Raw genomic sequence first — 41,089 nt, 5'->3', positions numbered from 1 at the left:
AGTACACCAGAGGTCCTTTCTCTATATGTTGACTAGATTCGAGTCAGTAAACCGCTCCATATTTTCTCAACGCTGGGGTCTCTAAATACCCTCACACAAGAACCCTCTCGCGCATCAAACATCTCTGTCTCGAACACTATATGAATGCATACGCATAAAAGTTTTCGAGAATTTACACAGTACACGGTAGAATGCGAAAGATACCCTACGCACCATAAAACCGTGTACTGCCGCCTTCTGAAGATTTGAGGGGAGCAGAAAAACCATATACGGTTTGGTTGGTGTGATCGCTGGGGCGGTTGTGTAACAACACACCTGCGGTAAGAATAGAGCTAGAATAATAACCGTGGGGTGCTAAACAGAAGCTCCACACAGAACAATCACGGAGAGGTGGGCATGACCACAAACACTAATCCCCAAGGCATACGAGCAGGCATTGCAGGGATTAAGTCAAGTATCGCGGGTCTCTTTGATGCCGCTAAGGTACTTAAAACCCTAGGTATTAACCAGGTCAAAGACGAAGTCCAGATTGCAAAGCACGAGCTTAAGACCAAAGGCGTCGCTCTTGGCAAAGGTGCAGCCTTCCTCGCCGTCGCAGCTGTTTTTGCGTGCTTCATGGTCATCGCTATTATCGGTCTGCTTATCTTCCTCCTTGGACAGCTTGTACCTTTATGGGCCTCAGCGCTGATTTGGGCAGGCGTCTTCCTCATTATTCTCGCCATTTTAGGGCTTATCGGATATAAAAAAGTTAAAGCCCAGCTGCCCTTTGCTCCCGAATCGGCAATCTTCGGCGTTCTCTTCGATCTCGGCGTGCTTCGTGAAGGCAGCGCAATGACAGCCTCCCGTTTGAAACAAGAGCAGGCTGAACGGGCAGCGCGCAAGCAGGCAGAGCGTGAGGCCGCAGCAGAGAAGGCACGCCAAGAAGCTGAGGAGCGTAAGGCACGCGGCGAAGAAGAACCCAAGCCGCTCACCATTGAGCAGATTCAGCAGCGCACTAAAGAACGTCGCGCACACCTTGCAGCTTTGCGCGATGATATGCAGAAGTACGCACAGAATGCTCAATCCTTCACCCAATCAACCGTAGACTCCGCAAAGACCGGTGTGCAGAACGCGCCCAGCAGCGCGGCTACCGTTGGGCGCAACATGGTCAGCAATGCATCCAAGCCTGAGGTTGTTAAGGCTCGGTGGAAGTCCTTCGCAACTCTGGGCGCATCGCTCTCCGCAGTCGTACTCTTCCTCCGAAAGATTGTGCGACGCTAACGCAAGTACCTGCACCACAAACTCCGTATATTGGCCCGTCACCTCCGCAGTGGCGGGCCATTTTTGAGGACGTATAGAGGCGACTCTCAGAGAACTCCAAGGCCTATTTATGCTGAGGAACGCGATAACACCCGATAAAATAATGAAGAACACCCCATACACCTGAGAAGTCAGACCAAGGAGAACAGGCGATGCAGCAGGCAAAGAAGATCCTGATCGGTGCTGAGACCTATCCCCCCGATGTGAACGGCGCGGCACAATTTGGGCACCGCCTAGCGACCTCTATGCTCAAGCGCGGGCACGAAGTACACGTGGTTGCCGCAAATCCCAGCCGTGGACCTAGCTACCGAACCGTAGTAGAGGGCGGCATCGTCGAGCACCGTCTGCGTTCGCATTTGCCCCCCACTCATGAAACCAACCGCATCTGTATTCCCTGGGAAATCCACGCCGAGGTGGGTCGTATCCTTGACGAAGTTAAGCCGGATGTTATTCATGTGCAGTGCCACTACATTATCGGGCGCGCATTACTGAAGCAGGCACATAAGCGTGGAATTCGAGTTATCGCCACCAACCACTTTATGCCCGCAAATTTAGATCCATTCCTGCCGTTCCCGGAACCCATCAAAAAGGTATATGCGCACATTACCTGGGCGGATATGCGCCGTCTTTTCAAATATGCGGCGGTGGTGACAACTCCGACTCAGATCGGCGCCGATGCGATGCGAGATCTTGGAAGATTTACTCGCCCCGTCATGCCCGTTTCTAACGGCATTGAAATCAGCGACTACGAACTTGCTGAGGGCGCAGATTTGGGCAAAGCACCCGGCGAACTGCGTGTAACCTTCGTGGGTCGTCTTGCTGAAGAGAAGCACGTGGATGTGCTTATTGAGGCGCTCTCTCTTCTCCCCGAAGACCTTGACCACGTTCGCCTTGATATCGCCGGAGGCGGCGAGCTTCGTGAAACCCTCGAACAGAAGGCACGCGAATGCGGTGTTGAAAACCGAGTAACGTTCCGTGGGTTTGTTCCGGACGAAGAACTGCCGGGTGTTTACCAGAGGGCGGATATTTTCTGTCAGCCTGGGACCGCAGAGCTGCAGTCGCTTGTCTCCTTGGAGGCTATGAGCGCCTCCACCCCCGTAGTCTTGGCAAACGCTCTAGCGCTTCCACATCTCGTGGAAGAAGGCGTTAACGGATACCTCTTTGAGCCTAATAATCCGCAGGATTTGGCGGATAAACTTACAGCAATTCTTCGTCTACCTGCCGCTGAACGCGAGCAGATGGGGCGTGAGAGCCGCCGTATTGTGGAATTCCATAGTGCGGAGAATACCTGGCGCACTTTTGAGGAATTATATGTATCGGATGCCCCCTATGAGCGTTTTCTTGCTCAACGTTCTGAAAAATAAGGTGTGTCTAAGATTCGCCAAAACTGTACCCCTCAGGTACTCTAGAGACGTGGCTTACGCGCTAAGCCTCTAGGGGAGTTAGCTCAGCCGGTTAGAGCAGAGGACTCATAATCCTTTGGTCGTGGGTTCAAGTCCCACACTCCCTACAGACCCCGCTCGGTATGACTCATTTATTACATGTCGCCGAGCGGGGTCTTTTCGCTTTATATCGGGGTTCGAGTTACGCGAGTTAGAACAGAGAGCATAAACACGCTACATTAGATACGAACATTTGAGAGATAAAGTGTTTGCCAGCTACTTTTGAAAAGCACCATTTTCTCTCGGAACCCCTGTTAGAGACTCCGGCTCACTCAAAAGAGGAATAATGACCACCGATAAATCCTGCATGAGAGCGCTACACGGTTTATATGAGCGCCGCTTTCTGCGTTTTGCCACCGCGTTTACCCTCGCCTCTGTTCTTGGCGTGGCGGCACCCGTTCTTGCGCCGGTGCCTACATACGATCACGGCTCGGACTTCCTGACAGTGGCTCGCGCAGATCAGCAGGATGTTCCTTCGCCCCATGTTCGCAATCTTATTTTTGTGCTTCAGCTCAAGGAAGACGGCACCTTTGAGGGGCACTTGCTTCTCGGAGATTTTAAAGGTGAGATTGGGCAAAGCGAGCTTCAAGACCTAGATACCTATCTGGAGGCCGTCAAAGTTGATAACCAAAAGGTAGAGTCCGATATTCATTCGTATCAGCCTTATTTTGTGGGTAAAGATGCTCTTATCCCGAAAGAAGCGCAGGGTCGGCACGTAACATTTACTGCGAATAGCATCGACCAGGTTAATAGAGACCTCGAACAGCTTCTCGGAACCAAGAATAATTCCATCTCTTTCAGTGAGTCCACAGGAGAAAATCAAGAGCTTTTATCAACCGCGAATGTGCATATTGATTGTGCCGGTATTTGTGATGCGAGCATGTCATCCCCGCCATTGGGGCTTGTGGCAGCGCCCGCATCCTGGGGTAAGAGCGGCGACGAAGCTTTGTACAGCGTCAACGAGGCAGCAAAATACGATTCTGGTACATCTTCGGTTGTTAGCTATACGATGAGTCGCCGAGTGGTTCCTGAGAAATTTTCAAGCACTTTCTACATCAGCTCCGAGTCTTCTTTGAGTGCGAGCTTCCAATATACTTTTAGCCCGCTCGACGCAATGCTTTTTAGCCGGAGTATTAATGAGATCTTTGGTGCCTCCAATACAAAGACCGGTGAACATAATATGGAGCGTAATGAGCAGGGTATAGGGCGTACCTTTACTACCCGGATCAGCAATATCAAAGTTCAAGATTTCCAACGTTTGCTCAACAACTATATGCCCGGCAGCGAGGTAAGTCTTGAGAAAGGTGAGAACGATCAGCTGACGTTGCGTGCCAAGCTCGTTGCGGATGCTAAAGTCACCGATAGATTCAGTGGCGACAGTGAATATATTGTGGTGGCGCCGGACGGTATGGCGGTGGTAAATCCTCCTGCTAATACTGTTGTAGATCAGTCCGATGGGGCAATTCATGTGCGCGCCAAGGGTATTAACACCGCCACAATGGAAATTCATATGCAGAAGGCCCCCCGCAACTATAGGCCAATTATGATTGCTGGGATTGTCGTAGCATCCCTGCTCATCGTAGTGCTGATCTCTATCCCCATCGTGGTGACTCGTCGCGTGAAGAAATTAGAAGAAGAATAAATACCTTATTTTCTGAAGACATGACGAATTATCGTGAGTAGAGGCGAGATTTAAGGTAGGGTAAAAAGTAACCTCGCATGCACACGCGAGACATCGCCGATAAACACACGGAGTACTGTTGCTCCAGCGCCTTCTTCCTGGAATAAGGCTTAGCCACGAGATCTTCAGACTTATCTGGTTTCTTGAAGCAACGTCCCGAGTGTATATCGGCTTGTTGCATAGGAAAATCCGAGATAAGGATCAGATGATGAGTGAGAATATTCCGCAGTCCGGTCAAGGTCAGCCACAACATCCTCAAGGCTATGGCAATGACGGGTACCAGAATCCCAACCCCGCTCAACCGTATGGGAACCCTAATATGCACCAGTCTGTACCTCCCCAGGAGCAGGGCGGACAATACCAGCAGGATCCTAATCAGTTTGGAAACCCGGTTCCGGGTGCTCCGAACCAGCAGATTCCCCAGCCGAACGGGTTTAACCCGCAAAACCCTGCACAGCCCCAGGGAGACCCACATGCTGGTTTCGCCCAGCCAGCAGCACCGGCAGCGCCAAACCCTTTCACTGAAGCTCTCAAGAATGTTTGGGGCAGCTTCCTTGATGTCTTTAAGAGCCAGCCGGGCGACGCACATAAAAGACTGCAGGACAGCCAACCTTGGGGATGGATTATCGCTGTAGCAGCACAGTCCTTCGCGGGCTCTTTGGTTATTACGCAGCTGGTCAGCGGTCTTCTTGGGCTTTTCTACATGTTCCGCGAATCATTCTACGGTAGCCGGGGGAGCTCCTCTCAGGGAGGAAACTTCGGGCAGACCGTCATGATTTTCCTAATTTTCTTCGTCGCAATTTTTGCGATTCACGTTCTGCGCGGCTTGCAGCTCATGCTGACCGCTCGTATCGGAAAAGTTCAGTCGAGTTTCAACGACTGCATGAGCGCGGCAGGTGTTGCGGCTCTTCCCTTGGCTGGCTCCTATCTTCTGCTCTACCTCTTTGTTCTTCTCACAATGGGTACAAATGGGAAGAACTTTGCAGAGAACCCCATCCTGACGATATATCTCCTGGTAGCAATCTTTGCGTTCTCGATTGTGATCGGTGAGTCTCTTATCTACCTAGGGCTGAATCGCCTGGGCCGTTTTGAGAAATCGCCTGTGTTAATGCACGCTCTTCTTACAACTGCATGGGTTATTGTGGCCATCATCGTATACAACATTGCGTTCCAGATGATGCCTAACCCCATGGCATCAAGCCTCTAGGAGCATTGTAAGATGAGCCAGCTACTACAGCAGCGCTCGTCAAGACGGCAAGGAAGACTTGGGTTCCTTGCCGTCTTTCTAACGGTTCTAGCGCTCATTATGTCTGCCTGTGGTGCAAAAGTTGAGACAAATCTCGGGCTTGAAAATTCAGAGAAGGGCTCCCGCACCATTACAGTGTCTTTCAGCTTGAAAGATAATAAAGATTACCTCAAGGGCGACGTTAACGCTCTTGATGCTTCGATTAGAAAACACAAACCTCAAGAACTTGATTACGAGGGCATTCGAACCGAAGGTGATAACGCTCAGGCCACCTTCAAAGTGAATTTTAATAGCGTAGATGAGTACCGCACTAAAATCTCCGCTATTTTGAGAGCTTCGAGTTTTGACAAAGAACCTCAGATTCTGATTAGCAACAGCAAAGACGGCTTGGTTCAGGGCGTTGAAGTTTCCGAAAACTTCACCTCGCAGGACCTTATCAAGTGGCTTCCCGAAGCACTTGTAACAGACGGCTTGGTCGAAGCAAAACGCAAAGACAACGTCCTGCAGTCAAGTGGGAAAAACAGCGTTACCTTTGAAGGTCGCGAAATTAAAACAACAGAGTCCTCTAACGAGGTTCAAGCTAAAGACCTCAAAGATAATGGGTTTGATGAAGTTGTGATTGCAGTCGATAAGAAGGACGGTAAATATAACGCCAAGATTGTCTTTCTCGCAAAAGAGATCATGGTACCTGACCGGGTAAGTGCTGTAGACACTTATCTTAACTCGGTGAAACCTGAGGGAGCTGAGCTTACCAAGGGTATTGACGAAGAAATCGCCAAAAAGTCTTACCGGAGCTTACCGTCCACGCAATCTGGTAAAGATGAAAGCGGTCGCAACTTAAAATTTACTGCCGATTCTTTCGAGGATCTCAATGCTAAACTTCAGAAAATTCTGGGTACTCAAGAGACCGCGTTAGAAAGTTCCCAAGAAGTTAAAACTGATTCTTCTGGGGCGAAGATCATTGAGCATATAACAGGTTCAGTTGATTGCAGCCGTGTGTGTTCACCGGGAACCAACTACGGGGTGAAGTTTAGCTTCTCTGACGACGGTAAAAATTTTGACCAGGACTACGGCTCGTCGAATAGCTCAAGCTCAAGCGCATCCGCGTCGGATAGGGTAATAAAAGTCAACCTAAAGAATTCGCGCACGATTCAGCCTGAAAGCCTAAACGTGAATTCTGCGCTGGGTATGGACGGTTCTGTTGAAGCGAAGTTTGAACTTGCTTTTAAGAGTTCTGATATCGCGCAGGCTGGGGATGCCCTTAAGTCTTTCGTTCAAGGGTCTGATGAGGCTCAAGCGACATTTGAGGAACGTACTGACGGCGATAATACGATATATTCAGCAAAGATACGAGGCAAAGATTCTGCGGAATTCAATACCCGTATTGGTGATTACCTACCCGGTTCTGAAATGACGATTCATCATCCTGGCGGGGTTAATCTTTTCGGGGCAGACTATACGGTTTCGCCCAAGTTTAACCTGCAGGAGCGTTTTGGTCAGCTACAGCCCAAAAACTACGATTTCAAGTTTGAACTCCCCATCATGAGCTCGGTTAAAACCGATGCTCTGCAGGGAAGTAACTCTATGCTTGGTCGCCAAGATTCACATCTTTCTGGCGATGGGCGTAACGTTACGGTTAATAGCTCGGAGGGTTATGTCAATACCTCATCCCTCACCATTCCAGCGCATGGGTTTACCATGACGGACTTTGTGGTGGATGCTATTTTGCTCGGTCTGCTTCTGCTGATTCTGTTGGTGCTCTTCATCTTCCGCAAGCGCATTCGTCGCGCAAGCCAGAAGGCACGCGAACGCCGAGCTGCACAGCAAGCGGCGCAGCCGACAGCAGCCTACACAGTTTCAGACTCGGATGTTCTCAATTACGGCGACGATTCGCCGACCGTTGCGTTCTCGTCCGGAAGCTCCTATGCGGCTGAAACGGACGGTACTATTCCGCTGCCCGCCCAACAGGCTCCTATCCCGAAGCACGCTGCAAAGTCACAGCAGAAACCCATTTCGGGTGATAGTGATCAGGACTTTTTGCAGTAGTGCCGTGCCATAACGTATAGCAAAGCAGAGACCGGTTGGTCAGGCACACAGTGAGCCCCGCATCGTGCACGATGCGGGGCTCACGACATATAGGTAATATTTCAGGCTTTGAAACTCTCGTCAACGGGAAGCAGTATAGTCGGTTCTGCTGGTCCTAACAGAAGCATAGGGTTAATATATTCTGCGTTTTTGCCACTTCCGTTCTTGTGGTCGCCGCCGCGCCGAACGCTCCAGTAAAGGCATATGGTAGAGCACCGAGGTTTTGCGGGATGCGCATCCACCCGAGCGATAACCTGTCCCGCCTGAACGTGAGTACCGACTGGCAGAGGATCGGTGACGGGCTCGAAACTCGACCTGTACCCGTTCGGATGCTCAATGACTACTACCTGTCGATCGACGACAGTTCCCGAGAAAACTATGGTTCCAGGCGCTGGAGCGCGCACTTGGTCCTGTTCTGTTACCTCAAGATCGACTCCGCGATGCCCTGCCGACCACCGCTGACTGGGCTTGATAAAGGCATGAATGACATGAGGTTTTCCAGATATAGGTGAAATCCATGAACGCGCAGAAGTGTGCATGATCTGGAGGGGACCGTGTCGGTACTTTATACCGCTGACGTGTGGCCCGAGGCCTAAAGATAATGCCGCGGTAAGGACTATGATCTGGATCGTTAAAACCCGCAAGAATATTGGAGAAGGTACCCGGACTTTTATAGGACGCCCTGAGCGCCAGCATGCTAGAAGAAACAGGGGAGTACGCTGCAGCGCAGATACAAAGTGTCGTCTGGATATCGTAAAAATACGTGCCTGTGCCGCCAGACCCGCGCGGTGCATCCACGCCCCTAACCAATCACATATCATTCTTCGAGCACACCACAGTCGAAAACGCATAAAGATATGTACAAGGCTGTACTGTGGAAAACTTACCCTTTCGGGACATTTTTATTCGATATCCACAGACGGTATTTAGCGTTTTCGTGAAAAACAGGTGAGACGGCTCAGCGTTTTTCACAAACCTCCAAAATATGAAGACTCGTGATTCTACGGATTCAAGTGAGGTAGTAGCAAAAATTTTTATAAAAAACCACGCTTATCCGGGCGAAAAGCTCACGGTACTAAAGACTTAAGACCCAAATATCAGGTACAATCTTCTATTGCAGTGTGCCTAGCCTGGTAACGGAAAGGCCCGCTGACGACGCGTGGCGTGAGCACCTGGAACCTAAATACCAGGTGATAAAAGACCTTCGGTCCGCTTAGAACAAGCGGTCAGGGCTTGAGACACGGGGCAACCCGAATGTCTAATCGCCACTAGGATAAACCGATAACTACTATGCGCGCGTGTGGCTAGCCCGAGATGGGAGGTCAGCGCGGCACCCTGATATAAAGGAGACGACATGCCCGTCGTAACTATGCGTGAGATGCTGGATTCCGGCGTTCACTTTGGTCACCAGACCCGCCGTTGGAACCCCAAGATGAAGCGTTTCATCCTCACCGAACGCAACGGCATTTACATCATCGACCTGCAGCAGTCCCTCGAATTCATCGATAAGGCTTTTGAGGCTGTTAAATCCACCGTTGCACACGGCGGCAACATTCTGTTTGTGGGTACCAAGAAGCAGGCACAGGAAGTTATTGCTGAGCAGGCTACCCGCGTGAATATGCCTTACGTTAACCACCGCTGGCTTGGTGGTATGCTCACCAACTTCTCCACCATTGCTAAGAGCATTGAGCGTATGAAGGAACTTGAGCAGATCGACTTTGACGATGTCGCGGGTTCACGTTACACCAAGAAGGAACTGCTCTTGATGCGCCGCGAGTTTGAGAAGCTCGAAAAGACTCTGGGCGGTATCCGTAACCTGAGCAAGGTTCCCTCCCTCGTCTGGGTTGTTGATACCAAGAAGGAGCACCTGGCGGTTAACGAGGCTCAGAAGCTGGGCATCCCCGTGGTAGCTATTCTTGACACCAACTGTGACCCTGACGAAGTCGCATTCCCCATCCCTGGTAACGACGATGCGATCCGTTCCGTCAACCTGCTCACCCGTGTGGTGGCAGACGCTGTCGCTGCAGGTCTCATTGAGCGTAATGCTAAGAAGACCGGTAAGGCAGAGGCTGCTGAAGAGCCTATGGCTGCGTGGGAGCGCGAACTGCTAGAGCAGCACGAGGCAGCTCAGGCGGCTGAAGCTAAGTAGGCTTTAGCTTTTCCACGATGGGAAAAGCAGTACGGACGGTACCTACCCTGTGGCGGGTAAGGTGCCGTCCGCTCATAGCTCATGGGCGTTATCACGTTCACATCTTAAATTAAGGAAAAAGAGGAGTTCACATGGCGAACTACACTGCAGCAGACATCAAGGCACTGCGTGAGAAGACCGGCGCAGGTATGCTCGACGTCAAGAAGGCTCTCGATGAGGCTAACGGCGACCAGCAGAAGGCAATGGAGATTATCCGTGTGAAGGGTCTGAAGGGCGTCACCAAGCGTGAAGGTCGTGCAACCGCTGAAGGTCTGGTTGCCGCTCGCGTAGAAAACGGTGTTGGCTACATGGTTGAGGTCAACTCTGAAACCGACTTCGTGGCTAAGTCCGAACCCTTCATTACCTTCGGGCGTAACGTGTTGGAGGCTGCTATCGCGGCTAACGCATCCACTCTGGAAGAGCTACAGGCTGCATCCTTCGAGGGTAAGACCGTTGAAGAGCTCACCACCGATGCTGCCGCCCTGCTGGGTGAGAAGGTCGTGGTGCGCCGCGTAGCACGCGTTGAAGGCGAGAATGTGGCAGTTTACCTGCACAAGACCTCTAAGGATCTGCCCGCACAGGTTGGTGTTCTGCTTGCTGTTTCCGGCAATAACGTTGATGAAATTGCGCACGACGTAGCAGTCCACATCGCAGCGATGAGCCCCAAGTACCTGGATTCTGAGTCTATCCCGGCTGACCAGGTTGAAGCTGAGAAGCGTGTTGCACGTGAGACCGCAATCGCTGAGGGCAAGCCCGAGAAGATTCTGGATAAGATCGTTGAGGGTCGTCTCAAGGGCTTCTTCAAAGAGAACACCCTGCTTGACCAGGACTTCGCAAAAGACACCAAGAAGTCTGTGGCACAGGCTCTCTCTGAGGCTGGCGCAACTGCTACCGGTTTCGCACGTTTCCGTGTTGGTGCCTAGTTTCTAGGAGCTTTCCTCAAGCAGCCAGCCTTTATCTGAGGCTATACGCTAAAGTCGGATGCTTGCCCTGTGAAGGGTGAGCATCCGACTTTTTTGCATAAATATTGTGCAGGTCGCGCACCTAGCGAAAAGAAAGTTCCAGAGCCTATTTTCTGTATAGATCATCTTGCAGATACAGTGTTGACCTGAGGTTTTATAGGGTTTTATATGCCTGGAGCATTGAGTCTCTCAATCTCTACGCCTTCTGGTATGCCGAATGAGGGAGAAAAATATCGAAGGGTGTACCACAGACAGTGTTCCCGTAGCGTATCCTTGATAAGGACTATTGAGTGTTCACCCCGTTATCAGCATAAGTTTTATCCGTTGGAGGGTATTTATGACCGACTCGCACACGCACCCAATCCATCGAGACGACACCGGTCGTCGCCGTGTTCTACTCAAGCTCTCAGGCGAAGTTTTCGGTGGGGGAGAAGTTGGTATTTCGACCGGGGTTGTGCGTAATATTGCACAGCAGATTGCAGCAACTGTGGGTAAGGTAGAGACCTCCATCGTGATTGGCGGCGGTAACTTCTTCCGTGGCGCCGAGCTTTCACAGGCAGGTATGGATCGTTCCCGCGCAGACTATATGGGCATGCTCGGTACCGTGATGAACTCTCTGGCTCTTCAGGATTTCTTGGAGCAAGAAGGTATTGATACCCGCGTACAGTCTGCTATTACTATGCCGCAGGTTGCAGAAACCTATATTCCTCGCCGCGCTATTCGCCATATGCAGAAAGACCGTGTGGTTATTTTCGGCGCCGGTGCTGGTCTGCCCTATTTTTCGACCGATACCGTAGCTGCCCAGCGAGCCTTGGAAATTCACGCTGACGAAGTTTTGGTAGCAAAAAATGGTGTGGACGGCATCTACACTGCCGATCCGAATAAAGACCCTCAGGCTGAGCGCCTGTATAACCTCACCTACGATGAAGCTATGCAACGCAATATTCGCGTGTTGGATCAGACCGCATTCTCCCTATGTCGCGATAATAACGTGACGATGCGCGTCTTCGGCATGCAGGGCGAAGGTAACGTAACCCGCGCTATTCTGGGGGAGAAGATGGGTACTCTTGTAACCCGCTAAAGAAACGTTATGCCGTTATACTCCTCGCATTAGAAGTCGTTCAACGGCTTAGCCATAAGGAAAAAACGGTGAGAAGTCGCCCGAGATAGTCTCGGGCGACTAAACTATAACTAGGTCGCGGTTTGCACCGTTTGGTGTTTCCCGTAGCCGTAGCTACCAAAATCGGCATGAGCCGACTTCCCCTATAAAGGAGATTCCGTCGTGATCGAAGAAACCCTTGCCGAAGCCGGCGAGAAGATGGATAAGACCATTGAAGCTGTCAAAACAGAATTCGCCAAGGTCCGCACCGGACGTGTGAACCCTGCGATTTTTAGCTCTATTACCGCAGACTACTACGGCGCGCCGACTCCATTGCAGCAGCTGGTATCGTTCAACGTTGAAGATGCCCGTACGGTTAAGATTGTTCCATTTGATGTGAGCGCTTTAGCTGCTATCGAAAAAGCAGTGCGTGACTCTGACTTGGGTGTAAATCCCAGCAACGACGGTGCCGCTATCCGCGTGGTTATGCCTGAGATGACCTCTGAGCGTCGTAAAGAATACATAAAATTGGTCAACCACAAAGCCGAGGAAGCTCGCGTTTCGGTACGTAATGTGCGCCGCCATGCTAAAACCGTCATTGATAAGCTTGTGAAAGACGGCGAGATCGGTGAGGACGACGGTGCCCGTGCCGAAAAAGAGCTTGATGCCCTCACTAAGAAACATGTAGATACTATCGATGAGCTCTACAAGCACAAGGAATCTGAGCTGCTTGAGGTTTAAGGCTCAGAGATGAACACACGAGAAGATACGGGGGATAAGAAGAGCGAAACAGCCCCCGCCCCAGGGAAAACAGCATCCCGAGCGGGGCGCAACTTACCCGCCGCTATCGGCGTAGGCGTAGCATTCGGCGCGGTGCTGACTACAGGGCTTTTCTTTCCTCCGTTTCTTGTGCTTCTCTGCGCGATCTCTACCGGGCTGGGAAGCTGGGAGCTTGCCTCCGCACTCAACAAAAAACGCGACTACAATTTACCCCTAACCCTGGTGACGGTGCTGGCTCCGATCCCCACAGTCTCAGCGTATATTTGGGGGTTCACTGGTTTGGGGATCTCCTGCGTTGCTGTCGCCCTAGTACTTGCTTGTGTCACCTTGGTGGTACCCAGGAAACGTACAGCCTCACGGTATAAAGTTTTGAGGGGTCTCATTCTAATTTTGGGATGGGTACCCTTGACCCTCGGAATTTCGATGGTGTACTTTAGCACCGAGCGCGGTTGGGCAGGCATCCTGATGATCCTTCTCATGGCAGTCAGCAACGATACTTTCGGGTATATTGCCGGTGTTATATGGGGTAAACATCCTATAGCACCTACCATTTCTCCAAAGAAGAGCTGGGAGGGCTTTGCCGGTTCCTATCTTGGGTCTGCCGTGGTAGCGTGTATTGCTCTAAGTATTTTGGGGCAGAAATGGTACTGGGGAATACCGCTCGCTGCGGTCATGGTTATCGCCTCTACGGCGGGTGATCTTGTAGAATCTGTTTTTAAACGTCGAATAGGCATCAAGGATATGTCAAATATCCTGCCTGGGCACGGCGGTATGATGGATCGTCTGGACTCGGTACTTTTTGCGGCCGCGGTTGGGTGTTTGATTTTTACCTTTGTGCTTCCTCTCTAGAGCGGAACACAGGATAGCGAAAACTTTATGCGTAGGGTACGCACACGAGCTGCTCACGTCGTGTGCCCTGCCTGATGATAAGGAGAATCCTTGGCAACGAATACTAGTCGTACAGATAACGGCTTCGGCCGTGCGGCAGAACTCGAACCTGGTTATAAACGAACCGAGGTCGATCGTCTCTTTGCTCGACTAGCCGAGGATTACGAACAGCTAAGCGGCGCCGTACAGCAGCACGCTAATATCTACACGTCGCGGCTTATTCGCCAGGTTGTTTTTCGTACCGAGCCCGGCGGCTATGCGGTAGGGGACGTCGATCGCGCCCTAGAGCGTATAGAAGAACGTTTTGCCAAGCTGGAACGCAGCCGTTATATCGAACAGTACGGTTTAAGCAATTGGGAGCTGTCCCTCGTAGACGCGGGTGAGCTTCTGGCACAGCGACTAGAGCGGCCGGATGGTGAACGTTTTCGCCGCCCCTCTAAACGCAAACACGCCGGGTATTTTGTGGGTGATGTTGATAAGGTATGCCATCATATCTATGCTCAACTCAATAGCGAAGAACCGCTTGATACATCCGTTATTCGTAACGCCGTCTTTAGGTCTGCGACCGGCTCGGTGAGCTATGAAGAAACCCAGGTCGATGCCTTTATGGATCGCTGTATCGAGCTTATCCAAGATCTGACCTAAGACGTTGCTGGCAGCCGTAGAGCTTTCTGAGACCGTACCGACAGCATGCGATACTAGTAAACATGAAGTTTGGTTCCTCTACCCGGGTTGGGGGCTCCCGCGAAAGCCTCACCGAAGCTCTTAAACACGGACTTTGTGATGCTCGAAGGGTTACTTTACTCGGTTCCACCGGGTCTATCGGCACCCAAGCAATACAGGTTATCGAGCATCTTGCGCGTCTTGCGGGCACTACCGTCGATGCTGAGGATGCACCGCTGAAGGTTGCAGCTCTCAGCGCCGGTTCACGCTCCCTGGAATTATTAGCACAGCAGGCGGTTCAGGTACGCGCCGAGCTTGTTGCCACCAGCGGCACGGCGCAAGATGCACAACGGTTGCGAGAATACCTCGATTCGACCGCCCGCAGTGTGGGCATTAGCGGGTACAGCCCGCGCATCGTCTGGGGAGAACGTGCCAGCGTTGAGGCGGCGGCGCATCCGGCGGATGTGGTACTCAACGGCATTACCGGATCTATCGGTTTAGAACCCACACTGACCGCCCTCAAAGCGGGGTACCGGGTTGCCCTTGCGAATAAAGAATCTCTGATCGCGGGTGGTCCGCTTGTGCGTGCCGCCGTCGATGCCTCACCGTTAGAAACCCCGATGGTTCCGGTGGATTCGGAGCATTCGGCTCTTGCCCAAGCATTAGCCAGTGGCACCGACGCCGAGATAGACCGGCTGATTCTCACGGCCTCAGGTGGACCTTTTCGAGGATATACCCGTGACATGCTTCAAGACGTTACCCCACGGCAGGCGCTGGCACATCCTACCTGGGATATGGGGCTGGTGGTCACAACCAATTCGGCAACGATGGTGAATAAGGCCCTTGAGGTATTAGAGGCACACCATCTTTTTGGGGTTGATCTTGACCGCATTGATGTTGCGGTACACCCGCAGTCGATTGTGCATTCGATGGTTCAGTTCGTAGACGGCGCGACTATCGCCCAGGCGTCCCCGCCGACCATGCTTCTGCCTATTGCTCTGGGACTGACGTGGCCGCATCGCATTCCGCAGGTAGCGGCTCCCTGTGATTGGACTCAGGCGCAAACATGGACTTTTGAACCGCTTGATGCGACGGCTTTCCCTGCTGTGCAGATGATTAAAGAGGCGGGCAAGCGGGGCGGAACTTTTCCCACTGTTTTTAACGCCGCTAATGAGGAAGCGGTTAGCGCTTTCCACGCTGGTAAAATTCGGTTTACCGATATTGTGGATTCCGTGGCGCGTGTTTTGGAGGCGCACGCCGCCAGTAGCGAGGTTACGGCAGAAGCCGACATGAGCTTAGATGCTGTTCTGAACGCCGAAGCTTGGGCACGCGCATACGCTCGTGAGCTCTGCGCCACGAAGATGTCGTCATAACCATCACGAAGGTTTTTCCTACGCGGCGCATAACCTGAGCGCCACGTACCCTATAATTTCACAGCTTAGGGGAGTACCCTAGAAACTTCGCGGGAAACCGCTTGAGAACCCGTACCTTTTGTTGCGAAGGAGAAACGTGGAGATTCTGCTCTACGCCGCAGGCGTCATCATTATGACGATAGCTATTGCACTGTCTATTGCTCTGCATGAGGTGGGACACCTGGTACCTGCGAAACTCTTTAAGGTGCGTGTACCGCAATATATGATTGGTTTCGGCAAAACTATTTTTTCGTTCCGCCGCGGTGAAACTGAGTACGGGTTTAAAGCTATTCCTTTAGGCGGATATATTTCGATGATCGGCATGTATCCGCCTGCGCCCGAACACGAGGAGCGTGCGAAACGGGCAATGGAGCATCCCACAGAGGGGAACGCCGAGGATACCACTGGCGTGGAGGAAGAACACGAACCCGAGATCGAAACTCTTCGCGCCGGAACTACCAGCCCTTTTGGGTCTTTGGCGAATGCGGCCCGTGAGGCTGACTTAGAGCGTCTGAAACCCGGAGATGAAAATCGTCTGTTTTATAAACTTCCCGTGTATAAACGCATGATTATCATGCTGGGCGGGCCTAGCATGAACTTGCTCATCGGGATCGTATGCACCGCCATTCTCATCTGCGGTTTTGGAACCCTGTCTGCAACTAATAAAGTGGCATCGGTTTCCGATTGCGTGCCAAAAGCAACGATCACCGAAGACCGTATCTCATATTCCGAATGTACTGACTCTTCGGCACCGTCTCCCGCGAAAGCGGCAGGACTGCGTAAAGATGACCGTATAGTTGCTATCAACGGCAACCGCACGAGCACCTGGGAACAGGTTTCTTCTAACATTCGTCAGGCAGGGAATAATACCGTAACCGTCACCATTGAACGCGATGGTTCTGAGCAGCAGCTCACCATGACCCCGGCGCTTTTGGAGCGTCCAGTCGTGGATGAAAAGACCCGAGAATATGTGCGTAACGACGATGGGTCGTTCAAGATGATGACCGGCGGCTTTATCGGTATCTCACCAACTTCGGAGATGGTTCCAGGCTCGTTGGGCGATGTTATGCCCAATGTGGGCGACACGCTGGGACGTATTGCACATTCCATGTGGTCGCTGCCGCAGCGCGTATGGGAGCTGGGGGTAAATCTCTTCTCGAATCAGGAACGCGATGAGAACTCCCCAGTATCCGTAGTGGGGGTAAGCCGGATTGCCGGTGAAGTGGCCTCGACAGACCGTATCGATCTGAAAGCAAAAACTGCGACCTTAGTCTCGCTGATAGCCGGAATGAACCTGATGCTTTTCGCCTTCAACCTGCTTCCGCTTCTTCCCCTAGACGGAGGGCATGTTTTTGGTGCCCTGTGGGAGGCAATTCGACGTGGTTTCGCCAAGCTTACCCGCCGTGCCGATCCCGGTCCGTTTGACCCGGTCAAGCTTCTGCCGCTTACCTACGTTGTAGCGGGTGCTTTCATTCTGATGTCCATTGTGATTATTGCCGCCGACTTCATTAAACCCCTGCGGCTGTTCTAAATGGCGGAGCAAGCTATGCACCGCATAGCGTCTAGTGAGAATCGTGTACGCAAACGAATTGTGAGCGGGACTACCGCTTTTTCATCTCATCGTGATATTGCTCGCGGTTAGGGTATCCGTATTAGTGGTTCTGCACGCGACGGTGGCACAATAGGAAGCTGAGCGGCGCATCCCGCGCCCCAATTTTATGACATTTGGAGGATTGCCTTGTCGGTTAGCCTTGGTATGCCGAAGCCTGCCCCTGCGGTTCTTGCGCCCCGTCGCAAGACCCGTCAATTCAAGGTAGGTACCGTGGGCATCGGTTCCGAATCTCCCATTTCGGTACAGTCTATGACGACCACCAAGACCCACGATATCGGTTCAACCCTGCAGCAGATTGCCGAGCTAACCGCCGCCGGGTGCGATATTGTGCGTGTGGCATGCCCGACCGATAAAGATGCTGAGGCACTACCCATCATCGCAAAGCAGTCTAATATTCCGGTGATCGCGGATATTCACTTTCAGCCCAAGTACGTGTATGCGGCTATTAAAGCCGGATGCGGCGCGGTGCGTGTGAATCCCGGTAACATTCGTAAATTCGATGACCAGGTAAAAGAGATCGCCGAGATGGCTTCCGAGCATGGTACCTCTATCCGCATCGGTGTGAATGCTGGTTCGCTTGATAAACGTCTGCTCGAAAAATATGGCCACGCTACCCCGGAGGCGCTGGTTGAGTCCGCTGTGTGGGAAGCCTCTCTCTTTGAAGAGCACGGGTTCCGCGATTTCAAGATTTCCGTTAAACACAACGACCCGGTGGTTATGGTTGAGGCATACCGGCAGCTTGCCGCCCGCGGCGATTGGCCTTTGCACTTAGGCGTGACTGAAGCAGGCCCCGCATTCCAGGGAACCATCAAGAGTTCGGTAGCATTCGGCACCCTCCTCTCTCAAGGGATTGGCGATACGATCCGTGTTTCGCTTTCGGCCCCTCCGGTGGAAGAAGTCAAGGTAGGAACCAAGATTCTGGAATCCCTTAACCTGCGCCCGCGCAAGCTCGACATTGTTTCGTGCCCCTCATGCGGTCGCGCCCAGGTGAATGTGTGGGAGCTCGCCGAAAACGTGACCAAGGGCTTGGAGCATATGAAGGTTCCACTTCGCGTCGCCGTGATGGGATGCGTGGTGAACGGTCCGGGCGAGGCACGTGAAGCAGACTTAGGAGTGGCATCCGGTAACGGTAAGGGACAGATCTTTGTGAAAGGGGAAGTTATTAAAACCGTTCCCGAAGATCAGATCGTGGAAACCCTTCTTGAAGAGGCAACCCGTATTGCTGCCGAGATGGAAGCCTCGGGGGAGTACGTGCCCGAAGGCGCCCCCGCTGTTACCGTCAAATAGTACGGCTGTACCTCGTCCGTAGCGTTGAGTATAAACGCGACGAGTCTGAAATCTCTAAGCGCCTCGCCTTCAACGGACGCGGGGCGCTTAGCTGTGACACATTCAAAACCGCGATAGCTCTCTCGTTAGATAGAATCGAAAGCGTGCTCAAAAAGTTTTTCTCCTCATCCGCCCCCCAGGTGGTGGCTCTCGATCGGCGCGATGCAGATGCCCTCGAAGAGCTTCTCTATGCGGATACGCTGGGGAACCTCTACGCTATTGAGCATTACGATATTTACGGGCTGCCGCCAGCATCGGCATCCGGAGCACGCGTGACGGGGAATAAGCTGCCAGCACAGTATCGCGGGTTCGTGGGGATTTACGAAGATGGCATCTTGCTGAGCGCGCTGTTACTGGGCAGCAATACCGTTCCCATCTGGTTACCCGACGACGATCGAATGCGCTCACATGCCGAGGTTCTTGCTCACCTCATTTACCGTTCTCGGGGCAGCATTGAGTCTCTTTTTGGACCCAGTGAATGTGTGCTTCCAATCTGGGAGCACTTGAGGAAACGCCTCGCGAGTCCTTTCTCTGTTCGGACGGTACAGCCGCTACTGTACCTGTCCCCAGAAAAAAATCTATTCTCACTCTATTCGGCCTCTCTGCCTGAACTGCCCGGCTATCTACCCTCGTTACAGTCGGTTCCAGAGAGCCCTGGAGGATATGTGCGTTGTACTGTTCTGTCAGATTACGATGATGTTCTGCCTGCCGCAGCCGCTATGTTCCATGAGGAAGTCGGTATTGAACCCATCGCACGGTACGGCAGCAACTACAGAAACCGTGTACGGTCGATGGTATCTGAAGGCAAAAACGTGATTGTCACTAACGATCTCGGCGTGGTGGTTTTCAAAGCTGATCTGGGTATATCGCATCTGGACGCTGCGCAGATACAGGGCGTTTGGGTGCACCCCGACTATCGCGGTCTGGGACTTGCGGCTCCGTTTCTTGCTGCGGCCTGTGAGCTTTTCCGAGAGAGGCACCCGCATCTGAGCCTCTACGTTAATAACTACAACGATCGGGCACTTTCTCTCTATCAGCGCACCGGATGGGAAGATATTGGGCAATATTCGACCATTATCCTTACTCGTTAGCGTCTGAAAATATACACGTTGGTCTTTTATACCAACTATGCTTCGCCTGTGAGCGCGGAAACCTATAGACTTGTTATATTATTCATCGCCGTTCGCCGCCGCTTTCGGGTTAAGGAATGTGGGATGCGGTGAAGGTCTAGCATCAAATCCAAGGAGAACACACATGGTACTTCGCTTGTCCAGCCTCTTCGTGCGGACCCTGCGTGAAGATCCTGTAGACGCTGAGGTAGCAAGCCATAAGCTTTTAGTGCGCGCAGGTTATATTCGTCGTGCCGCTCCTGGCGTGTATACCTGGCTGCCCTTGGGTTTGAAGGTTCTGCGCAAGGTGGAAAATATAGTGCGTGAAGAAATGAACGCAATTGGAGCCCAAGAAGTTCTCTTTCCGGCATTGTTGCCGCGAGAACCCTATGAGGCAACTAACCGGTGGGAAGAATACGGTGATAATCTCTTTCGCCTGCAGGACCGCAAGGGAGCCGATATGCTTCTGGCGCCCACCCATGAGGAAATGTTCACCCTGTTGGTGAAAGATCTTTATTCCTCCTACAAGGATCTGCCGCTGTATATTTACCAGATCCAGAATAAGTACCGTGACGAGGCGCGACCCCGCGCCGGTTTGTTGCGTGGGCGCGAATTTGTCATGAAGGATTCCTACTCTTTTACTGTGGACGACGAAGGCTTGAATGAGGCTTACGAGGCCCACCGCGCCGCTTACCAGCGTATTTTTAACCGCTTGGGATTAGACACCGTCATAGTGACCGCGCAATCGGGTGCTATGGGTGGTTCACGCAGTGAAGAATTCCTGCATCCGACCCCTGTAGGTGAAGACACCTTTGTGCGTTCCGCCGGTGGCTACGCCGCAAATGTGGAGGCAGTCACCACCGTTGTGCCTGCAGACATTGATTTCACGGATACACCCGCAGCTATCGTGCTCGATACCCCCGAATCTCCCACGATTGAAACCCTCGTGGCTCAGATGAATGACTTGCACCCTCAGGTGACCGGCGGTGAACTCACCGCTGAACAGACACTCAAATGTTTTGTGGGCGCAGTCATTACCCCCGCTGGGGAACGTAAGCTCTTTGCCGTGGGTGTACCCGGTGACCGCGAAGTCGATCTGGGACGCGTCGAGGTTAACATTGGTGCGCTCATGGGTATCGGTGGCGAGATCGAGGTTGAGGCTGCTTCTGAGGAGGATCTAAAGAAATTCCCGCAGCTCGTCAAGGGCTATATTGGTCCGGGTCTTACTCTCGATCAGCCTATGCTGGGCGAGAATACCGAAGAGCGTCAAACTGCTACCGGTATTCCGTTTTTCGTTGATCCGCGCGTGGTTCGCGGAACCTCATGGGTGACCGGCGCTAACGAGCACGGCAAACACGTGGCAAATCTCGTTTACGGGCGGGACTTTAGCGCAGACGGTACTTTGGAAGCGTGTGAAGTACGCGAAGGCGACCCAGCACCGGATGGTTCCGGACCGCTTATTGCCGCACGCGGCATTGAGATGGGACATATCTTCCAGCTTGGTCGTAAATACGCCGAGGCACTGGGCCTGAAAGTACTCGATCAGAACGGTAAACTCCAGACCGTGACGATGGGATCTTACGGCATTGGCGTAACCCGCGCGCTTGCCGCAATTGCTGAGGGCAATCATGACGAGAAGGGTCTGATCTGGCCGCGTAACTTGGCACCCGCCGATGTGCACATCGTCATCACGAATAAAGACACTCAATCCCACGAGTACGCAGAAACCTTGAGCGCGGAGCTTGAAGGCACCGGGGTGCAGGTGCTTTTGGACGATCGTCTGAAAACCAGCCCGGGCGTTAAATTCGGCGATGCAGAGCTTCTGGGCGTACCCACCATATTAGTGATTGGCCGCGGGTTCAAAGACGGTACTTTGGAGCTCAAAGACCGGCGAAACGGAGAGGCACGCGATATTGCTGTATCGGATGCGGTGCGCGAAATCCTCGCCGAAATCCGGTCTTAGGTCCTATTCCCAGGCATAGACGCGTTCATCATCCTCGACAAGATTATCGAGAAGAGAAGGAAGATATGGCGTATAAACCTAAACGGTCCGGTAAGAAAGACGGCGCCCCCAATGCTCGCTCTCGGCGTGCCGCATCACGAACCGCCAGGGGTGTGACTCGTCCCTTCGAATCCGCATGGGCAGAAAAATCGGCACCGGCAAAAATTGGGACACGCTCTCTACACGAGGACGAGGTAAACGAAGCTATCAAACCTGTGCTCAGCGAGTTTTCGTTAGTGCTTGAAAGGATTAAGATCAGTGGTCCGGCAGCTAACCGAACGGTAGAAATTACCGTGGACTATACGGAAGATCGGACAGATTCCCTTTCTCTGGACAGCCTTGCGGAAATCTCGGGGGCTATCTCACAGGCTCTGGATAAAGCTGATGAGCACGATGAGTTCTTCCCCTACATGTTGGAAGTTTCCTCTCCCGGAGCTACCAGAGAACTCACCGAGCGCCGTCATTGGAAACGTGCTTGCACCCGACTTGTGGCGGTGACACAGACAGACGGCACGGAATACGTGGCTCGTCTTGACGAGATTACGGACGAGGGTCCTGTGCTTCGGCGTAAGAAACAGACTAAGAAAGGGCAGAAGCAGACGTACCATGACGCTGTGATTGTGCCCTGGGAAAATATTGGGCACGCTAATGTTGAAATTGATTTCAATTCTACTCAAGAGACTGTAGAATAGGTACAAAATAGGCTTTCTGTTTGTTTTTTCACACTCAACAAACATAAAGCAAACCGTTCGGGAGCCGGGGCGCAGAAAAAGCGTCCCGGCGCCGTGCTACAGGGAAAGGCTGAAGAGCGTGGACAACAATATGACGATCGACTTAGGCGTTCTGCATGCACTTGCAAAGCAACGAGGTCTCGTTTTGGAGGAACTGTTCTCGCTGGTTGAAAATGCTCTGGTGCTTGCCTATATGAAGCAGCCCGGCGCCATTAAAGGCTCCCGAGCCGTCATCGACCGAACTACCGGCGACTTCGCTATTCTTGCGCCGGAACTTGACGATGACAACCAGAAAATCGATGAGTTCGATGATACGCCCAATAACTTTGGGCGCATTGCTGCGGCAACGGTGCGTCAGGTTTTATCGCAGCGTCTGCGCGATGCCGAAGATGCATCCGTACTCGGTGAATTTAAAGACCGAGAAGGAACCTTAGCATCCGGCGTTATTCAGCAGGGGAATAATCCCCGCATGGTTCAAGTCGATTTGGGAACTATTGAGGCCGTACTCCCCGCGAATGAGCAGGTTCCCGGAGAACAATATCCCCACGGAACCCGTATTCGTGCATATCTCTTAGAGGCGCGCCGTGGTCAGAAGGGTCCTTCGATTGTGCTCTCGCGGTCGCATCCGAACTTGGTGCTTCGCCTATTTGAGCATGAGGTTCCAGAGATCGCCGACGGATCGGTCAAGATTAACTCCATTGCTCGCGAGGCAGGACATCGCTCGAAGATAGCGGTAAGCGCAACGAACCCCAGTATCAACGCTAAGGGTGCCTGCATCGGTGATATGGGCGCTCGCGTGCGTGCTGTTGCCGCTGAACTTAACGACGAGAAGATCGACATTGTTGATTACTCGACGGATCCTGCGGAGTTTATTACGGCTGCGCTCTCGCCCGCTAAGGTGACCGAAGTTATTATTGCGGACCCCCGCGAATATTCTGCTCGTGCGATTGTCCCCGATGAGCAGCTTTCGTTGGCAATCGGGCGGGAAGGCCAGAACGCGCGCCTTGCCGCGAAACTAACCGGCTGGCGTATCGACATTTTGGCAGAGTCAAAATATGCTCAGATTCGTGCCGAAGAAGAGGTAGCCGAGCGAGTAGCCCGCAGCCTTGATTTAGACGAAAACGAGTAATAACCGGTATTCTAGTAGGAGTACCCTGTAGCCCCTAAAGGGTCTTTCCGCATTCGTGAAACCGAATACGGACGTGACCCAGATGAGGGGCTACACTTAAGATGTGCGTTTGGCGCGTGCGCCCCAGCGGCGTGCCTAAACGACTGTGACAGTTTTGATGGGGAAGAGGGGAGAGCAATGAGTGAACCTCTCCGTACCTGTATTGGCTGTCGCCTCCGCGATAATCCGCGGAATATGCTCCGTATCGTCCGTTTCGGCGGAGACGGAGAACGGATGCGCATCCTTCCGGATGTGCACCGCACCTTGCCCGGTCGCGGTGCGTGGCTGCATATGCGTGAATCCTGCCAGCAACAGGCTTTTCGTAAAAATGCTTTCGCCCGCGCCTTTAAAGTTTCAATTGCTCGCGCAGACCTTATGGTTTTGACCGAATACTTCGCTCAGCGCAAGCCCGAAACTACGGGCTATGAGTGAAACTCACATCCCTATAAGTCAACGAGTTTGACGACTTCTTGAAGATTACGAAAGCGAGTCAGAAAACTGATGGATATCTAATGAGTGCCGCGACATGAGTACTCATCTGTGCTCACACCCCGGCAAATTTATGCCCACGCGTGTGTTAGGCGTAACCGAGAGCCTAGTGCGCGCATACACACATTATTAGTGTTCGCACCGTCCTGGTGCGAGCCAGGACAGGAGAAAATTTGGCTAAGCCTCGCGTACACGAGATTGCTAAAGAACTTGGTGTAACGTCAAAAGAAGTTATTGCAAAACTAGCCGAACAAGGCGAATTCGTAAAGGGCGCATCCTCGACCCTTAACCCGCTCGTGGTTAAGAAACTGCGTGAAGCGTTCCCCGCCCCCGCTCAGGCACCTGAAAAAGCTGAAAAGCCAACTAAAGCGTCAGGGAAGTCTGCAGCTTCCACAGCTAAAACTGCTAGTGCTAAGCCCGCCGCTCCAAAGAAGTCGGCGGACGCGAAATCTGCCGCTAAACCTGCGGCACCGAAACCTGCCCCTAAACCGGGTGCAAAACCTGCAGCTAAATCTGCGGCTCCTAAGCCCGGTGCCAGGGGCGCCGCTAAATCTTCTTCGGGTCCTCGTCCTGGCAACAACCCCTTCTCCTCACAGCAGGGAATGGCTCGTCCAGAGGCTCCGAAGCCTGCTGCTCCAAAGCCCGCACCGAAACCTGGTGCATCGGCTCCAAAACCGGGCCCGAAGCCTGGTCCTCGTCCGGGCAACAACCCCTTCTCCTCACAGCAGGGAATGAAACGACCCGAACGCGGCGAACAGCGTTCTGGCGGTCCTCGTCCACCCCGCGGTCAGCGTTCAGGCAATAATGCCCCTCGTCCCGGCGGTGGGGGCAACGGTCCCCGTTCCGCATCGGGGTCGCGCTCGCACGCGCCTCGTTCCGGCGGCGGCAACCGTCCTAGCCCGTCCATTATGCCGTCCAAGGTTTCGAACGTCGGTTCCGGTCCCGGTGCACCCAGTGGCGGTGGCGGAGGTGGTAACCGTCGTGGCGGAGGCGGCGGCTATAACCGCGGTCCTTCGCGTCCGGGTCCCGGTGGCCGTGGAAATGCACAGGGTGCTTTCGGCCGTGGCGGTTCCAAGCGTAAGAACCGTAAGTCGAAGGCAGCCCGCCGCAATGAAGTCGAGCAGATGAACGCGCCCGCACCCGGTGGTGTGGTAGTACCTCGCGGCGATGGCTCGACTGAGGTTCGCCTGCGTCGCGGCGCGTCCATTATGGATTTTGCCGAGAAGATTGGCGCTAACCCGGCTTCGCTAATTACCGTGCTCTTCCACTTGGGCGAAATGGCTACTCAGACCCAGTCGCTCGATGAAGAAACCTTCGAGCTATTGGGTGCCGAGTTGGGGTACGTCGTAAAGATTGTGTCTCCCGAGGACGAAGAACGCGAGCTCTTGGAATCCTTTGACATCGACCTTGAAGCCGAAGCAGAGGCGGAAGGCGATGACGTTCTTGAAGTGCGTCCTCCGGTTGTGACTGTGATGGGTCACGTTGACCATGGTAAAACTCGACTGCTGGACGCTATTCGGAATACCAACGTCATTGAGGGTGAAGCTGGCGGCATTACCCAGCACATCGGTGCGTATCAGGTACACACTACCGTCGAAGGTGAAGACCGTGCGATTACCTTTATCGATACCCCCGGTCACGAGGCGTTTACCGCTATGCGTGCCCGCGGTGCGAAGGTTACCGACGTTGCCATTCTGGTGGTCGCTGCGGATGACGGCGTGATGCCGCAGACCGTTGAGGCCCTGAACCACGCTCAGGCAGCTGATGTGCCGATCGTCGTGGCTATCAACAAGATCGATAAGGAAGGCGCATCGCCCGATAAGGTCAAGGGTCAGCTGACCGAGTACGGTCTGGTACCTGAAGATTACGGTGGAGACACCATGTTCGTGAACGTTTCGGCTCGGAATGGCACGAACATTACCGAACTGCTTGAAGCCGTAACCTTGACTGCCGACGTTCTGGAACTTCGTGCTAACCCGAATAAGGAAGCTCGTGGCGTTGCTATTGAAGCGAACCTGGATAAGGGTCGCGGTGCGGTCTCCACCGTCTTGGTGCAGTCCGGTACTCTGCATGTGGGCGATGCGATTGTTGCCGGTGTGGCACACGGTCGCGTGCGCGCAATGTTCGACGAGAACGGCCATGCAGTGAAAGAAGCCGGTCCGTCTCGTCCCGTTCAGGTTCTGGGTCTTTCGACCGTGCCCCGTGCGGGAGATACCTTCCTCTCGACCGAAGAAGAACGCACCGCACGCCAGATTGCTGAGAAGCGTGAGGCCGCAGACCGTAACGCACAACTCGCGAAGCGTCGTAAGCGCGTAACCCTCGAATCCTTCGATGCCGCTGTGGCTGAGGGCAAGATGGATACCCTCAACCTGATTATTAAGGGTGACGTCTCCGGTGCTGTTGAAGCTCTGGAAGAGTCGCTCATGAAGATTGATGTGGGCGGCGACGAAGTTCAGCTGCGCGTAATCCACCGCGGTGTGGGTGCTATTACTCAGAACGATGTGAACCTGGCAACCGTGGACAACGCGGTGATCATTGGCTTCAACGTTCGTCCTGCAGAGCGTGTCTCTGAGCTTGCAGACCGCGAGGGCGTCGAGATGAAGTTCTACTCGGTCATCTACCGCGCGATTGAGGAAATTGAGCAGGCTGTCAAGGGCATGCTCAAACCCGAATACGAAGAGGTCGAACTCGGCTCGGCGGAGATCCGTGAAGTGTTCCGTTCCTCCAAGTGGGGTAACATCGCAGGTTCGATGGTCAAGAACGGCATTATCAAGCGTAATTCCAAGGCACGCCTGGTACGTGACGGTGTTGTGGTGTCAGAAGACCTCACCATCGAGTCGTTGCGTCGTTTCAAGGACGATGCTACCGAAGTACGTGAAGGCTTCGAGTGCGGTATTGGACTCGGTTCCTTCAACGACATCAAGGAAGGCGACGTCATCGAAACCTGGGAGATGCGCGAGAAGCCGCGCGTCTAAGACCCGCAGAAACGCGCCCGCTCCTCGTATCTCGCTTCGTTCCGGTTTTGTACCGGAAGATGCGGGATGCGGGGCGGGCGCTTCCCCTATCTGTATATGACCACAAGGAGAAAACTATGGCTGATGCAGCACGTGCAGCCCGTCTCGCCGACCGTATTAAGGTGATTGTGGCGCAGGCGCTTGAACGCCGAGTCAAAGACCCCCGCCTCGGTTTTGTGACGGTTACCGATGCCCGGGTCACGAATGACCTGCAGCACGCAACCCTGTACTACACCGTATACGGTTCTGAAGAAGAACAAGAAAACACAAAAAAGGCGTTGGAATCCGCTAAAGGCATTTTGCGCTCTGAGGTGGGAAAAAATATTACCGCGCGTCTGACGCCAACCCTCACCTTAGTACCAGACGAAGTACCGGTTAACGCTTACCACCTCGAAGACCTCTTAAAGAAAACCCGTGAGCGCGATGCTGAACTTGCTGCCGCATCCGCAGGGGCCCAGTACGCGGGCGAGGCAGACCCATACAAGAAACCTGAGCAGGTCGAAGTAGAGGAAGACTAATACAGTGGCGAAAGCTCGGGAACGTGGACCGTCAGGTCTACTGGTGGTGGATAAACCCGCTGGCATGACGAGCCATGATGTAGTCTCGAAGATCCGCTGGATTGCCGGTACGCGGCGTGTTGGTCATGCAGGTACTCTTGATCCGGCGGCGACAGGTGTATTGGTCTTGGGCTTGAATAAAGCGACAAAGCTTTTGACGTATTTAGTTGGTCAGGATAAAACTTATGAGGCTCGCCTGGTGTTAGGGGCCGCAACTCTGACAGAGGACGCTGAGGGAGAGCTCACCGGGTTTGCTCGCGCGGAGGCTGTGAGGGCTCTGACTCGGGAGAAGATTGAAAACGCCGTACGATCTTTGACGGGCGATATTATGCAGGTTCCCTCCGCCGTTTCGGCGATTAAGGTTAAGGGCGTGCGTTCTTATGCTCGGGTTCGTGACGGCGAGGATATTGAACTTCCCGCCCGAAAGGTCACGATTCATGAGGCCGCTATTCATGAGGTGCGCGATAGCGAACTTGATACTCGACTATATACTGTTGCCGAGGGGCTTGATATTCCTGCGTGTGTACCAGTTGTTGAGGTAGATATTACGGTTGCCTGCTCTTCAGGAACCTATATTCGTGCTTTTGCTCGTGATGTGGGTAAAGCCCTGGGCATTGGGGGCCATTTGAGCGCTTTGAACCGCATTCGTGTAGGGAATGTGTATCAGCATGAGGCGCTTGATTTAGCTGAACTCATGAAGGAGCGCGAGAACGCTGATGGGCCGCTAGACTTACCTGTACTTTCTCTTGAGGAGGCGGCACGTCGTCTGTTCAACGTTCGGCAGCTTTCGACGCAAGAGGCGACCGATATTTCATTTGGTCGGCGCATTACAGCCGGTGAGGAAGGTTCAGATGCTCTTGTCTTAGGCACACAAAGCCCGGAATCTCAGCATGCCAGTACCGAGGGGATAACTGCCGCCTTTGCGCCGGATGGAACGTTGGTGGCCCTCATCGAGAATATAAAATTTCGGGGAACCCGATGCGCGGCACCCGTGCTCGTATTTGAAGCAGGAATTGACTTCTCGCGGGAAGCGGGGGAGCGGCTATGATCGCTGGTTTGGACTGGTGGTTCTGGATTACTGTGGTACTCGGTACGTTATCGTGTCTGGCTTCTTTGGTACAGTATTTCCGTGGTTATGAACCCGATGACTATTCACAAGGTCCGATGCTTGTTCTTGAAGCGTTTTTAGTGGTGTACCTGGTAGGGTCGATCATCATGCAGGCTGTGGGACCGGGACCTCGTGGTGACTGGCTGGAGTATTACGGGTACCTCGTGACTGCCATGCTTATTCCCGCCGGCGCGTTCTTCTATTCTCTCAGCGAGCGTACGCGATGGGCGACTCTGCTACTGGCGGTTCCAGGGCCCGTGCTTATCGTGATGGTTTACCGAATGAATATGCTGTGGTATTACTATTAGACACAGGTTTTACTCCACATAGCTGGGGCACAGAGCCTGAATTATAGAGCAAGTACGCAAGCATCTAGAGACACCTTCTGCGCACACACCTTGGGAAGGACACGATGTGCATAATACTTTGAACCCTTGGGGTTCCCGCACCACAAAAGGCAATTCTAAATCCGATGCTGTTTCCTCAGCTGGCCATGCCTCCGGTCCGGGTAAAGTTATCGCTGTGGTGTACGGGATTTTTACATTGTCGGCGGGCGCTCGCGCGTGTTATCAGCTGATTCGTAAATTTGATGAGGCGCCTTTGGCGATTCTGCTTTCGCTTCTTTCCGCAATTATTTATGCTATTGCTGCTGTTTCTTTAGCAAAGCGTGGAGAACGTGCTAGGCAGCTTGCGGTTATCACCATCGTAGTGGAGCTTCTTGGCGTCCTTGGCATAGGAGTTTTCTCGTATGCCGCTCCGCAGTTTTTCCCTTTAGCATCCGTGTGGTCGCATTTCGGGCAGGGATATGGGTATATCCCCTTGGTACTGCCGGTGGTGGGGTTGTGGTGGCTGTACCGGGCAGCGCATCGCACTACGAACAGGTCGCAGAATTCTCGGTGAGGATAGCGAAAACTAAAAGGAGAGAACTATGACTCGTGATAAGAACTCGCAGAAGGCCGAGAAAAAACCACTTTCAACCTCTGAACCGGTAACTCAGCCGCAGCCGGTGATTTCAGCGCAGTCGGAGTATCCGCAGAAAGCGCGCACTGCGTCGGCTCAACAGCCTGCACAGAAAATCGGATCTGAATCCAGTGCTCAGAAATCTGCTCGCGGATCAAAAAATACTGCCCCTGCAGCATCGCAGAAAACGACGGCCGTGCGTACGGTGGAGGACGTCGCCAAGCCTCAGAACCAAGGGGTTTTTCGCGCTGTGACCGCACTTTATGGTGCTTTGGTTATGCTCTATGCGGGGTGGCAGATCTTCTCTGGCGCCCGTGCTGTGCCAGAGAATGATGCTCTGGCGGCAAATGCTTCTCTGGAATCAAATTATGCGTTTTTCGCCGCAATATACTTCGGTTTGGGGCTCTCATTCCTCGTTATCGCAGTGAAGTTCAAGTGGGTCAATATGCTGGTGATATCCTGTTTGGTGGTTTTCTTAGGCGGCGTGGGACGTATTATATCGTGGGCTACCCACGGTACCCCGCATTGGTCGCTGATCGTGCTGATGGTAACTGAGTTAGTCATTCCTCCATGCCTGTTGATTTGGTACGCCTGGATTAATAAGTCCAATAAGATTCGGCAGGATATGCTTCAGGCTTCGCAACAGGGTAAATCCTCTCGTTAACGTCGGATCTCGAAAATCCTTCAGGTTTATCGGGGTGGTAATTCTACATACGTCTTCAGACTGGTTTAGGATGTATAGGTACATTATTTCTTACCAGGAGAGCCCGTGACCCTCTATACCGAGTTGAGCGATATTCCAGCGGATTTCGGCCCGTCCGTAGTGACTATCGGCAATTTTGATGGCGTGCATATTGGTCATGCTCGTGTTATTTCACGTGTTGTCGAGGTAGCGAATGAGCACGGGCTCGTTTCGGTTGCTGTTTCGTTTGATCCGCACCCTATGCAGGTGCATCATCCTGAACTGAAGCATCAGGAAATTATGGGTCAGGGGTCAAGACGTTATTTCATGTGCCAGCTTGGCCTGCAGAACTACCTACTGCTGCATTACGACCTAGAGTTTGCGAAGCAGAGCCCCGAGGAATTTGTGAAGTCCGTCTTTGTTGATGCCCTGCGTGCACGTTATGTTGTGATCGGCGATGATGTGCGTTTTGGGCACAAGAATTCGGGCGATTTAAACACAATGCGCGAACTGGGGAAGAAATACGGGTTTGAGGTCATCGTGGTTGATGATTTGATGGCCGATGAAAAAACTCGATGCTCTTCAACCCGCATCCGCGAATATTTGAACGCGGGGGACATGGAAGGTGCGGCTCGGCTGCTTGGTCGTCCGCACCTGATGTACGGGGAAGTCGTGCACGGCTTGGCGCGTGGGCGTGAACTGGGGTTCCCTACAGCAAATTTGGAGCTGGAGGCGCGCGGTTTTATCCCGGTTGATGGTGTCTATGCCGGATGGTTGACCGATGAATCTGGTGAAAAGCATCCGGCGGCTATATCCGTGGGTACAAACCCAACCTTCGACGGTATTGAAAACCGTCAGGTTGAGGCGCATGTTATTAACCGTCCTCAAGAACGTGTTGAGGACTTTGACCTTTATGGGCAGCATGTGGTCGTGGAATTTGTGAAGCACCTGCGCCCTATGGTTGCATACCATGGCATTGATGCTTTGATCGAACAGATTAATCAGGATGTTGCGCAGGCGCGCGATGTGCTTGCCGCAGGGTCTTACGCTTAGGTAATAAGACTCTGGTGTTTTCTGTCGTCTGTAATCTTATGAAGACCAAAATAAAACATAACTGATTCTGCAACTTTCATGTTTATCGTGAAGGTTTAAAATATTTTTTATATTAATTGTATAAATGTATAGATAAACCGCACCTTGAGAATTTAATTGTAATATTTTTGTTTACTTCGAGAGAAATATCTAATTTTCTCTCTTGTTGATGTGTGCATGAGATACACTAAAAATTGCAAATTCCCGATAGCTTATTGATGCATGCAGTATATCTTGGGTCTTTGGTGACATAAGATATATTAGAGAGTAATCTACCTGGAGAATATATCCCTGACTTATTGCGTAAATCAGGGATGACAATCACCTACTCAACACAAAGGAATATTATGAATACCTCGAAAACACTGTCCCGGCGTACCTTGGCAAAAGGTACCGCCTGGGCTGCCCCTGTTGTGATAGCCTCCTCCGCTGTACCCGCATATGCGTCCAGCGTGCCGGATTGTTCATGGCTTGCGACTCAGAATGTTGTGGAGACGAGCGTTTCTAACGAATTCTCGGACAATGGTAATCCGAATATTACCGTCGCGGACTGGGGGAACCAAGGGGGTGCTGGTGTATCTTATAAATTTGCCGATACATATGACAATGGTCGTAACCCTTATGCTGTTAATACACCCATTGAGAGAAACCCTTACCACGATTTCACCTTTACGTACCGCATTACAGAAGATTTGCGGAGTTTTAAGGCGACCCCCTGGGTTAACCAGGCAACTCCAGTGGGCGAACAAAATGCAAAGAATAACGCTGTGCTCGATACTCAATTTAACGGTGTTGGGTATAAAGTTACAGGCGCTCAACCTATCAAGCAGGCAACCTTTGGGTGGGGAAGTTTCAACCACAAAAATATTGATGGTATGCCTTCAAAAACTACTGGGTCTTACGGCTGCTATGAGGACCGCAAGTTCTATCCGTTCTCTCGTTCTCAGGCACGTTCCGTAGTTGAAGGCAGCCGCTGGCGCGGACAGGTCTATCTTGATTTCGGGCCGGTGAGTGCGGGAACGGTTATTAAGGTAACTATTCGTGTTTACTCGCTTCAAGAAATGTCCGCCTCGTACATTAATCAGCGCTACTACAACAACAACTGCAATCCAACCTATAATGGTGGTCCCAAACGTTGGGCTGGAGATAACGACCAGGTTGGTGTGGTGGGCGAGTACTCTTACGCACTCAAAGATCCCCGTGTTGCAGAGTGCAGCAGTTCTGCCAATAAGCATGCGGTGCCGGTCAGCGGATACTGGGCTTTCGGCGGTAACTGGACCCAAGAGTAATATCCTCCAGCAAAGCTATGCACCATCAAGCTGTTTGGCACTTATATAAAGAGGGCTAGTGCAGCAGTGCATGCTGTACATGGAATACGGCGGTATTGCAATAACGCGATGCCGCCGTATTCTTGCGTCATGAGACCGAGCTCAGCGGCATTTATGCAATGAGAATGCAGGAACTCTCTTAGGGAGAGTATCTTATGAAGGGTTCCGACGAAGCGGGTGCTTAAGAGAGAATATAAGCATGAAAAAAATGAACGTCGAGTCTTTCAACCTTGATCATCGTGCCGTTGTGGCCCCCTATGTGCGGATTGCAGACCGCAAGGAATTGCCCGGTGGAGATACCCTCATCAAATACGATGTCCGCTTCACTCAGCCTAACAAGGGCCATCTTGAAATGCCCGTCGTACATTCGATCGAGCATATGAGCGCCGAGCACATGCGCAACCACACCGATAAGCTCATCGATTTTTCACCAATGGGATGCCAAACTGGGTTTTACGCCCTCACCCTGGGGCTAGAGCTGCAGGAGTTCTTGCCCATCCTGGAAGCGACTCTACGAGATATTCTCACGGCTACCGAGGTGCCCGCCGCGAATGAAATACAGTGCGGTTGGGGCGCTAACCACACCCTTGAAGGGGCGCAGAATGCTGCACGTGAATTCCTCGCCGCACGTGCTGACTGGGAGCAGGTGATGGCGGCGTGAGCGAACAGCATCACTCTGGCGAACAGGGGCACTCCGAAGAAGCTGCGCAGATGTTCCCCACAGACTTTACGCCGGCGGATATTTTTAACGAAATGTATGCCGACTTGGAGAACCTGAACGACCTCATGATGAGCTTCTCAAACGCGATCGTCATTCAGGTTGCGATGGATGAAGAGCTAGCCCCGTTCCTCGCAGCGACCGAGCAAGCACAGCCCTCCTTCACTGAAGGCGTAGCAAAATTCTACCCACGTTATCTTATGCTTGAAGAAGATCAGGTTCCCCTTCTGCTGGTTCGCTCCAAAATTGGGTTAGTCAATGCCGCATCCGCCGTCACGGAAGCTATCAACTACGCGACTAACTGTTTGGGGGTTATCAGTGCAGGAACCGCCGGTGGTCTTGCGCAGCACATCAACGTTGGAGATATAGTACTGGGGTCAAATTACCTGTACACTGATGCCGACGCGACCATTTTTGGATACGAACGCGGGCAGATTCCTGGGATGCCCGTATCCTATGGCGATCGTGACTCGGACTGGGAAGAGGCGATTGAAGCGGCGCTTTCAGCTCTTAAATCGGCACAGGAGGAAGGTTCCTGGGCGGTGCACCAAGGGCGGATGCTTGCGGGTAACTCATTCGTGACTGAGTACAACGTGAAGGACACCCGAGAGGCCTTCGATACGGCACTCAGCACCGATATGGAGACCACAGCGATCGCGCAGATCTGCAGTAACTATGATGTGTCTTTTATGGCGGTACGCTGCATCTCTGATTTATGCGGCCCAGCAGCAGATCAGGAATTTCATCTTTCGGTCGATGTGGTGGCTCCCCGCTCGGCACGATATGCGCTGCAGATTGCCGCTGAGCTCTGGACGCAGCAGGAATTACCCGCTCTTGAGTTGAACCTTGAAGACTAAGTGGACGGATCTGCTTAAGAAGACCATAATGCTTCAGGCCCCAAGTGCTCAGACGGTTGCACAGAAACACTCATTACAAGAAAAATTCCGAGAGAATTCACATTTAAGCCGTCATAGCGTATGGTTAACACAGCAATAACGTACTCGTGACTCAGGAGAGCACCATGAAAATCTGCCCGACCTTAGCCTCTGCGGCTGGTCTTCTTGGCGGTTACAAGGTCGCATCTACAACCGGCAACCGGCCTCTTGGTGGTGCCGTGCTGGGTCTTGCGGGTTTTATTGCTTTCAAGAACTGGAAGCGTAAAGCTGGAGTTGGGCGTGCTACGTTCCTCACCGGCGTTTACCTTTCTGCCTTCGGTTACTCCCATCCACTCGCCAAGAAAATTGGCGCGTGGCCGGCAGTCTATACCGTGACTGGCGTAACCGCTCTGTTGTCGCTCATCGTAGGACGTAAGCGTAAACAGAAATAGTCTTAAGCAAGACGGCGGGTTGGCTTCGTTGCCAAACCCGCCGTCTTTTTGCGTTACGATTCACTGCAACTAAGAAATCGCAAGGATGCACGGGGAGTACGCTGGGCGCATCCCACAACCTCGATAGGGGAGGTGCACGGCATACGGCAACAAAAGCCACACCGCAGAACCAACCAGAACACAAGATTTTCGAGAGGTTACACCGCTAACCCGCGAGGTGAGGAAAAATGAAGAATAACGCTAACTCTGCGGCAACCACCGCAAATGGCGCTATCTCCACCGAGGATGCGCCCCAGCTATCGCGCGGACTCTCCCTGCGTCACATCATGTTCATTGCGCTTGGCTCGGCAATCGGCACCGGACTCTTTTACGGCTCCGCCTCCGCCATCCAGCTGGCAGGCCCCGCTGTGCTACTCGCCTATGTGATTGGCGGAGCTGCCGTTTTCATGGTGATGCGTGCTATGGGGGAGCTCGCACTGGCACACCCCGTATCTGGCGCATTCTCGGAATACGCAACCCGGTATCTGGGACCTTGGGCGGGGTTCGTCACCGGCTGGAGCTATGCTCTGGAAATGGCGCTCGTTGCCATCGCGGATGTGACAGCATTTGCAGTATATATGAAATTCTGGTTCCCCCAGTCGCCCTCGTGGATCTGGATCGTATCGGTGCTGCTCATTCTGCTCGCCATTAACCTTGCCAAGGTGAAAGCCTTTGGCGAGACAGAATTTTGGTTCACTATTGTCAAGGTAAGCGCTATTATCGCCATGATTGTGGGCGGAATTATTCTGCTTTTCGTCGGCGTGCAGGCACACACCTCGGTGGAGCCGTCCGTCACAAACTTGTGGGCTCTCGATGGCGGTTTTATGCCCGAAGGGTTTACTGGTTTCCTGGCATGTTTTACCGTGGTGATGTTTGCCTTTGGCGGTATTGAGAATATCGGTATTGCGGCGGGGGAGGCGGAAAACCCGCGCACGTCGATTCCTAAGGCTATTCGTACTGTGCCGTTCCGCATTCTGATCTTCTATGTGCTGACTCTCTCCGTCATTATGTCGCTCTACCCTTGGTACTCTGTCACTAAAGAGAACTCGCCTTTTGTGCAGATCTTCGAGAACCTGGGAATTCCGGCGGCAGGATCAATCCTTAACGTGGTTATTATTACCGCCGCCGTGTCTGCGATGAATGCCGATGTTTACGGTGCCGGGCGTATGATGTACGGGCTGGCAAAGCAGGGGCTGGCCCCGAAATCATTCGGCAAGGTTGCAAAAAACGGTGCGCCCTGGATGACGACTCTTCTGATGATCGTGGTTATGGCGGTGGGCGTAATTGTGAATATCGCGTTCGAGAATGCTTTTGAAGTAGTCGCTTCGCTGGCAACATTCGCGACCGTTTTCGTGTGGGTTATGATTCTGCTGGCGCACATCGCCTATAAACGTGGGGGATACGAAGACGAAGTGCAGCCCGTGCGGCTTCCTCTGGTCGTCAGCTATATAACGCTTGCGTTTATGGCGTTCATCGTCGTGCTATTCGGATTCTTCGATGACACTCGTTTGGCTCTTGTTGTTGGCGCTATATGGTGTGTTTTCCTTCTCGCGTACTATCGCCTAGCGGTAGCGCCACGGTTGGCAAAGAACGCAAAACTGGCGATCGCATCTGATGCTCAGGATGGATAAATGCGGTATTGCGGGCGGAAATGCTAGGCCTAAATACGGAATGTGCTGCGGCGGTAATCTTTCAAAATCCGTAAAAGTAACGTAGAATATGTTAAACGCGTGTCTGCGGTCCGCGGCAGAAGACGTGAGGGGCATACGCCCAAAACCCCGGCGACATACGGTCGTACGGGCAGCTACGCGGCACTAACTCTAGGAGTTATACAGTGGCATTGGATCCCGCTATCAAGCAGGAAATCATCAAGGAATACGCAACTCACGAGGGTGACACTGGTTCTCCCGAGGTGCAGATTGCAGTTCTGTCTCGTCGAATCTCCGATCTGACTGAGCATTTGAAGTTCCACAAGCACGATCACCACTCCCGTCGTGGTCTGATGATCCTCGTGGGTCGTCGTCGCAATATGCTAGGCTACCTCAAGGATATTGATATTGAACGCTACCGTTCGCTCATTGAGCGTCTTGGTCTGCGTCGCTAAGGTTTTCGTACCTTGCAGGTAACGCTAAGCGGGCGCATCCTCCGTCGCACGGCGGGGGATGCGCCCGCGTTATGATGTACGGAAACCCGTCCATTTTTCGGATAAACAGTTTATAAAGAGCGCTCGTTCCAGGCACGCCCCGGTGCGGTCCTCGGTAGCGAATTACGGAATACTCCTGTGTACAACAGAGGTTCAGGGTACGACGTCCGTGGTTTCCTATCGAAGGCCGATAGATTGGGTGGAAATGGCGACGGGCATACGAACACAGAAAGAAGGAATCGTGGAAGGTCCCGAAATCCAATTCTCTGAAGTAGAAATTGACAATGGTATTCATGGCAAACGCCATGTACGTTTTGAAACTGGCCGTCTCGCCAAGCAAGCGGCAGGATCCGTGCTCGTCACGATTGATGACGAAACAACGCTGCTTTCAGCAACCGCGATTGGTAAATCTCCCCGCGAGGGCTTTGACTTCTTCCCGCTGACCGTAGACGTTGAAGAGCGCATGTACGCCGCCGGTAAAATTCCCGGTTCGTTCTTCCGCCGCGAGGGGCGACCCCCGACCGAGGCGATTCTTGCGGCACGTCTAATCGACCGTCCGCTGCGCCCCGCTTTTACCAAGGGTATTCGTAACGAAGTGCAGGTTGTCGTAACCGTTCTGACCATCGAGCCAGACGAAATTTACAATACCTTTGCGATTAATGCAGCATCCGCATCAACCGCGTTATCAGGTGCGCCCTTTAGTGGGCCTATCGGTGGTGTGCGTATGGCCCTTATTGATGGGCAGTGGGTGTGCTTCCCCAAATACTCTCAGCTGGAAAACGCCGTATTCGATATGGCTGTGGCCGGTCGCATCGTGACTAAGGCCGACGGCAGTGAAGACGTTGCGATCATGATGGTAGAGGCAGAGGCAACCGATAACTCCTGGAAGCTTATTAAGGAAGACGGCCATACTGCTCCCACCGAAGAGATCGTAGCCGAAGGTTTGGAGGCTGCGAAGCCCTTTATTGCTGCTCTGTGCAAGGCTCAGGCTGATCTTGTTGAGCGTGCCGGTAAACCCGATCTGGAGCTTCCCTACTTCGGCGGGCATGGTGAAGACGTTGACGCCGCCGTGAAGGACTTCGCAGGCGAGCGCCTCGTGGAAGTTTACTCCATCGCGGGTAAACAGGACCGTGAAGCCGCTGCCGCTGAGCTTGAAGCCGAGCTGATGGAAGTCCTCACCGGGGAAGGTAAAGAGTTTGAGGAGCGCGCTAATGAAGTTTCAGTGGCGTTTGCGGCTCTTACCAAGCACACCGTGCGCCAGCGCATCCTCACCGAACAGGTGCGCATTGATGGTCGCGGACTCACCGATATTCGCCAGCTGACCGCCGAGGTTGAGGTGCTGCCGCGCGTGCATGGTTCGGCAATTTTCGAGCGCGGCGAAACCCAGATTATGGGCGTGACTACCTTGAATATGCTCAAGCTGGAACAGCAGCTCGATTCGCTGTACCCGGTCACGTCCAAGCGTTACATTCACCACTACAACTTCCCGCCGTACTCTACCGGCGAGACCGGCCGTGTTGGCTCGCCCAAGCGCCGCGAAATCGGCCACGGTGCACTTGCGGAACGTGCGCTTACCCCGGTGCTGCCCTCGCGCGAGGAGTTCCCCTACGCGATCCGCCAGGTCTCTGAAGCTCTGGGCTCGAACGGCTCCACGTCGATGGGCTCGGTCTGCGCTTCGACCCTGTCGCTGCTCAATGCCGGTGTGCCTCTGCGCGCGCCCGTTGCAGGTATCGCAATGGGTCTTGTCTCTGATGAGGTTGATGGCGAAACTCGTTACGCCGCACTGACCGATATTCTGGGTGCCGAAGATGCCCTAGGCGATATGGATTTCAAGGTTGCCGGTACCAGCGAATTTGTGACTGCTATTCAGCTGGACACCAAGCTCGACGGTATTCCTGCATCTGTGCTGGCAGGTGCACTGACCCAGGCACGTGAGGCTCGTCTGCACATTCTGGATGTGATCACCGCAGCTATTGATGCCCCTGATGAGATGAGCGAATTCGCGCCGCGCATCATCTCGGTGAAGGTTCCGGTCGCTAAGATTGGCGAGGTTATCGGCCCGAAGGGCAAGATGATTAACCAGATCCAGGAAGATACCGGTGCCGATATTTCGATTGAAGACGATGGTACTGTCTTTATCGGTGCAACCGACGGTCCTTCGGCTGAGGCTGCACGCACCGCTATCAACGCAATCGCGAACCCGCAGGTTCCCGAGGTCGGCGAGCGCTACCTGGGTACCGTTGTGAAGGTGACTGATTTCGGTGCGTTCATTTCGCTTACCCCCGGTAAGGACGGTCTGCTTCATATTTCTGAGATGCGCAAGCTCAACGGTGGTAAGCGTGTGGTGGATACCGAAGACGTTGTTTCGGTGGGGCAGAAGGTGCAGGTTGAGATCACTAAGATTGACGATCGCGGCAAGCTTTCGCTCTCCCCGGTGATTGATGCTGAGGATGCCGAGTAGAAACTCTCCCCGATATAAACCGCACCTTGACTAAGGAACTTGCTGGTTTTTCTGTCGGATAAGCAGCGCCAGCTCGTCCTGAGACTCCTGAGGGTTGTTCTCATGATGGGCTGGCGTTTACTCTGACTTGTACGGCTCGCTATATACATTTGGTTTGCTAAGGACTATTCACTAATGCCTATTTCTCTTCCCGTTGCGCGCGATGAGATTACCGCTGAGCTCGACTATGAACGCGGTCGCCTGGTTTACGAGGGCGTAAATGGTAATGAAGTTCGCCGATCGATTTTGCCCGGCGGTGTTCGGGTGATAACGGAGCGGATGCCTGGCACCCGCGGCGTTTCCCTCGGATTCTGGGTGGGGGTCGGCTCCCGGGATGAAGCACCCGGTATGTTGGGGTCTACCCACTTTTTGGAGCATCTGCTCTTTAAAGGAACTCCGTCTCGAACTGCTTTTGATATTGCCCAGGCATTCGATGCGGTGGGAGGCGAATCAAACGCCCTCACTGCGAAGGAACATACCTGCTATTATGCGCGTGTACTTGACGACGATACCCCGATGGCGGTTGATGTCCTGGCTGATATGGTGAGTAACGCTTTGCTCGATCCAGAGCATCTGGAGCAGGAGCGCGGGGTAATTCTGGAAGAGATTGCCATGGACCAGGATGATCCTACGGACGTTGCCTTCGAGAATTTTGTAGAACAGCTTATGGGCCAGAACCCCCTGGGTCGCCCGATCGGTGGTACTCCGCAGGAGATTATGCAGGTCCCGCGGGATGCTGTGTGGGAACATTACAAGCAGTATTACACGCCGGATCGCCTCGTCATCTCGGCGGCTGGATCGCTGGAGCACTCGCACATCGTAAACCTTGTGCTGGATGCGCTCACCCGCTACGGATGGAACCTTCCTGAGGGTGTGGTTCCGGTACCGCGCCGTGTGCGCGCGGAGAGCGGTATTGTTCCGTTTTCCGAGTTGCACGAGGTGCAGAAGGGCTTTGAACAGACCAATATTGTGATGGGGTGCCCGAGTATTATCGCTGGGGATGAGCGCCGCTACGCGATGAGTGTGCTGTCGAGTGCTTTTGGGTCGGGCATGTCTTCGCGGCTTTTCCAGGAGATTCGCGAAAAACGTGGGCTGGCGTACAGTACGTTTGCATTCTCGGGCGCCTACTCCGATGCGGGGTATTTCGGCATGTACGCAGGGTGCCTGCCCGCTAAAACCGAGCAGGTGTGCGAACTCTTGCAGTATGAGTTTGATAAGTTGGTGTCCGCAGGAATTACTGAGGAAGAACTTAGTAAAGTACGCGGGCAGCTGGCCGGTTCAACTGTTTTAGGCAGTGAGGACTCGGGATCTCGGATGTCCCGACTGGGGCGTGCCGAGCTGGACTCAGGGAAATTCACGAGCACCGATGAGCTATTGGAAAAAATTCGTGCGGTTACCCTTGACGATGTGCACGACCTTGCCAGGTATCTGGGGCAACA

Annotated in this window: 35 protein-coding genes and 1 tRNA gene (1 of these 36 running past the window's edge); 35 read left to right on the top strand and 1 reads right to left on the bottom strand. The window is 53.1% G+C overall.

The window, feature by feature from the left end:
- Positions 1-396: 396 nt before the first annotated feature.
- The 6 genes from HMPREF2981_RS04395 to HMPREF2981_RS04370 all read left to right on the top strand — a co-directional run bounded on the left by HMPREF2981_RS04395 (position 397) and on the right by HMPREF2981_RS04370 (position 7,714).
- The gene (locus HMPREF2981_RS04395) at positions 397-1,260 is read left to right on the top strand and encodes a phage holin family protein (RefSeq protein WP_037231903.1); all 864 of its coding nucleotides are present in this window, start codon (positions 397-399) and stop codon (positions 1,258-1,260) included.
- Between the two features lie 191 nt (positions 1,261-1,451).
- Entirely contained in the window at positions 1,452-2,663 is a 1,212-nt protein-coding gene (locus HMPREF2981_RS04390) for a glycosyltransferase (protein ID WP_004006220.1), read from the top strand.
- A 72-nt stretch (positions 2,664-2,735) separates the two neighbouring features.
- Positions 2,736-2,809 (top strand) — tRNA-Ile (locus tag HMPREF2981_RS04385).
- 218 nt (positions 2,810-3,027) lie between these two features.
- On the top strand, positions 3,028-4,383 hold the full coding sequence (locus HMPREF2981_RS04380; protein WP_070661054.1) for a hypothetical protein: 1,356 nt from the start codon (positions 3,028-3,030) through the stop codon (positions 4,381-4,383).
- Positions 4,384-4,630: 247 nt separating this feature from the next.
- Positions 4,631-5,629 carry a nitrate ABC transporter gene (locus HMPREF2981_RS04375; RefSeq protein ID WP_246825259.1) on the top strand — a complete coding sequence of 333 codons (999 nt, stop codon included), beginning with the start codon at positions 4,631-4,633 and terminating at the stop codon, positions 5,627-5,629.
- A 12-nt stretch (positions 5,630-5,641) separates the two neighbouring features.
- Positions 5,642-7,714, top strand: a complete 2,073-nt coding sequence (locus tag HMPREF2981_RS04370; RefSeq protein WP_070661050.1) for a hypothetical protein — start codon at positions 5,642-5,644, stop codon at positions 7,712-7,714.
- 101 nt (positions 7,715-7,815) lie between these two features.
- Here the strand turns inward: HMPREF2981_RS04370 and HMPREF2981_RS11045 are convergent, their stop codons facing one another.
- A complete protein-coding gene (locus HMPREF2981_RS11045; RefSeq protein ID WP_238382269.1) occupies positions 7,816-8,292 on the bottom strand; it encodes a M23 family metallopeptidase in 477 nt (158 codons plus the stop codon).
- 815 nt (positions 8,293-9,107) lie between these two features.
- Here HMPREF2981_RS11045 and rpsB point away from each other — a divergent pair.
- The 29 genes from rpsB to HMPREF2981_RS04220 form a co-directional block, all read left to right on the top strand.
- The gene (gene rpsB / locus HMPREF2981_RS04360; RefSeq protein WP_004006225.1) at positions 9,108-9,902 is read left to right on the top strand and encodes a 30S ribosomal protein S2; all 795 of its coding nucleotides are present in this window, start codon (positions 9,108-9,110) and stop codon (positions 9,900-9,902) included.
- Between the two features lie 131 nt (positions 9,903-10,033).
- Complete coding sequence (tsf, locus tag HMPREF2981_RS04355; RefSeq protein WP_004006226.1) at positions 10,034-10,864, top strand: translation elongation factor Ts; 831 nt, start codon at positions 10,034-10,036, stop codon at positions 10,862-10,864.
- 376 nt (positions 10,865-11,240) lie between these two features.
- A complete protein-coding gene (pyrH, locus tag HMPREF2981_RS04350) occupies positions 11,241-11,984 on the top strand; it encodes a UMP kinase (RefSeq protein WP_004006227.1) in 744 nt (247 codons plus the stop codon).
- A 201-nt stretch (positions 11,985-12,185) separates the two neighbouring features.
- Positions 12,186-12,743 carry a ribosome recycling factor gene (frr, locus tag HMPREF2981_RS04345; protein WP_048778680.1) on the top strand — a complete coding sequence of 186 codons (558 nt, stop codon included), beginning with the start codon at positions 12,186-12,188 and terminating at the stop codon, positions 12,741-12,743.
- A 9-nt stretch (positions 12,744-12,752) separates the two neighbouring features.
- The gene (locus HMPREF2981_RS04340) at positions 12,753-13,631 is read left to right on the top strand and encodes a phosphatidate cytidylyltransferase (RefSeq protein ID WP_048753052.1); all 879 of its coding nucleotides are present in this window, start codon (positions 12,753-12,755) and stop codon (positions 13,629-13,631) included.
- 90 nt (positions 13,632-13,721) lie between these two features.
- The gene (locus HMPREF2981_RS04335; protein WP_004006230.1) at positions 13,722-14,315 is read left to right on the top strand and encodes a DivIVA domain-containing protein; all 594 of its coding nucleotides are present in this window, start codon (positions 13,722-13,724) and stop codon (positions 14,313-14,315) included.
- 62 nt (positions 14,316-14,377) lie between these two features.
- A complete protein-coding gene (dxr, locus tag HMPREF2981_RS04330) occupies positions 14,378-15,706 on the top strand; it encodes a 1-deoxy-D-xylulose-5-phosphate reductoisomerase (RefSeq protein ID WP_070661049.1) in 1,329 nt (442 codons plus the stop codon).
- Positions 15,707-15,842: 136 nt separating this feature from the next.
- Positions 15,843-17,276 (top strand): M50 family metallopeptidase, encoded by a 1,434-nt coding sequence (locus HMPREF2981_RS04325; RefSeq protein WP_070661047.1) that lies wholly within the window; start codon positions 15,843-15,845, stop codon positions 17,274-17,276.
- A gap of 225 nt (positions 17,277-17,501) precedes the next feature.
- Positions 17,502-18,644, top strand: a complete 1,143-nt coding sequence (gene ispG, locus HMPREF2981_RS04320; RefSeq protein ID WP_080972543.1) for a flavodoxin-dependent (E)-4-hydroxy-3-methylbut-2-enyl-diphosphate synthase — start codon at positions 17,502-17,504, stop codon at positions 18,642-18,644.
- A 143-nt stretch (positions 18,645-18,787) separates the two neighbouring features.
- Entirely contained in the window at positions 18,788-19,774 is a 987-nt protein-coding gene (locus HMPREF2981_RS04315; protein ID WP_070661045.1) for a GNAT family N-acetyltransferase, read from the top strand.
- A gap of 163 nt (positions 19,775-19,937) precedes the next feature.
- A complete protein-coding gene (locus tag HMPREF2981_RS04310) occupies positions 19,938-21,755 on the top strand; it encodes a proline--tRNA ligase (protein ID WP_070661042.1) in 1,818 nt (605 codons plus the stop codon).
- Between the two features lie 65 nt (positions 21,756-21,820).
- On the top strand, positions 21,821-22,486 hold the full coding sequence (gene rimP / locus HMPREF2981_RS04305) for a ribosome maturation factor RimP (protein ID WP_070661039.1): 666 nt from the start codon (positions 21,821-21,823) through the stop codon (positions 22,484-22,486).
- A 130-nt stretch (positions 22,487-22,616) separates the two neighbouring features.
- The gene (nusA, locus tag HMPREF2981_RS04300) at positions 22,617-23,654 is read left to right on the top strand and encodes a transcription termination factor NusA (protein WP_004006237.1); all 1,038 of its coding nucleotides are present in this window, start codon (positions 22,617-22,619) and stop codon (positions 23,652-23,654) included.
- Between the two features lie 177 nt (positions 23,655-23,831).
- Complete coding sequence (locus HMPREF2981_RS04295) at positions 23,832-24,125, top strand: YlxR family protein (protein ID WP_080513871.1); 294 nt, start codon at positions 23,832-23,834, stop codon at positions 24,123-24,125.
- A 230-nt stretch (positions 24,126-24,355) separates the two neighbouring features.
- Positions 24,356-27,157 carry a translation initiation factor IF-2 gene (gene infB / locus HMPREF2981_RS04290; protein ID WP_070661035.1) on the top strand — a complete coding sequence of 934 codons (2,802 nt, stop codon included), beginning with the start codon at positions 24,356-24,358 and terminating at the stop codon, positions 27,155-27,157.
- Positions 27,158-27,273: 116 nt separating this feature from the next.
- A complete protein-coding gene (gene rbfA / locus HMPREF2981_RS04285; protein WP_210398815.1) occupies positions 27,274-27,714 on the top strand; it encodes a 30S ribosome-binding factor RbfA in 441 nt (146 codons plus the stop codon).
- Between the two features lie 4 nt (positions 27,715-27,718).
- Positions 27,719-28,801, top strand: a complete 1,083-nt coding sequence (gene truB, locus HMPREF2981_RS04280) for a tRNA pseudouridine(55) synthase TruB (protein ID WP_070661020.1) — start codon at positions 27,719-27,721, stop codon at positions 28,799-28,801.
- Positions 28,798-29,169 (top strand): hypothetical protein, encoded by a 372-nt coding sequence (locus HMPREF2981_RS04275; protein ID WP_070617137.1) that lies wholly within the window; start codon positions 28,798-28,800, stop codon positions 29,167-29,169. Before truB ends, HMPREF2981_RS04275 begins: the two co-directional genes overlap by 4 nt.
- A gap of 106 nt (positions 29,170-29,275) precedes the next feature.
- Positions 29,276-29,761: a hypothetical protein gene (locus tag HMPREF2981_RS04270; RefSeq protein ID WP_095343012.1), complete on the top strand. Its 486-nt coding sequence runs from the start codon at positions 29,276-29,278 to the stop codon at positions 29,759-29,761.
- A 28-nt stretch (positions 29,762-29,789) separates the two neighbouring features.
- Entirely contained in the window at positions 29,790-30,485 is a 696-nt protein-coding gene (locus tag HMPREF2981_RS04265) for a DUF4345 domain-containing protein (protein WP_048778693.1), read from the top strand.
- Positions 30,486-30,590: 105 nt separating this feature from the next.
- Entirely contained in the window at positions 30,591-31,556 is a 966-nt protein-coding gene (locus tag HMPREF2981_RS04260) for a bifunctional riboflavin kinase/FAD synthetase (protein ID WP_070661017.1), read from the top strand.
- Positions 31,557-31,942: 386 nt separating this feature from the next.
- Positions 31,943-32,884, top strand: a complete 942-nt coding sequence (locus HMPREF2981_RS04255) for a hypothetical protein (RefSeq protein WP_244864680.1) — start codon at positions 31,943-31,945, stop codon at positions 32,882-32,884.
- Between the two features lie 238 nt (positions 32,885-33,122).
- Positions 33,123-33,584 carry an S-ribosylhomocysteine lyase gene (locus HMPREF2981_RS04250; RefSeq protein ID WP_004006247.1) on the top strand — a complete coding sequence of 154 codons (462 nt, stop codon included), beginning with the start codon at positions 33,123-33,125 and terminating at the stop codon, positions 33,582-33,584.
- Positions 33,581-34,498, top strand: coding sequence for a 5'-methylthioadenosine/S-adenosylhomocysteine nucleosidase (gene mtnN / locus HMPREF2981_RS04245; protein WP_139044899.1), 918 nt, complete (start codon positions 33,581-33,583; stop codon positions 34,496-34,498). Before HMPREF2981_RS04250 ends, mtnN begins: the two co-directional genes overlap by 4 nt.
- Before the next feature lie 164 nt (positions 34,499-34,662).
- Positions 34,663-34,968 (top strand): hypothetical protein, encoded by a 306-nt coding sequence (locus HMPREF2981_RS04240; RefSeq protein ID WP_013398741.1) that lies wholly within the window; start codon positions 34,663-34,665, stop codon positions 34,966-34,968.
- Between the two features lie 227 nt (positions 34,969-35,195).
- Positions 35,196-36,638, top strand: coding sequence for an amino acid permease (locus HMPREF2981_RS04235; protein ID WP_070661002.1), 1,443 nt, complete (start codon positions 35,196-35,198; stop codon positions 36,636-36,638).
- Positions 36,639-36,841: 203 nt separating this feature from the next.
- Positions 36,842-37,111, top strand: coding sequence for a 30S ribosomal protein S15 (rpsO, locus tag HMPREF2981_RS04230; RefSeq protein ID WP_004006251.1), 270 nt, complete (start codon positions 36,842-36,844; stop codon positions 37,109-37,111).
- Positions 37,112-37,391: 280 nt separating this feature from the next.
- Positions 37,392-39,611, top strand: a complete 2,220-nt coding sequence (locus HMPREF2981_RS04225; RefSeq protein WP_070661000.1) for a polyribonucleotide nucleotidyltransferase — start codon at positions 37,392-37,394, stop codon at positions 39,609-39,611.
- A 174-nt stretch (positions 39,612-39,785) separates the two neighbouring features.
- Positions 39,786-41,089, top strand: partial view of a M16 family metallopeptidase gene (locus tag HMPREF2981_RS04220; RefSeq protein WP_070660997.1) — the 5' portion only. It continues 28 nt past the right edge of the window; the window shows 1,304 of its 1,332 coding nt (coding positions 1-1,304); its start codon is at positions 39,786-39,788; its stop codon lies beyond the right edge, outside the window.

It is taken from the genome of Rothia sp. HMSC069C01 (genome assembly GCF_001814655.1).
GTDB lineage: Bacteria > Actinomycetota > Actinomycetes > Actinomycetales > Micrococcaceae > Rothia > Rothia dentocariosa.
This window is presented reverse-complemented; position numbering and strand designations above follow the sequence as displayed.

What these genes read in the sequence shown, in the direction of transcription:
- HMPREF2981_RS04250 (WP_004006247.1), top strand. Translation starts at nt 33,123, where the DNA reads ATGAAAAAAATGAACGTCGAGTCTTTCAACCTTGATCATCGTGCCGTT.
- HMPREF2981_RS04390 (WP_004006220.1), top strand. Translation starts at nt 1,452, where the DNA reads ATGCAGCAGGCAAAGAAGATCCTGATCGGTGCTGAGACCTATCCCCCC.
- nusA (WP_004006237.1), top strand. Translation starts at nt 22,617, where the DNA reads ATGACGATCGACTTAGGCGTTCTGCATGCACTTGCAAAGCAACGAGGT.
- HMPREF2981_RS04240 (WP_013398741.1), top strand. Translation starts at nt 34,663, where the DNA reads ATGAAAATCTGCCCGACCTTAGCCTCTGCGGCTGGTCTTCTTGGCGGT.
- dxr (WP_070661049.1), top strand. Translation starts at nt 14,378, where the DNA reads ATGAAGTTTGGTTCCTCTACCCGGGTTGGGGGCTCCCGCGAAAGCCTC.
- HMPREF2981_RS04370 (WP_070661050.1), top strand. Translation starts at nt 5,642, where the DNA reads ATGAGCCAGCTACTACAGCAGCGCTCGTCAAGACGGCAAGGAAGACTT.
- rpsB (WP_004006225.1), top strand. Translation starts at nt 9,108, where the DNA reads ATGCCCGTCGTAACTATGCGTGAGATGCTGGATTCCGGCGTTCACTTT.
- HMPREF2981_RS04310 (WP_070661042.1), top strand. Translation starts at nt 19,938, where the DNA reads ATGGTACTTCGCTTGTCCAGCCTCTTCGTGCGGACCCTGCGTGAAGAT.
- HMPREF2981_RS04295 (WP_080513871.1), top strand. Translation starts at nt 23,832, where the DNA reads ATGAGTGAACCTCTCCGTACCTGTATTGGCTGTCGCCTCCGCGATAAT.
- rimP (WP_070661039.1), top strand. Translation starts at nt 21,821, where the DNA reads ATGGCGTATAAACCTAAACGGTCCGGTAAGAAAGACGGCGCCCCCAAT.
- tsf (WP_004006226.1), top strand. Translation starts at nt 10,034, where the DNA reads ATGGCGAACTACACTGCAGCAGACATCAAGGCACTGCGTGAGAAGACC.
- HMPREF2981_RS04340 (WP_048753052.1), top strand. Translation starts at nt 12,753, where the DNA reads ATGAACACACGAGAAGATACGGGGGATAAGAAGAGCGAAACAGCCCCC.
- HMPREF2981_RS04255 (WP_244864680.1), top strand. Translation starts at nt 31,943, where the DNA reads ATGAATACCTCGAAAACACTGTCCCGGCGTACCTTGGCAAAAGGTACC.
- HMPREF2981_RS04375 (WP_246825259.1), top strand. Translation starts at nt 4,631, where the DNA reads ATGAGTGAGAATATTCCGCAGTCCGGTCAAGGTCAGCCACAACATCCT.
- HMPREF2981_RS11045 (WP_238382269.1), bottom strand. Translation starts at nt 8,292, where the DNA reads ATGCACACTTCTGCGCGTTCATGGATTTCACCTATATCTGGAAAACCT.
- HMPREF2981_RS04395 (WP_037231903.1), top strand. Translation starts at nt 397, where the DNA reads ATGACCACAAACACTAATCCCCAAGGCATACGAGCAGGCATTGCAGGG.
- pyrH (WP_004006227.1), top strand. Translation starts at nt 11,241, where the DNA reads ATGACCGACTCGCACACGCACCCAATCCATCGAGACGACACCGGTCGT.
- HMPREF2981_RS04275 (WP_070617137.1), top strand. Translation starts at nt 28,798, where the DNA reads ATGATCGCTGGTTTGGACTGGTGGTTCTGGATTACTGTGGTACTCGGT.
- ispG (WP_080972543.1), top strand. Translation starts at nt 17,502, where the DNA reads ATGCCGAAGCCTGCCCCTGCGGTTCTTGCGCCCCGTCGCAAGACCCGT.
- rbfA (WP_210398815.1), top strand. Translation starts at nt 27,274, where the DNA reads ATGGCTGATGCAGCACGTGCAGCCCGTCTCGCCGACCGTATTAAGGTG.
- HMPREF2981_RS04265 (WP_048778693.1), top strand. Translation starts at nt 29,790, where the DNA reads ATGACTCGTGATAAGAACTCGCAGAAGGCCGAGAAAAAACCACTTTCA.
- HMPREF2981_RS04380 (WP_070661054.1), top strand. Translation starts at nt 3,028, where the DNA reads ATGACCACCGATAAATCCTGCATGAGAGCGCTACACGGTTTATATGAG.
- HMPREF2981_RS04235 (WP_070661002.1), top strand. Translation starts at nt 35,196, where the DNA reads ATGAAGAATAACGCTAACTCTGCGGCAACCACCGCAAATGGCGCTATC.